Below are 57,671 nucleotides of genomic sequence, written 5' to 3' on the forward strand. Positions count from 1 at the left end.
CAAGGGCCTCAAGGCGACCAAGGGCCGCAAGGGGCTGCTGGCGCTCAAGGACCTCAAGGCGACCAAGGGCCGCAAGGGGCTGCTGGCGCTCAAGGACCTCAAGGCGACCAAGGGCCGCAAGGCGCTACTGGCGCTCAAGGACCTCAGGGCGATCAAGGGCCGCAAGGCGCTACTGGCGCTCAAGGACCTCAAGGCGACCAAGGACCGCAAGGCGCTACTGGCGCTCAAGGACCTCAAGGCGACCAAGGGCCGCAAGGCGCTATTGGCGCTACCGGCGCTCAAGGGCCTCAGGGCGACCAAGGACCTCAAGGGGCTACCGGCGCTACTGGTGCTCAAGGGCCTCAAGGCGACCAAGGGCCACAAGGTGACCAAGGGCCGCAAGGCGTTACTGGCGCTACTGGTGCTCAAGGGCCTCAAGGCGACCAAGGGCCGCAAGGGGCTGCTGGCGCTCAAGGACCTCAAGGCGACCAAGGGCCGCAAGGCGCTACTGGCGCTCAAGGACCTCAGGGCGATCAAGGGCCGCAAGGCGCTACTGGCGCTCAAGGACCTCAAGGCGACCAAGGACCGCAAGGCGCTACTGGCGCTACCGGCGCTCAAGGGCCTCAGGGCGACCAAGGACCTCAAGGGGCTACCGGCGCTACTGGTGCTCAAGGGCCTCAGGGCGACCAAGGACCTCAAGGGGCTACCGGCGCTACTGGTGCTCAAGGACCTCAGGGCACAACCGGTGCAACCGGTGCTACTGGTGCTACTGGTGCTCAAGGGCCTCAGGGTGACCAAGGACCTCAAGGGGCTACTGGCGCTCAAGGGCCTCAAGGCGATCAAGGACCTCAAGGCGATCAAGGACCTCAAGGCGATCAAGGACCTCAAGGGCCTCAAGGAGTTCAAGGGCCGCTTTAACTGGCGTACCCGGGCATCAAAATAAAATGGCTGTCGAGAGCTTCTCTCGGCAGCTTCTTTTTTCGTTTAGGAAAAGAGAATTTACCTCTGCATGATTGAAAAAAATATCGCGAATTATTTCAAGATGCTTAGATGCAGCAAAATCCATCATTGATTACGTTTCGATTGCGAAAGGACTCTACACACGGAATGAAGCAAATTATTGGAAATTCGCACACAGATATCTATCGCTCCCGGGTTCGTGGCAAACAAACAAGAAGAACAGTATGTACCATCTCGCCCGAGGCAAGGAAAGGACAATCCATGCCCGAGCATGACGTTCAGATTATGGCGTTTATAAGTACCTGCCGGACTAAGAGCTTGTCCTTTGTGCTTTTCACATTGACCATAAGCGGTTATTGAACCGAAGACAGATAACAGCCTGCCTGCAGGTAACACAGAATCAGGCCGCTGTCTGATGTTCTTTCTGATGCTCGCAAAAAATGTGCAAGAATATCTTATGCGCAAGTGGGCGGAACCCGTCATGCTCCACCGCCTCTACGTTCGGCTTACGCAAACTGCCGGATGAACACGACAACAGTTTTGTCACCAAAAACGAGGGAATACTTAAAGCTCATCTTCGACGCGCCGTTCGTAGAAAGGAAAATTCTGCACAACTGCTCCGTTTCGCATACAGCGCCTGGACCAGCAGCCGGCTGGTAACCTCGCCATCCGGCGACGAAATCCATTGGATGGCTCCCGCCAATAACGTACGAAATTGCTGCCATTGGCCCCCATCCCACCGGTGACAAGCACTCACCTCATGGCGTGACCTCCCCTGCTATTCTTTGGGCGGCCTCCCTGAACGAAAGGTGGGTTCCCGCATCGATCCACCATCCGCTCAGAATACCATAGAAGAGCATGCCTCGGACCGCATACATATTGTTCACGTCGGTAATTTCCATTTCGCCTCTCGCGGAAGGCTGGACTGTTCGGACGCGGGCTTGCTCCGGCTGCTCCCTGAAGCGGGCGAATTCCTCCGTCAGCGAGTCTTCGAACAGGTTATCTCCGAGCAGCACGACGAATTTTTCCGAGAGACTAACGAAGCCCTCCGCCAAGGCAAGAGCCTGCGCGATGCCTCCCGGCTCTTCCTGCACTTTAAACGAGATACGGACGTTCCACTCCCGACCGATGTAGTCCATAAACAACCCGCCGGAGTATTTTCCTGTAACGAGTAAAATATCGCGGATTCCCGCCTCGGCCAATTTGGAAATCGCATAATGAATCATCGGGTAAGGACCGACAGGCAATTTTATTAAGAAACCGGATCATCGGACCGGAGGGGTCACAAAAATATTTTCATTTACTAATCTATGAAAATATTGATCCAGCTGCACTAAGCTTGCCCGATTCGGATCTTTACGCCACCATGCGCTTAAAGCAACCATCGCGGATACATGAAATTCTGCTAACAAGTCATGCGGGATATCGATCGTTTTGGAACGTTCGATGAACTTTAATGCGTCTTTCTTCAATAACCTCATGGAGTAAGTCGTCATGCAATCAAAAAAAGTTCATCGCCATGTTGCGAATGCACTAACTTGAGAGACTCGGAGCCCTCAAAAAATTCATCGGACCAAAAAAACGGCTTTAACATTCTTTTTTCTAATGGAATATCCCAGTATCGCTCCATCAGTTGATTAAGCCCATACTCCAGCAATCTGAATTTGTCATCGAAATGCTTATAGAACGTAGAACGATGAACCATGGCTTTTTCGCAAATTTGATCTACAGTAATTTTGGAAAATAACATTCTTTTTTCCGTCATCAACTCGAACAGGGCTTTCCATAACAGCTACTTGGAGCGACGTTTTCTCAAGTCCATCCTCATCGCCCCTCTCTTTCTACCATTTTCGCAGACATTTATTTGATTCTATCTCCTAACTGCCCAAATTAGATATATTAAATATATTTTGCAGTAAAAACGATCATTATAATTGGAAATGACTGGAATCTATATTTACGAAAGGAAGGTACTTATGGATTTGAATTCAACGAAAGTGAAGCGAATTCCAATTATGGTTACTCTCATGATGGGAGCATTTGTGGCAACATTAAACGAAACATTGCTAGGCAATGCCTTGCCTGTGCTGATGAAGGAGTTCCAAGTCGGCGCCACCACAATACAGTGGCTAACTGAGGCTTACCTGCTCGTTGTCGGCGCGCTCATTCCTGTAACGGCTCTAATTCAACAATGGCTTACTACAAGACAACTTTTTTTCACTGCAATGATGTTGCTATTAACCGGACGGGTGATTCAAGCCATTGGTACGGGGCTAATTATCCCGCTGCTGATGAATACGTTGTTAATTATGTACCCTGCGGAAAAGCGAGGCTCGATTATGGGGGTGCTCTTTTTAATATTTACATTTGCCCCTGCTATCGGGCCTACACTTTCAGGTATCATTATTGATGCTTGGGATTGGCCCTGGCTATTCTATATTATTATTCCTATTACTATCGTTTCTATCATCATCGGTTACTACTATCTTGTAAATGTAACCGTGGCGCTCGTTCTGGTTCCCGTCCAAACTTATGGACTGAATCAAATTACGCCTGAATACTATGCGGATGGATCTGCCATTTTCAGTACATTGCAGCAAGTTGCCGGAGCAATTGGCACTTCTTTGTTTATCGCCACCATGTCTGCGCGCTCCCACAATCACTTGGCACAGTCCGCTAATCCAAATGATGTAACCGAACAATTAACGGCATCCGTTGCGGGCTACAGCGACATGTTCATGCTTGGCTTCATCATTTCGATCATTGCGGTTGTTGTGTCTCTATTTTTGAGAAAAAACGCGAAAGAAAAACAAGCGAATTGATCTGTTCTCTACTTAAAAGACTGCTCTTCGCAACAAGCAGAGCAGTCTTCGACATTTCATTTTATGATTTCAACTTATTCCTTGACTACGTAATGGTGTTGCACAATTTGACCGAAGCGTTTTGTCTCCGTTAGGGAAAGCTTCAATTCCGGATTATCTCCTTTGAACAGAGGCTTCCCTTTACCTAAGATTGTTGGTGTGAACGCGATGATAAACTCGTCAACCAGTTTTCTTTTTAAGAGTACGTCAAGAATCTCGGCTCCACCGACAATCCATATTTTGGAACCTTCTTGTTCTTTAAGCTTCTCAACGAACCCCGGCACATCTTCGGTTACAAATGTAACATATGGACTTAGTTCTTTTTCAGAACGTGAGAACACATAGCATTTTTTATCTGAATAGGGAAATTGATCAGCTAATTCAAAGGTATGCTCGTATGTTTTGTTCCCCATTAATACCGTATCAATCGTCTGATAAAATTCGCTGTAGCCGTTGTCTCCTTCTCCCTCTACCTCATAAAGCCAATCAATCTCTCCGTTTTCTCGCGCAATATACCCGTCCAGGGTTGCTGCAATGTATAATACGACAGGGCGTCTCATATCCTGCTTCTCCTTACGACATGTTGAATTTGTTTTTTGTAAACACATCATAACATTTAAACAAGTCATCTATTGTCATATATCAAAAAGAATTAAAGCGGCCAATAAAATAAAAAAATCCGCTATTGGGTTCCATGCTGAAAAGGAGCCTTCCGCTTAAAGAAGGCTCCCGCTTTCTAAATTGATCGTGCTTTGATGAAAAAGCGATGTTGTGTTACATCAAAATAACCATGTTCTTGAATGATTTGATGAATTTTATACAGCTGCTCAAAATATTTTTCGGTTTCAAAGCCCGGAACTTGCCACGGCGTTGCGTTTAAGAAGTAAATCAAGCTGCCCACATCATAAAATCGTTGAATCGGGAATTCTTCCTTACTTGATAGAACCTCGAAGCCGTCCGCCCTAGCTTCCCTTGTTGCCGTTTCCAGGTTCCAATGTTTATATTCGTCATTTAGCGGAACTTCAAATGTTTCATTGATTTCACGACAATCGAGCTCACCTGATTGTAGAGTAAGAAATATCCCATCTTCCGTCATCACTCTTCTTACTTCTTCTGCAGAATAGGCTTCATGCCTGTTCAAGACCAGGTCGAATTGGTTGTCCTCCAACGGGAGTTTTAAATCTTCCCCGACCTGTACGACTTCTACACCTAATGGTTCCAATCTTTTTCTGGCTACTGGAACATTAGGAAGGTATCCTTCGGTAGCGAGCACTCGTTTAGGAAGAGGCTTTAACATCGATAGGAACTCACCGCCTCCGGTTCCCATATCCAACATAGAGTTAGCATGCTGAACCAGAGATACTGCCATACTGCCGTAGGACCAAGTGAGCAATTGACTTGCCATTCGACCAGTTCCGGTAATATAGGAGAAATCCCATCCCGAAAAGTCTTGATTTGCCTTTGCTATGATATCCAAAAACTGCTTATCTCTTTTCATCTTCATTACCTCCGATGATTAACAGTATTTGTTATGCGCAACAACCTTCAACTGTTAATATGGGAGGGCCTCTTATCCACAAACAAATATGCAAAACCGAATGTTGCAGCGTTTGCCAAGATATATCGTAAAAGTGGTAGAGAGCAGCGAAAATAAAAAAAACGATGCCCTAAGTAACTAGGAACATCGGTTCATCGCCTATCGTCATTATGATTCGAAGCCATCCTGGCCTCTCAAAAACTGTTCAAACATATCAAGAATGACAAGAAAATGCTCGGCTTCCCTAAATACATGATCCGCTAACAGCGGATGAATAATGCTTTTTATACGACAGTCGTTTATTAAATCGCGTGCTGTTTTCTTAAAGTCGCGCAAAGATTTGACGGATACTTTATTCTGATCGACAAATTGGCTCAGCAGAGGAACCGTCTGGGATTGGGGGCGCATGGAGCTTAAATCTATGGCTTGAAAGACAAGCTGGTCAAAATCATGGCTAAATTCTCGCGCTTGCTCCACCAGCTTTCGTTCTGACGGATCAAGTAAATGACCGATAAATTTGGCATGGTCGGCCATGATTTTTAAGAAAAATACGTTTTCGTCGATAATGGCATCGGGCAGCGGTTCCAGCCTTCCGGCATTCAGCTCAGCCAATCGATTTCTAAAATAGTTTGCTTCCCGGCTTATATGATCAACCAATAGCGGGAAGTTATTGGCCCCGGGTAATTGGCAGCTCAGGATTAACCCCAATACTTTTCTTTTAAAAGCCCAAATATAGCTAACCGCCGTGTAGACCTCCTCATTAAATTGGCTAATCGTCTGCGGATCTGTATTCGCTTCATAAGCGTGTGATCTTAGTTCAATTTGTTCAAATACCGCATAAAATTGATTGGCTTCATAAATCAACTGAGTATCTTCACATCGGAAGCCTAGCCTGAGAAACAAGGAATGTTCCTTCATAATACGGGACCAAAACCTTATTTCCTCAAGCGAACGAACAACGAACAGATCCGACATGGGCATTCCTCCTCACATGTAATTGCTTCTATATATGCGGTCCATTCGTTTTTAAGATCAATTATTTACCGGAGTCCGTCTATCCGATCGTACACCTTCCGAATGCCCTGCCTGTTTAACCGACCATCCCTGAACTATCGTCAGCTCCGGGCGATGCTTGATCCGGCGCATATAATCGTCCGCCTCCTGCCCGCTTCCCTTCAAGCCTACCGTCAAGGAGACGCTATGGGTGGTGCTGAACACATAATCGTGGAGCAAATGAACTCCCGCTTATGCACCTGCATCCCGAATACGGAAAACGATCAAGGAAATCATAAGGACGCCTTCGCCGTGCTTGCCGCGCCGTCCATCTGATGAAGGGCAATTCGCGCGAAGCGATGCGACTCGGGCGGCGACTTGTTTCGCGAGAAGTTGCTAGCCTTTGCCGGGGAGCATCCGCATATCCGCTATTTCCCTTCGATTCCGGACGATCAGTTTTTATTTCTGCTGGGATACATCGACCTGATGATCAGCAACAGCAGCGCGATTATCGAAGCGGCCGATAACGTCGTATCCGTCCCTTTCGACGCCGACCGGATTGAACATACCATCGCCTTGCAGCTAAACCGGGGACGCCTGCCGAGGCTCCGCAACCCGTAAGCCCTTACTCATCCGGAGAAGGAATTGGCCGAGCAGCTCGCGCGTCTTCAAATGCTGCCCGACGTTTGGAATAAGTTGAATTGAAAAATCGCCCTCTCCTTGGCCACGAATGGCAAGTTGAGGGCGATCCTTTAGTTGGTATATTTGAGAAGCTAAAAAAGACACCTTTCCAATTGTTGGGCCTAAAATTAACCACCCGTCCCGTTATGAACAGAAGTAGATATCAGACTAGGATCCAGCTGTTGTAGAGATATACCAGACACACCGCTAACAAAAAACAACCCCAAAACCAAGGACAGCCAAACCTTTTTCATAGATCCGACACTCCCTCCAATAGATTTCGGTAATGCCTTTTTTGTTGCTCCGTCGCATAATCGATATGCTTCGCAAATAAGGAAACACACCTTTCGAAGCCTGAGTAATGCTTCATCTTTTGAGAAAGGTATAGTGCATACAATAATTCATTTAAACCGGTGATCATTTGTTGATTTCTAAAACTGTATACCGCTTTCTCATACCAGAAGTGAAATAATTGCGTACCGTTTATGTATGTAACGGAAGTGTTGATAGGGGGAAGTTTTACGCAGAATTTGTCCAAAAATTCATCGATCTTAAAATTGTACATATTTGCTGATTCAATAACGGTTAGTAGGCTTGGAAGTAATTCGATGGGGTTTTCATCCAGAAATTCTGACAATTCGGTAAGAACTTTGTCATTCCCGCATTTTAATTCGAGATTGTACATATTTGCCTTGCCCCATATGCGAAATTTCTCGACCTCCTTGTGCCCGATTTCGTCAAGGAATTCAAACCATCCAAGTTCGGAATATTCCGAAACGTAGCGTTTCGCTTCTTCACACCGGTCTTGCATGGTTAGGGCGATTCCTTTTAGAAGGAACCCTTGTCCATAATACACTACTAAATGCCGCTCGGATTGTAGAATTTCAGGAAGTTTGTTATTTTTTTTATTTTCAAGCTGTCTATCGTAGATAGTTCTAGCCAAGGTTCTTAATTCATCTGCATATCTTTCGACTTTTTTCCAATCCCATAAGGTGTAATAAACGTTTGCCATTTGTAGCAAGGCATCCAGCTTCACATCTTCCGGCAGGTATAAATAATGTGACTCAAATCTAGTCAACGCTTCTTTGTTTTCTTCCGATCCGATGCCAATGAGAGACTGAAATAACCGAAACTGGCTCATGATGTATTGCGGATAGCGAGTATCCTTCACGTTATCGATGACATGACGGAACAAGGGGACTGCCTCTTGCTTCCTTCCGGACTTGTAAAGATGCTCCGCCATAGAAAAATAATGTGAAAGATCGACATCCGATTCTAAACAGCTAACATCAGGCTGTCGCTCCATTTCTTTCACCTCCCTTAATAGTAAAATTTTAACAGATAAGAATGCAAAAAACAATGTTTTTCAGCAATATTTTGTTAAGAAATCCGTCGAACGGAAGGCTTGAAAGCACAAAAAATGGAACTTACGCCGGGCAAGGACGAAAAAAGAGGTGGATTATCAGTCAAGCTATGTGGTCAAATACTTTAATAGGGAAGCTTCTTAATTGGCTACGAGTCTATAGAGATAATTTTTTTAAAAAAAAGGATGTTATTATGGTTTATTAAACAAAAGTTCAGGGTGTTAGAATGACTAACTTTTCAACGGCAAACCAGTCTTTTTCACCTATTTTTTCAATAACTGATGCAAGCATTTCTTTGGTGAAATTTTCATAGTTTAATAATTCTGCCTTCATTTCAATTTTTTTCGCGTAATAGTTCCCATTGAAGCCCTCAACATATGCCAAGTATTTGCTGATTTCACTACTGCCATTTGGATAATGAAACTGTAAAACATATATTTTATTGATATTTGGTATGATAATATCCTGCCGTTTATGTATTGTATTGATCCAATGTATAACGTTATTTTTTTCTTTTTCGTCAGAAAAAACATTAATCAGTTCCGGTTGAGTTTTATGCGAATCTGAACGATACAGATGGATGTCAATCAACCTTATATCGTTGGCGGGGAACTCGTTTGTAAGTGATTCAATATTACTGATATTTTCTTTATTCGCAGGAGAGCAACCTCCTAATAAAAACACTAATAGAAAAATATACATATATTTCATGTCTTAAGCAACTCCTTATTTTAGAAGAGCCCTCGCTCTAAATATGAACGAGGGCCTGCTTTTTTATTAATTCCAATTAGTACTCCAGTATCCTTTAAATATTTTATCAAAAAGATAGTTTCCCCCTGATATTTCAGGCAATAAACTCACATCTAACGCATGAGGAGTGTATTTAAAAAGTGCCCATGTTCCATAGTTTTTAACCCAGATATAATTTTTATAGGTGACACCATTTGAAGTAACTGTTCTACCATAGTTTATGTTACTAAACAGATTAGGATATGAGGAAGGAGATTGAAACCAGAGATTTTTAAGTAGTTCTGTTCCTTTATTAATTTGAACATCAAACCCGCTTGTACCTGAGAGGTCCCCTCCATCTGTTGCACCGTATCCCATAGCGTAATAAAATCTGCGGGCAGAAAAGCTTACATCTCCGGGTTTTGCGCTAACAAGGCTTGCTTCTTTTTGCAAACTTGTAATAATAACCTTGGGATTAACCCTGTAGGTCTGAACGGCATTGAAAATGGCTTTAGACGGGACAATTGTAGAATTCGTATTGTATACATTGCCATTGGAATCTTTTCTCCAAATTTGAACCGCATCTTTTAAAATTGAATTTCTGCTTGAGAAAAAGTTTTGGATTTGATTCTCATTCATAGAGTCTGGATTAACAAACGGGTCAGATCCACCGGACGAGCACGGGCACGAACCCGGGACTAAATCATTCATTAGTACTCCGTTGACCTTATAATCTTCATATTGTGTCGTACTCAGCGGTTCGATACTAACATAACTCTTCATTTTGTCTTGCTCAAGTTTCTTTTGCTCGTCAACTGATAAAGACGCGAGTTTTTTAACCTTTTCGTCTACAAACGAAAATCCACGTTTGTAAAGTTCTTTATCATTTTCATACTCGGTGACCTCGATATAATTTTCTCGCTGTTCGTATTTTTGCTTTTTTCCTTTGTTGTCTATTGATTCCATAATTTTACCATTTTTGTCATACTTATACGAAACTTCAACACCATCTGCATGAAATTCTTTTTCTATTTTTCCTGTTTGATCGTAAAGCATAATGTTTACTTGTTGATTAACAGCAGTTTGTTGAAGTTCACCCATAGCCTTAATATCATTTTTTGCCTCTGCATTCGGTACAAGCAACAAAGTACTGGCTGAAAATAATACGGCCGCTACTAAAGGTATTGATTTTTTTATCAACATTTTTTTCCTCCTATAATTTTAATATATATTTTACATTTGAACAAGAAATTCACTTTTGGAGTGCCAGATTCACTGTAGGCAAAACAAGTTACGTAAGGACCCTTCCCTGACCAAAATCAAGTTACTGAATCGTCATGTCTCAGAATTGGGAAAGACCTAAAAAAATACTTATACGCCAACCGTTCGAATTTTCATGAGGGCTTGTATATGGTATCTAGTCCTTCGAAATTTTTTTGAAAACTGATACCCTTGAGCGACAAGGATGTACCGATCTAAACGCTGGCTTAAACAGATCACCTCCTCGTTTGAAAACGATCCTTTTTCTTCAACCAACATTACGAGTTGCTGTCGCATTCTCTTGATCTTTCTTTTTAGTCTATTTCATTGTTTCAAATCTCTCACCTCCTTGTTTAATTGAAGTATAAGACCACTTCACCAAAAACAATAAAATGAGATTTTTGGAGAATTTTGGGATACGATAAATTTGCTTTTTATTGAATAATATGTAATATTTTTGATAGCCTATATTTTCAAATAAGGGTGGTTCTGATGGAACAATCTGCTGTCATTCGTTGTTTGCGTTCCGAAATCGATGAACAAATGAAGAAATACGGCTATTCACTTACTAAATTGAGCAAACTGACAGGGATTCATCTCGGATACCTGAGTGAGACTCTAAACCGCAGACCTCCACGCCCTATAACGATTAACCTACTCGATACCCTAGCAAAAGTTTTTCATCAGCCCCCCGGATGGCTCTACGAATTATATCCTGAAGAATGCTTTTCGGCTGAAAAGGTATCACGCCCTCGCATGATTCCATTCCTTACTCGATGCGCAGAACTGGAGCGATTTGATCTTATAACATCGACTACTTCGAAATTACTCGAAATCCCCAAAAATATAGAAATTCTCTTTTACGTAGCAGAACAGCTTTGGGAAAAAGGACTACAAAACGAATCCGCTCACTTTTACCGCCTTGTCATCGAGAACGAAAGAGACAGCTTTCATGACCGATTCGCTATAAGCCAATATCGTTTGTTCCGCGCTTCACTCGGGACGAATGCAGAGGAAAATAAAGAAGCGATCGTTCGATTTGAACTATATTACAATCGCTTAGCTGAAGATTTTCAATTGGATGCTTTGCTGCAGATGACCAATGTTTATTACACGTTGGAAAACTGGAAAAAAGTCGAAAGATATGCAGATGAATTAAGAGAATTGGCGGGCAAAATATATCAAGATCGGCTAAGAAAGCGATATAGTACAAAACCTTTCGAACCTTTAAAAACGGAACGGCATTTAGTGGTTTACTACGGACAAGGATTTCTTTTAAAGGGGATTGCCCTTACCATGCAAGAGCAGTATGAAGAAGCAAAAAAATATGTTTCGGTATATTCCAACCTTGGATGGTTTGAGCTTCTTGATGAGATGGGAAAAAAAGAGGTTGAGAAGTTTCACGTTTGGGGAAAAGGTAATATGTTGATGTTAAATTTAATGACTGGAAACCAGAACATCCTCCCTGATTTCTCGGATTTTTTGGAAGAAAACCCTACGGATACCCTCCCATACATGTTAGGCATGATGGAGGCAGCAAATAGAAATAATTTTTCAGTAGACGATGTAATAAATCGCTTTTGTGAAAGAATTCCCCATCCGGATATTGTGACAACTCATATTAAAAGAAAACAATTATTCCGCTTTTGGTACGAGAAAGCTATCTACAACTTTAAACATGGAAGAAGAAGCTGCGGCATGAAAGATCTCCTTTCCGCTTTACATTTAGCTGAAAAAATGCAATATTCTTCAGGGCTGAGAAAAATGATTTTACTCATGTTGTATGAAGTCGACGGTGCGAACGAACAACAAGAAATTCAAAAAGTGCTGGAAGAAATGCAGAGTGAAAACTAGTTCTAGTTCAGCCCTCCGATTTCCTCTCCTATGTAACGTTGTAGCACAAAAAAGGACCTAGTGTCAGGTCCTCAGAGTGTTGGTCATCCCAACATCCACGTCACGTAGGTTGCCTACAGCATCCGTAGCTCCAGTAGCATTAGTAGTGCGGTGCCCGCAAAATCTGTCCGCAGTCGGAGCAAATAGCTTCTTGGCGTGGTTTAACGCGAATGACAGCTACATCCTTCAGATCGAAGATCGATTGCACGGCCTCCCGTCCATGCTCACTGATTCCCTGCTGCATGAACTCATATTCCCCAAATCGGACTAGATTCGAGCCTTTTTATGATTCCTTTTAAAAAGTATCAAAGACTTGAAACGATATTTACCAGTGTAGAACTAATGTATCTCACATCGGCTTCGGTTAGCGTGCCGTAGCTCGGGAGATTGATGCCTTGAGCGGCAATCCGGCCCGCCACCGGAAACTCCGACGCGGATTGAAGCTTCTCGTAAGGCGGCAGCACGTGCATCGGATAAAAGAACGGCCGGCTCTCGATCCCTCGGAGCTGGAGCCGACGGATGACTTCATCGCGCTCGGCCTCCGAGTCTTCGCGCAGCACGACGCTGAACAGCCAATAGACGTTCTTCGCCCAATCCTGCTGGACGGGCAGTGCAAGAGCGCTGCAATCCCGCAAATACTTGGTATAGTGGTCTGCAATCCGCAGTCTCTGCGCGATATGCCACTCCGCGTTCTGCAATTGGGCACAGCCGATGGCCGCTTGAATGTTGGTCATCCGGTAATTGTAACCGACGACGGTGTGGAAATAACGGCGTTGCGGGTCCATTCCCTGTCCCCGAAGCAGCCGGGCCCGGTCCGCAAGCGCATCGTCGTTCGTCGTCAAAACCCCGCCTTCGCCCGTCGTAATGATCTTGTTGCCGAACAAGCTGAAGATCGCACTGTCCCCCAGTCCACCGGTGCGCTGTCCCCTATATTCGGCCCCCAACGCTTCGGCCGCATCTTCCACGACGAATAAACCGTACTGCCGGGCAAGCTGCAGAATCGGGTCCATGTCAGCAGGATGCCCGTAGAGATGGACTGCGACGATGCCTTTCGTTCTCGGCGTGATCCGTTCCTCGATCCGCTTCGGATCGATGTTCCAGGTCTCCGGCTCCGAATCGACGAACACCGGCTTCGCCCCGCAATAGGTGACCGCATTGGCCGTGGCGACGAATGTTAACGTAGGGACGATAATCTCGTCTCCCGGCCCCACGCCGTGCGCAAGCAAAGCCAGATGCAGCGCCGTCGTACCATTGTTGCAGGCGATGGCGTGCTTCGCCTGACAGAAGGCCGCGAATTCTACTTCGAAACGCTTGATATATGATCCGTTAGAGGAGATCCACGTCGAATCCAGGCAATCCATCACGTATTTCTTCTCATTGCCGTTCAAGACAGGCAGCGCAACAGGATAAAATTTATCCACATGATTTCCTCCTTCAATGATGGTATGGTGCTCAATCACGGCATATCCATTTGTTCATCATATGCATTCCTCTTCGGAACGCCTGTACGGAAACCTATGGGAGGCGGCAGGAAGAAAACGATTTTCGTAGGAGAAGGTCCCGGGATACGGCCAATAAATACGCGGTTATCTCTCAGGCATGTACCGTGGCGGCTGCTATTGTCCGCTCATATGATTAGTAACTTGACAGAAAAGGAGTGATTTCCTGGGTGAAACAGGGCTCACCGGCCTTACCGGGTTAACGGGCCTTACTGGACCGACAGCCCTACAGGTCCAACTGGTCCAACCGGCCCCACAGGACCAACAGGGCCTACGGGGCCTACTGGACTTGCTGGAGCGGCAACGGATGTGACCGGCGTTCAAACTGCGGCTGCACTGGGACTTCCTGCCGGAGTCGAGACTACGCTGATTACGCTGCCCGGCGTTACATTTACAGCGCTTAACGATACGGCGCAAGTGAATGGCAACTTTAGCATCGCAACAACGACGGTATTTCTGACTCAAACGCTGGACGCCGTAACGGCCCTTTTAGGCCCGGGTCATGTTACCGGAAGCATCCTCTTTACAGATACTCCTACGCTCGGTACATATTCCTACACACTGCGAGTGACCCCCACCACGCTTCTCGGCGCCGGGGTTACAATGACTGCAAACTACAGAGCACTGAGCGCCGTTGTCGTAAACGGTTTACCTGCTTTGCAGCGCAAACACCCGCGTCCGAGTGGATGCGGGTCAGGGTGTTGAGAAAGTGGTCAAACGGGATTATAGAGGTAACGAAGGGGTGGGGTATCCACTTCCGACCACTCTTGTCTTCGGGAAATTTGATTGGAAGCCGCTTACTAGCGGACATTTCCCGAAGACAAAGGCGGCCGCTATCGCTTCTCCAGCGGATACCCCACCTCCGTATGTTTCTCTATTTTTGCTTAGACCACTTTCTCAACAAGCTCGCCCGCGTCCGAATGGATGCGGGTGTTTATTTGGCTCTTGCCGGTACTATTTCTTCAAATGATACGGTACGGTCGTAACAATGACATTCCTTCGAAACAACAGGTGTGCCCGAATCAGCAGGCTTGATTGGTTATGCAGAATATTATGCCATCCCTTCTTGGGGAAGAACTGCGGGATCACAACCGTAACCTGGTAGTTGGACTCACTAGCTTTGCGCTGCACCGTGTCGATAAATTTAGTCAGTGGCTGAATAATACTTCGATAAGGAGAATGCAGGGTAACAAGTCTAATTTCAGGCTGCCACTTTTTCCACTTTTCTTCAAATATAGCTTCATCCTCTCTGCTGAAAGGAACATGAACGGCTATAATCTGGTGCGGGGAGAGCGATTTGACATAGTTTAATGAATTCTCCACCACTTGAGTAATACCGGCTACAGGAAGAATCATGACATTGCCTCCAATGGACAGGGCAGGTTCGCAAGTGCTGATTCTTAGTTGCTCCCCTACGTCCTCATAATGTTTCCTGATACGGTAAAAGATCAGAATGATGACGGGCAAGAATACCAGGACAGACCATACCTGCTCGAATTTGGTAACAAAGAAAATGATGCTGACCAACAAGCTAATCAAAGCGCCGATCGAGTTGATAAGAAGCTTCGAAACCCATCCCTTCGGTTTCCCGCGAAACCATTTGACCATCATGCCCGTCTGCGACAAAGTAAAAGGGATAAATACGCCGACCGCATACAGGGGAATGAGATGTTCGGTTTGTCCTCGGAAACCGACAATCAGAACAATGGACAATAATCCAAGCATGATAATTCCATTCGAATAGCCCAAACGGTCTCCCCGGACCGTGAACATTCTCGGGATAAACTTATCCTTGGCCAGATTTACCGCAAGCAACGGGAAAGCGGAGTAGCCGGTGTTAGCAGCAAGGATTAGAATCAGGGCCGTTGTTCCTTGAATGAAATAATACATAAAGCTTCGGCCGAAGGTCTGTTCGGCGATTTGCGAAACTACGGTAACTTCCGGCCGCGGGGCAACTCCGTAATCGTAAGCCAGGTAGACGATTCCCGAAAATAACAGCGCCAGCAAGGTGCCCATCGCGATTAACGTTCTCGCCGCATTATTCGGTGCCGGATTTTTGAAATTAGGAATGGCATTCGATATGGCCTCCACTCCCGTTAAGGCCGAGCTGCCCGAGGCGAACGCCCGGAGAAGCAGGAATAACCCGATCCCGGCTACGGGCGTGCCCACGGGCGCATGGAGATCGGATGCTATATCTCCCGCAGCAATATTAAATAGGCCTACGCCAATTAAAATAAATAAAGCTAAGACGAATAAATAAACGGGATAGGCCAAGATCGAAGCCGATTCGGTCACCCCTCTTAAATTGAGCAGGGTAATAAACAAAACAAAGGCAACGGCAATAATGACCGTATAGGGATGCAAGCTGGGAAAGGCAGAGGTGATCGCATCCGTGCCGGCGGATACACTCACAGCCACCGTTAAAATATAGTCCACCAGTAGGGAGCCTCCCGCGATTAACCCGGGATATAGCCCTAAATTCTCCTTGGAGACGACGTATGCTCCTCCGCCATGAGGATAGGCAAAAATAATTTGTCTGTACGACAAAATTAACGCCACCAATAAGATTAAAACGCCCACGGCAATCGGGAGCGAATACCAGAATGCGGCGGCACTGACCGTCATTAAGACCAACAGGATCTGCTCCGGACCATAAGCCACCGACGATAGCGCATCGGAGGAAAGGATGGCCAATGCCTTCAGCTTAGTAAGCTTTTGCTCCCCCAATTCATTGGACTTTAAGGGTCGTCCAATAAGGAATCGCTTTAAAGAAGAGAACATCCGATGACACCACCCTCGCTTGAATTTGACCCTTATTACGCATTTTACTATGCTGCCGATCATTCCCAAGACCTTCGCGCTCTTAGTTTCTACAATTTTTATTTTTTTATTTCACCCAAATCCGCAAAGCGATTCCCTGCATCCCGAGTGAGCATAGGGCCATCGGCCAATTGACAGAAGCTAGAAATCGAAGTATTATTTTTATTACCAGGTACTAATACTAACTCATGATATCAGGCAATTTATTTTACATTACATTTCACGAGGTGAACCCGAATGGAATCATCTGTTCAACCCGCTTCCTCTTCAACGCTTTATCGCTCCCGTATTACCGCCATCGGCAGCTACGTTCCCGAACGCCGCCTGACGAACGCCGATCTGGAGCGCATGGTCGAGACCAACGACGAATGGATCGTGCAGCGCACCGGCATTCGCGAGCGGCGCATCAGTGCGCCGGAGGAGTATACGAGTCACTTGTGCATAGGAGCGGTACAGCAGCTTGTTGACCGTTACGGCGCCATGCTGGAGGATGTCGATCTGCTGATCGTCGGCACCAGTACGCCGGATTTCGCTTTCCCTGCCACCGCCTGCCGGATTCAGGCGCATTTCGGCATGAAGCAGACGACCTCCTTCGATTTAAGCGCCGCCTGCGCCGGATTCGTCTACGGCCTGCATCTGGCTAATGGGATGATCGCTTCCGGCCTGCACCGCAAGGCGCTCGTCATCGGCGCCGACGCCCTTTCCAAGATCGTCGACTATACGGACCGTACGACGTGCGTGCTGTTCGGCGACGGTGCCGGAGCGGTCCTGCTCGAACGGGACGATTCGGACGCTTCCAACCCTCAGTTTATTGCCTATACGGGCGGTACCGACGGCAGCGGCGGGGCGCACATCTATCGCTCCCTGCTTGCCGATCATATGGAAGGCAACCCGGTGAACACGAGCGGCAAGCTTGTCCAGAACGGCCGTGAGGTGTACAAATTTGCCGTCCAAACGATTCCGAAAGGCGTTAACGACCTGCTGACCCAAACCGGCTTGTCCACGGAGCAGATCGATTGGTTCGTCCCGCATAGCGCCAACCTCCGCATCATCGATTCCGTATGCGAGAAGATGGGGATTTCTATGGAGCGAACGCTGCATACGATCGAGAAGTACGGCAATACGTCCGCGGCGACGATTCCGCTTGCGCTTGAAGAAGCTGTCCGGGAACAGAAGCTGAAGGACGGCGATACCGTTCTGTTGTTCGGCTTCGGCGGAGGGCTCGTCTACGGCGGACTGCTGCTGAACTGGAAGGCGCTATCTCCGAAAGTCTAGACACACGAAAAAAGAGTCCGTCCTTCCTCCTTGAGGTTAGGTACGGACTCTATTTCTGATTACGGTCTTTCTAACCTCTTCGCCAAGCCAAGGCTTACCCGGAATTCCGCGCCGCAAGCGGCGGCGTATGCGGACTCCGGCCATTTTCATAGCGATTTGGCGCTGATACCGGCTGATCGCCTCAATGTGCAAAGAAAGCCTGCGGGCCGTTTCCTCGGAGCTCTCCACGACATCGGCCATGCTTTCGATCATGCGGGCCAGCGCACGCTGGCTGCGGGCGAGCGAATGAAGAATATGGAGCTTTGCTTTATTTTCCTCTTCATGCCAATTCATTAGATTCGCCGCTTCCTTACGAATAATAATTTCCTCCGTCCCCATTTGCCGAGTCCGTTCCCCCCGCCTCGCTGCCTCCAAGCAGGATGTGCAGATGCTTGGCAAGTGCCATCTCCATCTTCGTCATGCCTTCGATCATTTCGATCATCTGATCGTGCACTTCCAGCGATTTCTTCACTTGGTCCCCATGGTCCGCGAAATGGGCGCTGGACAAATGTCCGCAGATCCATTGACACGAACGCGCAGCCTCCAGCGCTTTGGCTTCCAGAATCAATGCGATGTTATATTGGAATCGGGCAGCGGCCTGCATCATTTTATGGTAGCTTTCGATTCTGCTCACGTCTAACCCCCTTTTCCTTCAGGCAACAGGATGCCGGATCATTCCTCGTCGTCCGGGATTTCAACGATTTTGACAATGAGCGCCATATGCTCCGCCAGCGCCTCCTCCAGATCGGCGAGCCCGCTTAAATAAACTCCGATGCTTTTCGAGACGTTCAAGGAATGCTCCGTCAACGTCTCGATATCTTGAAAGGAAGGGTTATCGGGCGGAATGTCGTGAAACAAATGGGCCATGTGCACGGCCACATGCCGGTTCGCTTCGAGAATATTGGCCATTTCCTGCTGGGATGCCGCCATATGCCGGATCATCCGGGTCACTTGCCGATGCATCGTTCCCTCCACCTCCTCGCCGGCCGCATGCGTTCCGCTTTTTTAGTATCCTATGCGCCTGCGGCACCCTGGTCCACGGCTCACGCCCAGACGGTTCATATAAAAGAATGCGGATCGACGCCCCATTTGTCGATGAACTTCTGGCGGTTCGTTGCCAGCAGAGCTTTAATTTTTTGTTCATTTTCCAGCCGGAAGCTTGCGCTGCCTTCGTGGTAAATGAAGGCGTCCCCTGCGATCAGCAGCCGGTATCCCGCTTGCCGGGCACGGTAGCAGTAGTCGTCATCTTCAAAATGTCCCGGCGAAAAACGCTCGTCAAGCTCTCCTATACGCTCCATCAGCTCCCGTTTGAACAGGAAGCACAATCCGACGATCCGTTCGGTCTGCCGCCATTTTCCGCTGTCCGGCCGGTTCATGCGCGCCGTCATATCGGCGATCGAGGTGAAAGGCTCCTCGATCTGCTGCTTGCCGCTGGCATAGTTCGTCATGGGGCCGACGATACCGACATCGCCGCTGCTGTACAGGCAGCGCATCATATTGTCCAGCGCGCCGGCCGTCAGCCGCGTGTCATTGTTCAGCAGCATCAGCGCATCGCCTGAGGAGAGGCGCAGCCCGAAGTTGCACGCCGCGGGAAAACCGCGGTTCACGGGTAGTGAGACGAGCTTGACTTCATGCTTCAGGCACAGCCGCAGCGACGAATCGGTCGAGCCGTTATCGACCACAATCACTTCGTGAGGAATAGTGACGTGCCGGCGGATCGATTCCAGGCATAAAGCCAGCCACTCGGCACCGTTACAAGTCGGAATAATGATACTGACGGTTTGCATCAGGCATCGCCTCCGATATAGCGTCGTTTGCGCAGCACGTCCGGATACGCGAGCCGCTCGCCCATCCGGTCGCCGGCCAGCTTCAACGCTTCCAGATGGTCTCCCACGATCATGGAAGCCACCGGATTGCCGCGGCCGCTGTTCAGCTTGCGCCGCTTGTTGCCCCGGATGACGTTCACCCGGCCCGCATTGCCGACCCGGAGCTTGAGGAGCAAGGCAAGCGCCTGCGCTTTGGGCGGGACCGACAGCAGCTCAAGGCCCAGCGTCTCTACTGCATGCCGCGACAAAGCGTGCGGCACGGCCGTAAGCGAGCTGGCCTTCAGATCCGGCCGTTCCAGCGCTCTGTTTAAAAATTGCTTCATGATCGTAACGGTATCCTGTCGGCCGAACGACCCCAGATACGGATAAATGTTGTTGAGCGCCACATCGAGTCCTTGTTCGATGCCGTGGACGAAAGGCACGAGCTGCTCCGCCGGAATCGGCATATCCCCGTCCGTGAAAAGCAGGATGTCGGCCCGGGCCAGCTTGGCGCCGACCGCTCTTCCTACGTCGTGACCGAGCGCCTGCGGATAAGATAGCACGATCGCCCGTGAAGCCGCTCTGGCTTGCCGGAACGTCTCGTCGCTCGAGCCGTTGACGATGACATACGTCTCGTCCGTCAGCCGGTCCGCCTCCTTCAGCACGGCAGCGATCGTGCGCTCCTCGTTCTTGGCCGTCACGATAACGGCCACCGAACGCTCCGTCGGAAGCGGCACCCAGTTCGGCGCCGTCCGGCCCATGCCTGCGAAGAAGCCGCGGACATAGCCGGCCGCCGCAGCGTGATAGCGGGCCCAGGGAGAACCGGTCAAGCCCCGTTCCTTCACCCGCGCCGCCCAGCGGCGGTTCAGCAGCCGGCGGAGCTCGCTCTCGCCCTGCGGCGGCTCAGGCGGAGCGTCCGCGCGGCCAAGTTGCAGGCCGAGCCGATAGGCGGCCCCGCCGTAAGCTCTAGACGCCGCCGGCTTCCTGGGCAGAAACAGCCGGGGGCCGGAGGCCGTTCGCTTCCGGGCGCGCTTCCCCCCCGCTGCACGCTTCTTCCGCGCGGGCGCAGCCGCTACGACCGCCTTGCCGTCTTCCTCCGGCGGCGGCTTGCGGACAAGGCGGCCCCGAACCGCCGGTTTCTCAAACAACATCGCCTGCTGCTGCCTCATCGATCCATTCACCTCACCATATTGCGGTTTCGCATCAAATCGGTATGGCCTCCTCGCTCGCCCGCCGTCGCGGTCAGCCAGCGAATCGCCTCCAAATGGTCTCCTATGATCAATTGACCGACCGTATCGGTGCCATGCGTTGTCCAGCGCCGTTTGCGCAGCGGATTCAAGCGTCCGACCGGCACAAAATGGACCTGCCGCACGACAAGTCCCTTCTGCACGGCCATCGCGTGCGCCTTGGGGGGAACCGCAAGCGCCTCCGCTCCGATCGCTGCGAGCGCCCTGCGGCTGATCGCATGGGGAATGGTCGTCATCGAGGTCCCCTGTAGATCGGTCCGGCCGAGCGCCGCGTTCAGCGCGTGCTTCGCCAGCACGACCGGATGGGCGCTTCGTGTCCGGATCGGTCCCAGATAACGGTTCAAAGCCACATCCACTCCTCTGTGCACCGCATGAACGAACCGCCTCAGATCACGCGCGGGAATCACCATATCGCCATCGAGGAACAGCAGGATTTCCCCGTTCGCAAGACCGGCTCCGATGCTTCGTCCGACGTCGTGGCCGAGCGGCTCCTCGAAGCTGACGACCCTCGCGCCCATCGATTCGGCGATTTGCTTCGAGCCGTCCGTCGAGCCGTTGGCCACAACGATGATTTCCAGCTTCCCCGCACCGATCTTCCTCACTTCCCGGAGTATGGAAGGCAGCTTTTTCCGCTCGTTGATGACCGGAATAATGACCGAGAGGTTCGTCGTCCGAACTGCAGCCGGCCCCAAGACGCCGCCTCTCCGATTACGAGACTTGCGAATATGCCGCATAGCTCTCCCTCCTCTCCATGAAACGATTCCGCCATGCGCCAGCCAAAGAAAACCGTCGTCTCCCCGTTACGGGGCCGCTTCCATCCATTCCCGCAGTTCTTCAAGCATGCGGTCGTAGCCGGGAACGGCAAAATCAAGCTCAGGGCGAGTCGAGCGCAGCGTACGGTCCAACGCGACGGTATCGTCGGGCCGGATGCAGACATCGCGTTTATCGAAGATCCGCTTCATTCGCTCCAGCAGATCGTATTTGCTGATGCTCTCCGCCGCGGTCAAATGAACGATGCCGCTTAACCGGTCTTTCCGCTCCGCCGCATAATGGATAAATCTCGCCAGCTCCAGCGTCGTCACCCCGTTCCACGGCACGCGGACGAATCCCCGGATCTCCCCCTGCTGCCTCAGGAACCAGGGAAGCAGCCCGCTGCCTTCCTCCTGCAGCTCCGGTCCGATCAACGACGTACGGATCGTCAGATGGGGGGCCCGCACCACTTCGCCAAGCGCTTTCGTTCTGGCATACGCCGTCGTCCCGTCGGGCACGTGGCGTTCTTCGTAGCGGCCGCGATTTCCCAGAAATACGCTGTCCGTGCTGATCTGGATGAGCCTTGCGCGCAGCCGGTCGGCCAGCTCCGCCAGTTGGTGCGGCAGCAGGCCGTTAATCCGGACGGCTTCAAGCTCCCTTTGCCGGGCTGCATCGTACATGATCCCGAGGGCGTTGACAATCAGATCGGGACGCACCGCCTCCACCAGCTTATCGACCATCACGCTATCCGACGCGTTGAGGTAAAGACCCGCCCCTGGGAGCGGCCAAGACCGCCCGCAGTCTGTTTTTCCGTGTTCCGTCGTATAGAACACTTCATACGAAGTGCAAGCGGCGAAATACCGCAGCAGCATATGTCCCGTCATCCCATCGCCGCCGATCACGAGCACCTTTATCGGCTCGCCCTCTCCGTACGGCCATCTTTCCTCATCGCGGTACCTCACCACCTTTTTCCGCCTCCCCGATTGCAATCCCTGCTTCGCCAAGCCTTCGGCTAACCGAAGCCGGCCGTCCCGGGCGGGCCCGGGTGCGTATTCGGCGTTAAAGCCTCCTGCTGCGAGCCGGGTTATGACGTATGGCCCGGCCCGCCTGCTTCGTTCCAAGATACCGGCGGCGCTTGCGCTTGGGGCTCCGTCTGCGGTCTCCGCCGAGCGGCAGGACGCTCAGTTCGGCGCTCGGCAGCTGCACGACACGAGTCGGATCGAGGCCCCGCTGCCGCAGTGCCGCTTGCGATACGACCGGCAGTCTCCGGCCGCCGGTCAACAAATACACGAGCCGTCCCTCGCCCCTAGCCAGCATGACGGAAGGACGATTCCGAGGCGACGGAGGATCGTGCCGCAGAACGCGCCCCGTCGGGAAACGGTGCAGCACCGCATCCGGCACCACGCGGATATCCTCCACCCGATAGCGGTAAAAGCGGAATGCCTCTGCGGAAGCAAACGGCCGCTTCCTTCCTTGCTCCAGCAAAAACACGGCCGGGCTCCACTTTCCTTTGTAGACGGCATTGGGCCGGAGCACAGGCAGCGAGCCCGGCTTTCTCCTGCGCCGAAGCTCCAGGGCACGCTTGCGGACGCTCGCCATCAGCATCGCAAGCCGTTCCCGGTACGCCTCCTCCCCATACGCCGCTTCGGCAGAACGCCGGCTGGCTTCCGCCCTAGCCTCAAGCTGCGCTCCGGCCTCTAAGCACTTCAGCACGCGGTCCGTCAAAGCCTCAACGTCTCCTTGCGGCGCCAGCAGCCCCGAGCCGCCGGTTGCCGTCAGCATCTCTTCCAAGCCGCCGCTCCGGTAAGCGATGACGTTTTTTCCGAGCAGCCATCCGTCGAGCGCCGTCATGCTGAAGCTTTCCTCAAAGAGGCTTGGCACGACGATCAAATCCATCGCCGCCAGCACTTGCTCGCGGTGCGGTTCGAGTTCCACGTAATGAAACCGGCTCTCGTACCCCGATTCTTCGATCATGCGGCGGCAAAGGCGGTAGTGCGCTTCGTCGCAGACGCTGCCAGCCACCAGGAAGCGAACGTCCGGATGCACGGCCGCCACCTGCACGGCCATAGCGGTGAACCACGAGAGTCCCATTTCGGGCTTCAATCGGGGTGCGGCAAAGCCAACGATCCGATGCTTCTCGTCGACGGGCAGGGCCGATCGGAGCTTGTGGCGATAGACGGGGTGAAGATCCGGGTTTAATTCCTCGCGCCTTCGGGTCGGAGGGAGAAGGAAAATTTTGCTCTCGGACGCTTTTGTTCGCAGCGGCTCAAGCGAGGCGTCCGACACGCCGGCAATCCAGTCGGCGTAACGCTCGATCTGCTCCCCGGTATGCGGCGCCCAAGCCGGGTCGGTCACCGTTTCGGTCAACAGCCAGAGCACCGGAATGTGGAGCATCTTGGCCGCTGACGCAGGAAGCACGGGATGGGGACCACCGACAAGCACGATATCCGGCTGCCGCATATGCAGCAGATTGACAAGGGGCCCGAACGCCGGATGTCGCCGGATGTCGGCGTCCGGCGATTCTTCATGCTCTGCAGACGGCACCGGGTGCACGATGACCGGCAAGCCGGCTTGGATCGCCAGGACGCCAGGTTCGTCGGCCACCAGCAGGCACTCGGCCTGCTCTTTCAGCTCCCGGATCAGCGTCAGCATATATTTTTCCATGCCCGTCAAAGCCCGCCGGCCGCTGTTGGGAACGAAAAACATGATGCGGAGCAGAGCCGGAGAACGTTCCATCCCCAGTCCGCCGCTGTCCTGTTCCACCTGCATCCCCTCCGCCTCGGGTTTGTTTTCAAGTCTTTATAATATATTAGGGAAATAACCAGTCCGGCACGACATTTACCCATTCTGCCGCCTAAAGAACCGACTCCATGCCGGTCTCCGCCCTTGCAGGGCTTGTCCGGTTTCACAGGAGCGGAATGCCGGGACATTCCTCTTTGAGAAATCCTCGGCAAGTTCGGCTCCTGCGATTTTCCGCTCAGCCTTGCGGCGCTCCGCCGTCTTGGAGCCCTCTGGCGAAGCCGAGCGCAAAGCCTTCGTTGTACGCTTTGTTGAATGCATCGTTATAAATCTGCTGGTAGCTGCGCCGCCTTGGCCTTGCGACCCGCCGGCGCCGCCGTCCTGTCCTCAGCGTACGGCGTCTGACCCGCCGCCGGTTGCGGAGCGGCCGAAGGCTGCGTCTCCTCTTCCGGACCCGGCGCAGCCTGGTTCTACCCGCCCGCTTGCGCGCAATGCGTTTGGCCATCCTCCGTCCCTCCTTCCATCCGCTTACGTCTCTATACCATATGCCGATGTTGGCGGAAACGAACGAAGCAAAAGCGCCTATTTCGCAGCAGACGGAAAGTTACCGCATCAGCCGGTGGCGCCTTCGAACAGAATGCGCATCATCTGCGCCATCCGGTGGCGATACGTGTGCTCCAGCATGGTGCGGCGCAGCGCATTAAGCGCGATAAACCGCCGCTCTTCTTCATGGTGCAGGTAATAGTCGATTTTGTGCATCAGCTCGCTTGGCGAAGCATAGGTAACGATCTCCTGTCCCGGCGTATAGAAACGGGTAATATCGCTGCGGGCATCGGTGAGCAGCAGCGTCCCGCAGCCCGCAATCTCGAACGTGCGCGGATTCGGCGATACGGCTCCGATTCGCTGGCTGTTGAAGTTATAGCTCGGATCGTCCGTTGCCCGGTGCAGATTGATCACGATTTTCGTCCCGTTGTAATGCGCGGCCGTTTCCTCCGGTCCCATCCAATTGTTCAGGGCGATCTTCGGCCTGAGCTTATGAAACTGGCGCAGCCGCTCCCACCAAATGCCCGCGATGTACGTATTCCTCTTTGCCAGAAACGACGTCATCTGATCGAAAAAGGCAACCCGGTTCCAATACGCGGAGCCGATAAAGCTGATATCGTGCCGGAATTGGCTCGTAACCGGCTTCGGCCGGAAGAACGCCGGGTTCGAGCCAAAAGGCAGGTAGTGAACCTGCCTGCAGCCGAGCTGGCGGTAAAACTCCACACAGGCAAGCTCCAGTGTAAATACAACGTCGTAATGCGTGACGAGAGGCGCCGTCAGATCGGTATAATACGGATCGTCCGTCAGCCAGATGGCCGTGCGGATTCCTTCGGCACGCAGCTCGTCAATCCGTTCGCCGGGAATAGTCAACCCTTCCAGCACGAGCACGATATCGGGACGCATCTTGACGGCCGCGGTCTTCAAATCGTGGGTCGGCTGCAGGACAATCAGCTCGCGCACCAGCCCCTGCAGCGCCCCGATCACCGCTTCGTCAAGCGGGGAATACGGGACGCCTTTGCCCGAGGTCACATACATGACCCGGACGTCCCACCGGCCGACCGGATCGTTCGGCAGCAGCCGCATGACGGCATCGCACCGGCCGAAATGATAACCGCCGCTCATGCCGAGCCGGAATCCATTCTCCCAGCCGCGGCGCCAAGCCTTGCGGCGGCGGACCCGAGGCACCCGCTTTACCGCACGCTTTACGTTGATACGCGCTGTTTTTCTGGACATGCTCCTGCCTCCTTTCTTGTCCTTGGCCGCCTTCAGTAACCGAGCAAGCCCAGCAGCTGGCCGATCCTCGTGACGAACGAATGCTCCTGCATCGTCCGCCGCAAGCCGTTCAACGCGATCGTCTGCCGCTCGGCATCATGCTTCAAATAATAATCCAGCTTATCGATCAGCTCTCCTGCGGACCGGTAGACGTCAAGCTCCACGCCGGGCGTATAATAGCGGGTCAGATCGTCGCGAATGTCGGTGAGCTGCATCGTTCCGCATGCGGCCATTTCATAGGTGCGCGGGTTGATCGATTGGCCGGGGAGACCCCGGAGGTTACGGTTATCGCTTCCGTAATGCCGGCAGCCCCGGTGCAGATTAATGACGATCTTCGCTCCGTTGTAATAGCGTACCGTCTCCTCGATCGGAATCCATCCGGCGCGGATGCTCGGCTTGAGCAGCCGGTAAAGCCGCATTCTTTCCCACAGTCCGCCGCCGATAATCACCCTCTTGCCCGATAAGTACTTGGCGATTTGATCGAACAGCTCGACGCGGTTCCAGAACGCCATACCGATAAAACAAATGTCGGCATGGTAACCGGAACCGACAGGAACAGGCCGGAACGTGTCGGTATCTACGGCCATCGGCAAATACAGAACGTGCGGGCAGCCGAGCGACAAATAGAACGGCACGCAGCTCTGCTCGTGCGTCGCCACAACATCGTAATGCGGGGCGATCGCTGCGGTATCGTCCGTAAAGTAAGGATCGTCGGCGAACCAGATCACCGTACGAATGCCAAGCTCGCGAATCCGGTCCACCTGCCGCAGATGGTCGGCGGGAAACACGTGAAGCCCGTTCAGCACAAGCAGCAGATCGGGCCGGTGCTGCTCCGCCAGCTTGAGCATGGCTTCCGGCGTCCCGACGACGGCTTCCCGAACCGTCCGCTGCAAGGCAGCGATGACGCCGTTATCGATGGCCGGGAAGCCTTGCGGGATAAAGAGCACTTTCAGGTCATGCCAGACCGGCGTGACCGGCGGGACTAACGTCCGGACGGCCTCGCACCTTCCGTACCGATACCCTTGTTCGTAGCCGAGAAGCCTTCCCGCCCGGCTCCCCTTCTGCCGCACGGCCGCTTTCCGGCGCGCGGGTTGTTGAGTCCGGCTCATTGCGGTCACCTCCCTATCGATTAACGGAATCGGGTCGTCCAGTCGAAGCCGATCGCAGGATCGTCGTAGGCGATGCGGTATTCGTCAGGCTGCCCCGGATCGTAAGCCAGATTGGTAAAATAAACGATCGTCGCCGGCTTGACGCCGAGCACCCGGTAGCCGTGAGCGACGCCCCGCGGAATAAACAGCAGATACGGGTGGTCCTCCCCCATATAATGCACGGACGTTTGCCCATATGTCGGGGAGTCGGCCCTCATATCATGCAACACGACCTGCGCGTGCCCGCTCGGAAAAAACCAAATGTCGTCCTGCCGTTTATGATAATGAAACGCCTTGATAACGCCCGGGAACGACATGGAGAGCGACGCTTGACCGAACCGTCCGAACAAAGCGTCGTCCTCCCGCAAAATCTCCATGAAGAAGCCGCGGTCGTCGCTGTGCCTAACCAGCGGCTTCGTCTGCACTCCTTCGATCGTCGATGTCATCGGTCTTCCCCCAATCGTTGCGCAAAAATGCCTCCAGCGCCGTTTTCCAATCTCTCATTCTCGGCAATCCGGCTTGGCGCAGCCCCCGGTCCGAGAAAGCCGAATGCGCCGGCCGGGGCGCGGGCAGCACATAATCGTCCGAGCGGGCGGGCCGGACCGCAATTCCGGTATGCCCGGCCAGCTCCAGGATCGTCTTGGCCAGCGTCCATCGGGAGCAATACCCCCGGTTCGCCACATGATAGATGCCATAACGGTCCGTTTCCAGCAGCCGGCCGATGCATTCGGCCAAATCGTACGTGTAGGTCGGCGAACCGAACTGATCGTCGACGACGGTCAGCTCCTGCTGCCGTTCCGCAAGCGCCAGCACCTTCGTGACAAAGTTGTTGCCATTCTTACCGTACAGCCACGATGTCCGGACGATAAAATGGTGCGGGCATACGGCCTGCACGAACTGCTCGCCGAGCAGCTTCGATTTGCCGTATACGCCCAGCGGATTCGTACGGTCCTGCTCGTCGTACGGCTCACCTTTGGTACCGTCGAATACGTAATCAGTGCTGACATACACCATCCTGGCGCCAATCGTTTCCGCGGAGATGGCGACGTGGCCTGCACCGATCGTATTAATCCGGTACGTCTCTTCCAGCTCCGCCTCGGCTTGATCTACCTTCGTATAGGCCGCCGCATGCACAATGACCTCGGGCTTCACCTCCGCAATGAGCCCGTATACCGTCTTTTCGTCGGCGATGTCCAGTTGCTGCCGGGTGAAGGCCGCACAGTCGTGCCGCCGCCCGAGCACCCGGACGAGATCCCGGCCCAGCTGCCCTCCGGCGCCGGTAATAAGCACCTTCATACGCTACCACCTCTCTTGGCCGTTTCGCGCCACCAAGCTTCATTGGCAGCGTACCAAGCAACCGTGCGCTTCAATCCTTCCTCAAGGGGAACCTGCGGCTGCCAACCAAGCCGGCTTGCGATCTTGGCCGGATCGATCGCATAGCGCCGGTCATGACCAAGACGGTCCGGGACGAACCGGATCAGCGACTCCGGCTTCCCGAGCTCGGCAAGAATCGTTCTGACGATGTCTAGATTCGTCCGTTCGTTGCAGCCCCCAATATTGTACACTTCCCCGGGAATCCCCCGATGCAAGACCCGGTCGATGGCCGCACAGTGGTCCTCGACATACAGCCAGTCGCGAACGTGAAGACCGTCGCCGTACACCGGAACGGGTTCGTTGCGCATCGCCCGCGTAATAATCGTCGGTATGAGTTTTTCCGGGTATTGATAGGGCCCGTAATTGTTGGAGCAGCGAGTGATGATAACGGGAAAGCCGTACGTCTCGAAATAAGCGCGGGCAAGCAGATCGGAGCCAGCCTTGCTCGCGGCGTAAGGACTATTCGGCGCAAGCGGCGTCGTTTCGGTGAACACACCCTCTTCACCGAGCGCTCCATACACCTCGTCAGTGGAAATATGAACGAACCGCGGCACCCCTGCGCGTCTGGCCTCTTCGAGCAGACACCCCGTTCCCAGCACATTGGTGCGCACGAACGCCTGCGGATCGGCAATGCTGCGGTCGACATGCGATTCGGCCGCAAAATGGACGACCGTATCGACGCCCTCCTCGTCCAGTACGCGTCTCACGGCGTCCACATCCGCGATGTCCCCTTGCACAAACCGGTAATTCGGCAAACCGGCAGCATCGGCCATATTGGCCGGTTGGCCCGCATAGGTCAACAAGTCGTAATTGACGATGCGGTCCTTCGGGTGGCGCTGAAGCCAGTAGCGGACAAAGTTGCTGCCGATGAAGCCCATCCCGCCTGTAACGAACAGCGTCCTCATGGTTGCTCACCCCCCATCAGGCGAACGCCCGCTTCCATCAGGGAGCGGTGCGTCCCCGCATCGGTCCACCAGCCGCTCAGCATGCTGTAGCTGAGCTTTCCGGCCGCCGCGTAAGCATTATTCACATCCGTAATTTCCAGCTCGCCGCGCATCGAAGGCTTCAGCGAACGAATGACATCGAAGACGTTCGAATCATATAAATAAATCCCGGTAACGGCGTAATGGGAAGGCGAGTTGTCGGGCTTTTCCACGATCCGGACAATGCGCCCGTCCGCCAGCTCCGCCACTCCGTAACGCTCCGGGTCCGGCACCTTTTTCAAAAACACGTGAGCTCCTCCCTTCTGGCGCTGAAACTCGTCCGCCGCCTGCTTTAACGAATCCTCGAACAGATTGTCGCCAAGCAGCACGAGCAGCTTCTCCCCGGGACGGACGAACGATTCGGAGATGCCGAGCGCATGCGCGATACCGCCCGCCTCGTCTTGAATTCCGTAGCTCACCTGCACCCCCCAAGGTTTTCCGCTGCCGATATACTCGGTATATAGTCCGGCGGATTGTTTGCCGGTGACCAGCATCAATTGCGTGATGCCCGCTTCCGCCATTTTGCAGATGGCATAGTGGATCATCGGATAGGTGCCCACCGGGAGCAAATGCTTGTTGATGATATTCGTCATCGGACGCAGCCGGGTACCGGTGCCGCCTGCGAGTATTATGCCTTTCATCGCGTTTCTCCTTTCTTTCGTATCATGAGTGCGCACGATTTGTACGGATGAATGCCATGCTCATATGATATGCACCCTTATGGATGGTCTGGTGGACGAATACCATGCGGGGCGAAAAATTGGCTCTTGTACCGAAAAATAGGGAAGCGGGAAAAAGCCTGCTTCCGTTAATAGAAGCAGGCCCAAAGTGTTGAGAAAGTGGTCAAACGGGAGTATAGAGGTAACGAAGGGGTGGGGTATCCACTTCCGACCACTCTTGTCATCGGGAAATTTGATTGGAAGCCGCTTATTAGCGGACATTTCCCGAAGACAAAGGCGGCCGCTATCGCTTCTCCAGTGGATACCCCACCTCCGTATGTTTCTCTATTTTTGCTTAGACCACTTTCTCAACAAGCTCAGCCTGCTTCCGTTAATAGAAGCAGGCCTCCTGTATAGCCCGGTTTATTCGTCATGCCAATCCTTGCGGTACCCGTTCTTGAACTCGCCCTCGTACTCCGGCTTGCCGTCCGTGTCGAACAGCTTGCCCCGTCCATGCGCCTTTCCTTCCGCAAGCTCGCCTTCGTACGTCGTGCCGTCGGCGTAGTACAGCTTGCCGGTACCGGTACGCGCCGTATTGATGCCGGACAGAGGCTGCCCTTTGGCATCCGCGAAGCTGCCGATCTCGCCGAATTCGGAGTAATCGAAGGCCCCCGTGTAGACGGTACCGTCGGCATAGTACAGCTTGCCCTGGCCTTGGAATTCGCTATCTTCGAAATCCCCGTCGTAGAGCAGGCGGCCTTCTTCCGTGTAGACCTTCCCGCGGCCCGACCACGTGCCGTAATCGAATTCCCCTTCGTACTGCAGCTTGCCGTTTTCGTAGAACGATTTGCCCTGCCCTTTGGCATAGCCGTCCGCGTATGCGCCCTCGTGCCATACATGCCCGTCCAGATCGAAGCTTTGACCGAAGCCGTTTCGTTTGCCGGTCCGGTACTCGCCCCGGTGGTTCAGCGTGCCGTCTCTGTTATACGTTTCGCCCTTGCCCTGAGGGACGCCGCCTTGAAACTCGCCTTTATAGATCGTACCGTCCGCGAAGCGGTATACGCCCGTGCCCTGGTCCGCTCCGTTGGCAATCGCCTTCCCGGACGAATCGGCGAAGGCGCCGTGCTCTCCGTATTTTCCTTGGGTGAACTCTCCGGTGTACGTATCTCCGTTAAAGAACGTCAGTTTGCCTTCGCCGTGATAAAGCCGTCCGCGAAAGCCGCCTTCATAGACCGCTTTGTCCTTCCGGTACTCCGTGCCTTGACCGTTTCTCGTTCCTTCCTGGAATTCGCCGGAGTAAAGAAGGTGCCCCTGCCAATCGTATTCCTTGCCCTGGCCGCTGTATTCTCCGGCCTTGTAGCCGCCCTCGTAACGAAGCTTGCCTTCCGTGTTGTATTCCTTGCCGCTGCCGCTGCGCTCTCCGTCCGCATAGCGTCCTTCGAACTCCAGCTTGCCTTCCTCGTTGTATTCTTTGATCTCGCCGTTCATCACGCCGCCAAGGAACGATCCTTCGACTCGTCCGGCTCCCATAATATGGTATACCCCTTGTCTGTTTGGCTCTCCGGCAGCCGTCTCCCCTTCGTACCAATCGCCGTTGGCGTAGAATCGAAAGCCCCTGCCGTCCTTCGCCGGGTCTATCGTCCTTCCTTGCGCATCGAGGAACGTCCCCTTGCCGAACTCCTGGTCCGCAAACGTCCCCTTGTAGACCGCTCCGTTTGAAAAATACATCGTCCCTTCATGAATACGATTGTCCTTAAACGTTCCTTCGAACAGCAGCTTGTCGGAGACAAAGTATTTGCCTTCGACCAATGTCTGGTTGTCGACTTTGCCCTCGAACCGTTCGCCGTTCCTGTAATAGACGATACCGTGGCCTTTTTTGACATTATGCTCGATTTCGCCGACATACTTTTCCCCCGTCGCAAAATAGACGGTTCCCTTGCCGTGCATGTCGTTATCCTTGAAGCCGCCTTCATAGACCAAACGGCCCTCCAGGAACAGCTTGCCGTTGCCGTTCAGCTTGCCTTGAACAAATTCGCCTTCCGCCCGGCTTCCGTCCGAATCATACTTCTTGCCTTGACCGTTCGGCAGATCATCCCGAAACTCCCCTTCCAGCATTAAACGGCCGACCGGATCGTATTGCTTGCCCTTACCGTGCTTGCGGCCGTCCTTCCATTCGCCTTCATAGTCGATTTCGCCGCTGCTTGCGTATCGAGTGCCTTGTCCGTTATACTTGCCGTCCTTCAGTTCGCCGCTGTAGATCAACCGCCCCTTCTCGTCGTACCGTTTACCGGTGCCGTTCGTGACGTTGCTCACGATATAAACGGCTTGCCTGTCCTGATTCCAGACGACAAGCTTGTCCGCAGCTTCCCCTACCAAACGCAGAGGCACCAACGTCGTCCCGTTGCGAAGCTCCGGCGCGGCCGGCAGCTTGACGGACTGCCCGTTCACGCGGGCTTCATCCTGCCCGATCGTCAGCACAAGCTCCAGCCCCGGCTTCGTCCCGGTCACCTGGCGCTGCTCCTCGTTCCACGCCACCTGTAACCCGAGCTTCCCGAACACGTCGCGAAACGGCACAAGCACGGAGCCGTTCCGGTTGAGCGGCGGCTCTTCGAAGGCGATGCGCTCGTCGTCGACAAATACGTTGATGCTGCGCTCATAGCCTGGGAACAAAGTCGGGTCAAACTCGACAGTGACTCCGCGATCCTGCAGCGTCCGCACCGTATCCGCTGCGCTCGCCTCCAGCGGGTTGCCGCCGAGCCACACCTCGCTCAGCTTGCTCAAGTCCGCCAGCGCACGGATGTCCGTGATCTTGTTGTCCCGAAGGTCGAGCGACCTCAGCTCCTTCATAGCGTCAATGCCCGAGAGGTCGGCAAGCTGCGTATTCCGCAGCTTCAATTGCTGGACTCCCGCAAGCTTCGCAATCTCGCCCAGCTTGCCGAGCGGATTGCCGGACAAATCCAAGTAGAGCAGTCCCGTCAGCGAGCCGATGCCGTCCACGGCTTGGATACCCGTGCCGCTTGCCGCCAGGCTCTCCAGCCGCGTCAGCTTCCAAAGCGGCTCCGGGTCCTGCAGCGGATTGCCGCTCAGGAACAAGTGCCTCAGCTTCGGCAAATCAAGCGGGCGCACGTCGGCGATCCGGTTATCCGACAGGTCCAAATAAGTAAGCTGCTTGAGTCCGCTGATCGGGTAAATGTCGCTGATTTGGTTGCCGCTCACATCGAGCCGCGTCATCCGGGCAGCGTACTGCAGCCCGACGAGTTGTTCGATCGGGCGCATTTTCTTGCCGTCCGAGGCCATGAGACGGGAGAGGCTTTGCAGGTCCTCCGGCGTCAGGTCGCCGTCCGGTTTCTTCAGCTGACCGCGGATCACCTTTTCCAGATTCGCGTCGGGCACCAGGGCGGCCGCCGCGCTCCATACGCGCTCCGTCGGCAGCGGCATGACGAGCGGCGCCGCCATGACCCATACGGAGAGAAGCGTGATGGCATACATACGATTTTTACGGAACATGCGAGCGAATTCCCCTATTCGTTAAAATATGTACAAAGGGTTGATCGATTAGTACTTTCGACATAATTCTACAGGATCAAGGAAATTCCTGCCTGTCCAAAACGTGATATAATTTCAACGAGTTCATACCGCTTGCGAAAGAAAGGATATCCGAGATGAAAATTTTATATATTGAAGACGACGCGGAAATCGGACAATGGGTCAGCGGCGATCTGACCGAAAGAGGGTACGAGGTTTTGTGGCTGACGTCCGGCGACCGGGCGGGCGAGCAGATGAAGGAAGCCGATCTCGTGCTGCTGGACGTGATGCTTCCGGGACTCGACGGCTTTACGGTCGGACAGCGGCTGAAGAAGGAGTTCCCGGCTACGCCTATTCTGATGATATCGGCGCGGTCGTCGATCGAGGACAAGCTTCACGGGCTGCAATTTGCCGACGACTATGTGACGAAGCCCTTTCATCCCGACGAGCTGGCGGCGCGGATCGAAGTGCTGCTGCGCCGCTTCGACAAGCGGGTTTCCCCGCAACTCCAGCTCGGCCATCTGTGCGTCCACCCGGATGAGAATCGACTGGTCGACAGCGAGACCGGCGAAGAAATTATTTTGACGGGCAAGCAGTTCCAAATCTTCATGTATTTTTTGCGTCATCCGAACCAAATTTTGACGAAGGATCAAATCTACGAAGCGGTATGGGGAGAGCCCTACCTGGAAGGCGACAAGACGCTGATGGTGCATATCCGCTACCTTCGCGAGAAAATCGAACGCGATCCCGGAAACCCGCAAATCATCGAAACGATTCGCGGCATCGGCTATAGGGTGAGATTATGAAGCTCGCAGCCAAAACGAAGTTCCGGAATTCGCTGCTGGCCCGGTACGTGTTTATTATTTTAATCGCACTGTGCATATGGCCGCTCGTCTTTCCGGTCGGCAGCCTGATTTATTACGTACAGAGCCAATTGTTTTACCCCGAAGAATTCAACATCTATGACAGCCGCAACCTGGAAAAAGCATGGCATCAAGAAGCCAAGGATCTGGACAAAGCGGCGGCAGATGCGGTGGACGCCAAGCTTCGGGCATTGAAGGAACAATATCCGCGCGCTTCGATGTTCTGGGTGGACGCTTCCGGCCGGCTGCGGCTCAAACTCGGGGTAACCGTTGCGATTCCGGAGCAATGGACGATGGCGGACAGCATGCAATTTATGAAAAGCAGCTATGGCGGGGACCCGTTTACCGTCGTCGCTTTTATCGGCCAAGACCCGAAGCAGGGCTTCATGGTCGTGCAAATTCCGCGGCATATGATGGAAAGCGAAGTGATCTATCCGTCCAACGAGCGGTTTCTTACCGTGTTTATGCTTTCCATATTTTCGTTCTTCCTGTTCACTTCCTGGCTGTTCTTCGCCCGCATCCGCAAACGGCTTCTCCGCTTCCAAATCGCCATGACGGAGACCGACGAATCCGGCATTCCGCAGCCGATCGCCGTGAAGAGGGTCGACGAAATCGGGCAGCTTGGGCTGGCGTTCAACCATATGATCGATCAGTTGAACAGCGCACGCCGGCGGGAGCAAGAGGAGGAAGCGCTGCGCAAGCAGCTTATCGCCAACCTGTCGCACGACCTGCGGACACCGCTTACGACGATCCGGGGCCACGCCTATACCCTGCGCAAGGAACCGTTAACGCCCAAGGGAAAGCAGTCGCTCGACCTGATCGAATCGAAGGTAGACAATGTGGCGCAGTTGATCGAGAACCTGATGTCCTATACCTTGCTGTCGGCGGGCAAATACCCGCTGCGGACCGCCCGGACGGACGTGCTCAGGCTGTGCCGGACCTCCGTCGCCTCCTGGTATCCGGTCTTCGAGAAAGAAGGCTTCGACGTTGATGTCCGGCTGCCGGAAGCCGCCTTGTATTGGAACATCGATCCCCAATGGTTTACCCGCATTCTGGACAACCTGTTCCAGAACATCGTCCGCCATGCCAATTCGGGAAAATATGTCTGTATCCGGACCGAGGAGCGGCACGGAACTACCGCCGTCGTTATCGCGGACAAGGGGCCGGGCATCCATGCGGAGTCGGACAACAAAGGGGCCGGCATCGGCTTGACCATCGTCGCTTTAATGATCAAGGAAATGAGCCTGAAGCAGGATATCGTCGGCTCCCGCGACGGAACGGCCATCTATATGTATCCGAAAATTTAAACGAATTTTAAACGAAAGCTCCCTTTCGTTTTAACCTTCGGCGTCTATTATGGAGGCTGAGGTGATTGAAGTGGAATCCATCATAACTACACGTAATTTATCCAAGCACTACCGCTCGCGCAAAGCGGTCGACAAGGTCGATCTGGATATCCGGAAAGGCGATATCTACGGCTTTCTCGGTCCGAACGGCGCGGGCAAAACGACGACCATCCGCATGCTTCTCGGACTCATCAGGCCGACGGAAGGCACGATTCACATCTTCGGGAAGGACTTGAGAAAAGAGCAGCGGGCCATTCTTCGCAAGGTCGGCTCGCTGGTCGAATATCCTTCCTACTACGGCCATCTGACCGCTTATGAAAATCTGGAGACGATCCGCCGTATTCTGGACGTGCCGAAATCGCGCATCGACGAGGTGCTCGCCATCGTCCGGCTGACCAAGGAAGCGAAGCGCCCGGTCAAGGGCTTCTCCCTCGGCATGAAGCAGCGGCTCGGCATCGCCTCCGCCCTGCTCGGGCGCCCGGAGCTGCTCATTCTGGACGAACCGACCAACGGCCTTGATCCGACGGGGATCTTGGAAATCCGCGAGCTGATCAAGGCGATGCCGAAGGAGCACGGCATAACCGTGCTCGTATCCAGCCACCTGCTCAGCGAAATTGAGCTGATGGCCACCCGCGTCGGAATCATCCAGCAAGGCGCGATGATGTTCGAGGATACGATCGACAGGCTGCGCGAGCGGGCCCAGAGCAGCATCCGCATCGCGCTGTCGAGCCCTGAGGGCGCCCGGCGTACCGTCGCGCTGACCGGGTGCCACGCCGAGCTCCACGAATCTTCTATTCTGATTGAGCATATTTCCGACGATACGCTTGCGGAAATCGTCGCGCTGCTCGTTCAGTCGGGACACTCGATTTACCGCGTGGAGGAAGTGAAGAAATCGCTGGAAAATATTTTCCTTGAGATGGTCGGGGAGGGAACCAGCCTATGATGCTCCGGGTGCTGGCTGCCGACTTTCTGAAAATTCGCCGGAAAGCGATCTGGTTTCTGATCTTCCTCGGGCCGATCGGCGTCATTGCGCTGCAGGCGGCCAATTACGGACTGCGTTACGATTATTTGATGGAAAAATACGCTGCCAACCCCTGGGGCGCTTTCCTGGGCAACATTCAATTTCTCCTTCCGGTGACGATCCTGCTCGGCGTCGCCATCATTGCTTCGATGATCGCGAACATCGAGCACCAGATGAATTCGTGGAAGCAGCTGCTGGCGCTGCCCATAGCCAGAACTGCCGTGTTCAGCGCCAAATTTACCTTATGCGTGCTGATGCTGCTCGTCTCGTGCATCCTGCTGGGCATCGGCATCGTAGGCCTGGGGCTCGGCCTGAAGCTCGGCACGGACGTGCCGCTGATTAGCGTTATCAAGCTGAGCTTCTATCCGTTTATTGCCTCTTTACCGGCTTTGGCGCTGCAGCTGTGGCTGTCCGTGACGATGCGCAATCAAGCCCTTCCTTTGACGGTCGGCATTCTCGGAGGAGTCGTGTCGACCTATGCCAGCAATATGCCCGACTGGTTTTTATGGAAGCTTCCTTTGCTGACAAACCATGCGGGCATACCCGAGTATTCGGTCGTAGCCGGTCTTGCGGTCGGAATCGTCATTTTCGCCATCGGATTACTTCACTTTACGAGACGGGATGTGAATTGAATGAGAACGTTCCTGAATGTGCTGCGCTCGGAGTGGCTCAAAATGCGCAAGGCCAACATTTGGCTGCTCGTCTTCGTCAGCCCGGCTCTTGCAGCGGTCAGCGGCTTCCTGTCGCCCATGGTCGCAGGTCTGCCCGAGTGGGAGTGGCTGTTTATAACGGCCGCCGCCATGCATGCTTTTCTGTTCCTGCCGCTGTTGACCGGGGTGTTCGCCGCCTTCGTCTGCCGCTACGAGCATGCGGGCGGAGGCTGGAAGCAGGTGCTGACTCTGCCGGTTTCCCGTACGCAGCTTTACCTGGCCAAATTTACGATCGTCATCGCGCTGCTCGCCGTCACCCAACTGCTCCTGCTGGCCGTCGTCCTGACCATCGGTACGATTAAAGGCTTTACTTCGGCCGTGCCATGGGACGTTTTACTGCGGAGCGTGCTGGGTGGCTGGGTGGCAACTTTACCCTTGGCCTCCCTGCAAATGTTCGTATCGGTCGCTTGGTCCAGCTTTGCCGCGCCGCTTGCGATCAATGTCATCTTCACGATTCCGAATATGCTTATCGTCAATTCGAGCGACTACGGACCGTATTACCCTTGGGCGCAGCCCGTCCTGTCCATGCTTCCGAAGGGACAGGCGGATTTCGGCGCGTTTAACGTCCCGCTGGAGACGCTGCTGTTCGTTATTCTCGGAAGCTTCCTCGTCTTCTTCGCCAGCGGGCTTACTTATTTCCGCAGGAAAGAAATTTAAGCGAAAGAGAAATAATAAAGAGACCGAAATTCTTCATAAGAGGAATCGGTCTCTTCGCTTTTTGTGCGATAGGTATTTTTTAGTTTTAATAGAAAAATCGCAATCGATAAGAAACAACGGCGTGTGATACATGTTACAATAGAATGGCTGCTGAACATTCTTTTGCCCCTACTTACCGCAATGCAATTCCATGTCGCACGGGAGGAATTAGAGAGAAGTCGTCTGACAAAAACCTGCTGTTTTTATGCTTTTACAATGAGAGGAGTAACAACGTGGAGAACCATACAAAACCAAACGACAGCGGAGGGACATTCGGGAGCAGAGCCAACTTAATGGTCGTTTTGGTTATGATTCTTGGGGTATTTGTAGCCATCTTGAATGAGACGCTCCTTAATGTCGCTTTGTCCAAAATTATGGCGGATATCGGAATTTTACCGAGTACCGCGCAATGGTTGACAACCGGATATTTGCTGGTTATCGGGGTGCTGATCCCGGTCACCGCTTTTTTAATTCAGAAGTTCACGACAAGAACCTTGTTCCTTTCGGCCATGAGCTTGTTCACGCTGGGTACGCTGGCGGCGGCCGTCTCGTCGGGATTCGGCATGCTTCTGCTCGGCAGGATGCTGCAAGCGTCGGGAACCGGCCTGCTGTTTCCGCTGCTGACCAATGTCGTGCTGGCTACGGTCCCTCTGGAAAAAAGAGGCTCGGCCATGGGAACGATCGGCATCGTCATCACCTTTGCCCCGGCGATCGGACCGACGCTGTCGGGGATCATCGTCGAGCACTTCAGCTGGCGCGTGCTCTTTTACGGCGTCATCCCGATCGCGCTGCTGGTCATCGCCATCGCTTATCTGAAGCTTAAGAACGTCACCGAGACAAGAAATCCGAAAGTCGACGTCCTGTCGCTTCTGCTCTCCACCTGTGGATTCGGAGGAATCGTGTACGGCTTCAGCAGCGCCGGCGAAGGGCACGGCGGCTGGTCGAGCAGCGCAGTCCTGATTCCGGTGATCATCGGCGCCGTCGCTTTAGGCTTGTTCGTTTGGAGACAACTGACGCTGGCGGAACCGCTGCTGGATCTGAGAGCATTTAAATTCAACGTGTTCCGATTGTCGACGCTGATCATGATGATCGTCATGATGGCGATGTTCTCCGCCATGATGCTGCTGCCGATTTTCCTTCAGGGCGCGCTCGGCTACAGCCCGCTGCAAGCCGGTCTGGTCATGCTGCCGGGCGGCATTTTGATGGGCATTATGTCGCCGATCACGGGCCGGCTGTTCGATAAATTCGGCGCCAAGTGGCTGGCGGTCGTCGGGCTGGCGCTGATCGCCAATACGCTGTGGCAGTTTTCCTCGATCTCCCTGTCGACACCGTACGCGATGATCATGATTTTGAATACGCTGCTGATGCTGGGGATTTCGATGCTGATGATGCCGGTCATGACCAACGCGTTGAACGAGCTTCCGCCGCGGCTATATCCGCACGGCACGGCCATTATCAGCACGCTTCAGCAGGTGTCGGGCGCGGTCGGAACGGCGCTGCTGGTCACGGTGATGACCAACGGCTCCAAGCATTTCCTGGAAAGCGCCGCTGGAACCAAAACGGATGCCCCGCTGCCAATTCTGGCGATGATGGCCGGGATGAAGAGCGCGTTTCTGCTGGCCTTCGGCCTGGTCGTCGCCGCTTGGATCGTTTCGTTCTTCCTGAAGCGGGCGCAGCCTTCGGGAGGCGGAAGCGGGCAAGTTTCCGCACACTAACAAGGTTTAACCCCCGAATCGCCTTAAGCGATTGCGGACGCAAGAAGACGGCCCCTGCCTTGAGCGGGCGCCGTCTTCTTTGCTTTGCATCCATATGCCGTCTATTGTTTGTCCACGATTACAATCGTCATCGATTTGGCGCTGTGCATGCCGACAAAAAGATCGCAGTTCAGAGCTTCCGACGCGTCGCGGAGCGGAATGAAGCTGGAGCCGTCCACGATTTGCGCGGGAACGCCGAATTGGATCGCTTTTCCGTTGATCGTCGAGGACTTCTGACCAATCTTAAAGGTCATGACATCGCTGCCTTTCGTCGCCTTCACCGTCTGGGTTTCGGGATTCCATTCCACTTTCGCCCCAAGCGCTTCGAGCGTGGAACGAAGGGGCACAAGCATGCTTCCGTCTTTGATAAAAGGAGCCACTTCCGGGTTCAGCTTCCGGTTGTCGATGAAAATATGTACTCCCTCGCCGCGTCCGTCCCATTTCTCCGTCGCGCAAGTCATTTGATAGGCTACGTCGAGCGATTTCAAGTCCGCCCCTTGGACCGCACCGGGAAGCGTAACATCCCACTTTTGGCTTTGGCCCGGCTCCAGGCTCAAACCTGTCAGAAACGCATCGTTATCCCATTCCCGCGTCGCCAATTCGTTCCCTGCGGCGTCCTTTACGGTAAGTTTGAACTTTTCCACCTTGTTTATTTTTACGTTGCTGATGTTGACAAATACCCCTTTGACGAGCAGCGCGTCCTTTTCGTATTTGCCCGACAACGCCGCGAAAGTAAGTTCTCCGGTTGGCTGTACGGAAGCCGATGCCGGGGCGCTGAAGGCGAGCATCCATGTCATCAGCACAACGGACAGCATGCTTAAAGCCAGAATCGATTGGAATCGTTGCTTCATCGTTTTCATAGAACGCATTCTTCCCTTCGTTGTCTTTCACTCGAATCCTGCGATAGATCCGAAGCTTAATCGTTCATCGTCCCGTCCACAGGGTCAACCCAATAGTTCCAAAACTCGCCCGTTCTATCAACTGTGGCGTGGACTGTCGGCTGTCCCTTCTTCGTAAAGGTATGAACATAAGGATTTTCCGTGGAGAATTCAACCGAATAACCGGTCAGATCGATATCGAACAGCTTGTTCACCATCGGTTTGGCCGCGGCGATGGCTTCTTCTTTCGTATAGATCGGCTTTCTATCCTTATCCAGGAGGAGGGGCAAATTCGCTTCATTGTCGTCTTTTTTGCCGTAGGCCAAGATCGACTTGATTGTGCCTGTCTTGGAGCCAATCACTACGGCATAATTGCCGCCGTCGTCAAAGAACTTCCACAGATCGTGTTGCCCCTCGGAATAGTTATGGTCCGCCTGTTTAAAGGTTACCGGCTTTCCGACATTTATCGTTTGGAGTGCTTTCAACGCAGCGTTTTTCGCTTTGTCGTTCCCCTGTGCGACAGGATAGCTGATCATTATGCCTCTTTCGCTCAGCGTGTCCGCATCCAGAGTTACGATCATGTCCTTGCTCTGAAGCCTCCATTCATGCGTTGATTTACCGTCCTCAAACCGTTTCTCTCTCTCTACGGTCTCGGCGGTAAACGTTTTGTTTGCATCCACTTGACGTAAAGCTTCCGCAGCAGCATTTTTCACAGCCGCATCCGTTTCGTCCCACGTATATTGGACATAAGCGTTCGCAATTTGCTTCGTCTTCCGGTCAATGGCGACTTGTCCTTTTCCGTTCTTATTCAGTAAGATCCACTCTGCCGTGATTTCGGGGTCCGCCACTTCGTAAAGCTCCGCTTGCGAATCTCCCAGAAAACGGCGCAGCTCTTCTTGGGCCGCTTCAACGACGTTCTTGTCCAGCGGGATATCGTGAATCGTGAGCTTTTTCTTCGCTTGCGAAGTGCCGCCGGACGATTCCGTCGCGATCACAGGGGGCGCCGACAGATTGCCGGATGCGGACTCTGGAGCTTTGGCATTGACCAGCGTCACGGAAGAAAGGGCAATGACGGAAGCCAGCCCGAGCGCCGACCAGCGGTAAGATTTTTTATGATAATTTTTGATCATGACGATTCTCCTTTTTATTTGTTGTTTGCCTCCTGATAAATTGGCCATACCCGGGGTCGGATACAAGGTGGCATAATGCTCCAACAGGCGAATGATCGTATGGCCGTAGCTTTCTTTTTGCTCCGCGCCGATGTAGGATAGCGCAAGCGCGTCGGCCGCGATTTCCTGATCTTCGCGCATCCGGTAATAGGCATACCACAGAACCGGATTGAACCAGTGCAGGATCAGAAAGCCGTTCATCAGCCAGTTCACGGCGACGTCCTTGCGTTTCACATGGGCCAGCTCGTGATAAAAAATATACCGCAGCTGCCGGTCGTCCAGCATGTTCATCAGCGAATCCGACAGCACGACGCGCGGACGCATAAACCCGAACACAGCCGGGCTGGATATCGGTCCCGCCGTAATTAACGGGATCGATTGTCGGATCGCCATCGTCTCCCGGCATTGTTCGAACAGCCCGACAATTCCGGGGTCCGTAATGACGGGCTGCTTTGCGAGCCGGGCATACACGCGCCGGTTCGCGGCGACGGTTAAGATCCCGAGACAAACCGCGCCCAGCAGCCATACGACAAACGCGAGCTTATGGATCGAAAAGCTTGCCGAAGGCTGCTTTTCTACCAGTTCGGCTGTCTGAACAGGCGGTTCCTGCTTGGTTCCTACAGGAGCAGTTTTCGTTGGCGTGTTGTTCGTCATCTCCTGGTGAACAGGTGATGCTACCGGCAGACGCGGCGAAGGTGCATCGGGTGTCCGTAGAGCTTCCTGGCCGTAGGAAAGCAAGTTATATACACTGAATGAGCTTTCGGGCGCCCACGGCAGAAGCAATCTTGCTATAATGACCAGCCACAGCATATAGTGCCATCTGGGAGACAGCTTGTTTCCCGCGATGACTTTGACTAATAAGACAAGCCCCGCCAGCACCCCGGCCATCAGCGAGGTCTCCAATACCCAGTCAAAAAAGCTCAAGAGAGAAAGGCTTAGACCGTCCAATGTCATCTGTCCTTTCTTCTGTCGCGATCCTGCCCCTCTTCCGTCTTCTCGTCGAGAATCCGTTTGAGTTCGCTAATTTCGTCCGAAGACAGCTGCTGTTCCCGCAAGAAATGGACCAGCAGCGGTTTGACCGCCCCGCCGTACAGCCGCTTGAGAAAGGACTGTGTCTCGGTCTGCACGTAATCGTCCTGCGAGACCAAAGGATAGTACAAATAGGTCCTGCCCGCCTCTTGAAAGGCGATCGCATTTTTTTGGAGCAGCCGGCTGATCAGCGTCCGGACCGTTTTCGGCTTCCAGTCCATTTGCCCTTCGAGGGCCTCGATGACTTCGTTGCCCGTCTGCGGGGACCGGGTCCAGAGGATTTTCATCACTTCCCACTCGGCCTCGGATATTTTAGGCAGTTCTTTCATGAATCTTGTGTTCTCCTTTCCGTTCATCTGGATTACTGATGTAATCCTATATTAGACTACACGCGTAATCCAAAAATGTCAACTTTAAAAATTCAATGCAGCCGAAAAAAGCATGCCCGCTCTCTCATTCGAAAGAAGCGGCGCATGCTTTTTGTTATCATTATTGTCCTTTTGCGTCCCATCCGCAGGATATTTTACGCGCGTTCATTTATGCGTGCCTGCACGCCTCTATTCCATGCTGCGGCCGGCGTGCAGAGGTGCGCTTTGCGTCTGAGGGCGTCTTCTCGAAATCGCAAGCACGGCCAGCATGATGAGCATCACGGCCGAGTAGAGCCACATGGCCGTTTGAATCGGGAAAGCGTCCATGACCCGTCCGACGCCCAGCGGCAGCAGCGAACCGCCGAGCCCGTTAGCCGCGAGCAAAATGCTGGTCGTTCTCTCGGTCATACCCGGCAGCGATTGATTGGCGTAAATGAGCGCCACCGCAAACATCCCGGACATGCCCAATCCAAGCAGGAAGCTGAGTACAAAGCCTCCCCATGCATAGTGGCTGAACGGCAGGACGAGCAGCGACGCTAAACTCAGCAGCGTTGCCACCCACAAAAAACGGAAGTACGTCCACCGGTCGCCGAGAATGCCGGTCAAGATTCGTCCGATCACCATTGCCGTCCAGTAGACGGTGACGGTGAGCGTCGCAAGCGAGCTATCGATCCCCCACCGCTCCATAAAGATCGAAGGGAAGAAATGGACGACCGACACTTCGCTGCCGCCGTACAGGAAAAAGAAAACGGCGCACATCGCCAGAAACGGGATGCCCGATCTCGCATACGTCGGGCGTTGCACATGTCCTCCGCCGGACTCCGCTTCTTTGCGGGTCAGCATGCCGTCCATTTCCCCAAAGGACATCCGTTTCCAGACGAGCGCCGTTGCAAGCGCGCCGATGCCGAGCAGAAAAAACGAATACGTCCACAGCCCTTTGGCGATCAGCAAGCTGGCGATCGAAGGCATGGCAAGCGCGCCGACACCGAACGTCACCTCCAGCTTGCTCATGGCCGCCGCCTGCTTCTGCTTTACGGCCAGAAGAATGATCGTGCCAATGCACGATTCGACCAAGCCGGTGCCGAATCCGGCCAACCCCGCCAGCATTACGACCGCCGGCCAGGGAGGAAGCAAACCGGTGAACAGCTCCATCCCGACCAGCCCGAGACCGAGCATGACCGCCGATTTGCGGCCGAGCTTGCGGGAAACCGCGGGCATCGAGAGCACCCCGCTGAGCAAGCCGACAAACTGCACGAAAATAAGCATGCCGCCGCTGCCGTAGCTTTGCGAATAATGCGCAAGCAGTTCAGGCAGCACCGCGCCGACGATGACCGTGCCCACGCCGGTGATGACATAACACAAGCATCCCATCCAAATCAACCGGTTAATCATGATGCTCTCCGTCGCCGGCGATCAGCAGCTCCACCTGATGCTTGTGAAGCTCTTCTTTCATTTCGTCGCTCGGCTCCCGGTCCGTTACGATCATGTCGATCCCTTCCAGCCCGGCGACGCGGTGAAACAGCTTTTTGCCGAATTTCGTATGATCGGCCAGTACGATCACTTGGTCCGACTTGCGCATAACTTGCCGGATCAAATAGCTTTCCTCCTCGAACATGGTCGTCAGACCGTGCGGCGCGATGCCGCATGTGCCGAGCAGCGCTTTGTCCACCTGATATTCGGACAGCATTTCCAGCGTCCGCGCCCCGAAAACGAGCCGCTGCTCATTATCCAGCAGGCCGCCGAGAAGATGGATGCGGATTTCATCCTTCTGCGTCAGCATGCCCGCCAGATCGATCGAGTTGGTGACGACCACATTGCGCCGGGTTCGCATCGATTCCATCGCACAGCGCACCGTAGTGGAGGAATCGGTGTACAAATAATCGCCGTCGTGAATCAGCGTCGCCGCCAGCCTGCCGATCGCCTGCTTGGACGGGGTGTCCAGCTGCAGCCGCTGCTCGTAGTTCGGCACCTCCTTGGAGATCGACGGCAGCATGGCGCCTCCGCGGGTACGGATGATGCTACCCTGCTCCTCCAGCTTGATCAGATCGCGCCGGGCGGTATCCCACGAGATTTGCAGCCACTCGCAAATTTCCGTGACGGTGATGCGCTGTTTTTCATTTAACTTCTGTACAATCGCAATCAGTCTTTCTTCTTGAAACATGCGTATTCTCCTTCCGAATACTTGGCCTTTAAATAAGTTTTCATAAGTTATATTAAGCAAATTCAAGTGATATTCTTGATTATAAACCAAAATCCGCAGATTACAAGCGTTAGTACGGAAAACAACATCACATTTGCGCCCATATTAAAAACGACGGGGAAGGATCGTGATTCCTTCGCCCGCCGCTTAGAATGGTTGTTTCCCGAAAAAGCTTTTAATACGGAGCTTTTCTAATATTTTTATCCTTATCGTCGCCTTGCTCGTCTTTCTCTTCCTTCTCCTGCTTTTCTTCGTGAAATTCGATCGGCGTATTTCCCGTAATCTGATCGAAGGGAGTATAATCGCTGTTCGGGATCGCCTTGCCGACAATCATCTTGCAGATAATGACCGTAAGTAAAACGATGATCGGAACGATCAAGGAAAGCATCGTATATAAAGCAAAATCGTCCATATTCCAGGCCCGTCCTTCTCCTTTATTAGCCATACTTGTCCGTTCATTTAACTTTTTATACGAGGAAGGCCGAAAAATAGTTTCGCAGACCGGGCGTCAAGTCAAAAAAATATCCCCGTAAAGCCCGGCTTCAAAGCCGCCGCTCTACAGGGATGTGCTACCGTCCTTGAGGAAAACATGACCGTTTCAATTACTCGTTCGCCACGCCGATTGCAATCCAGTTGACCACTCCTTGCAGCTCCGGCGAAAGTTTGGAACGGACCACTTCCAAAATAGCGCCGTCGGGCTCCTTCTGTTGAATGACTGCGTACGTGTTCGTCTGATCTGTGGAAGCTACCAATACATAGTTGTTGTCTGCGAAAGGCCGGTCAAATATTAGCACCACTTCCGTCAGTTCGTCTTCGAGACTTAGCAGGAACGGACTAATCCCGAACTGCTGCACCGTCGTCCGGACTCCAACCGTCTGCACCGGTTGGAAGGACAAATGCTCCGGAGTGACCGCTCCTGCCGCCAAATGCTCCGACTTGACGCTTTCCGGCTGCAACAGGTCGCCCGCTGTGGCGTCGGCTTCCGATACTTGCGCAGATACGGCGTCCCATAAGAGATCCAGCGCACGAATATGAACCTCTGCCAGTTCCGGCTCGAGTTCGGGAATCAATCCCTCCCCCGATTCCATGACAATTGCCGCTTCATCCGCTTCCGGTGTCTCGATTTCGCTCTGGATGCCGTTGTCTTCTGTTTCGTCGCTTGGATCGATTCGATCCGGATCGTCGGCCTCGTGGGCGGCATCGTCCCACGCTTCCTCCGCCGGCCGCCTGTTCAGCAGTGCCTGCAGCGACGGTTCCAAATGAATGAAGGAAATCGTGCCCGGCACCAGATGGTAGCCTGAGATCGTCTCCTGCTTGATATGCAGCCCGTCGACTGACTCGACGCATAAATGATCCGCCGTCACCGATCCTTCCGCCAGCTTCTCCGACGTCACTGCTTCCGCCTGCAATTGCGCTTCGCCCACGGATTCCTCCGCCAGCTGCTCTGCGCCCACCGCGCCTTTGGACAGATGCCGGCTGCGTACAGCTCCTTCCGCAAGGTGCAGGGACATCACTGCGTCAGTTGCAAGATGTCGGCTTCGTACCGACTCCTCCGCAAGGTGCAGGGGCGTCACCGCGCCTTCCGCCAGCTTCTCCGACGTCACCGCTTGCGCCTGCAGCTGCGCTTCGCCTACGGCTTCAACCGCTAGCTGCTCCGGGCCCACCGCGCCTTCGGCCAAATGCCGGCGGTGAACCGCCCCCTCGGCTAGGTACTGCTCCGTCACCACGCCTTCGGCCAGATGCCGGCCGTGTACCGCTCCTTCGCACAGGTGCTGCTCCGTCACCGCGCCTTCCGCCAGCTTCTCCGACGTCACCGCCTGCGCCTGCAATTGCGCTTCGCCTACGGCTTCCTCCGCCAGCTGTTCCACGCCTACGACGCCTACGGCCAGATGCCGGCCGTGTACCGCTCCTTCGGCTAAGTGCCGCTCTGTCACCGCGCCTTCCGCCAGCTTCTCCGACGTCACCGCCTGCGCCTGCAATTGCGCTTCACCCACGGCTTCCGCCGCCAGTTGTTCCACGCCTACGGCGCCTTCGGACAGATGCCGGCCGTGAATCGCGCCGTCAGCCAGGTGCTGCTCCGTCACCGCGCCTTCCGCCAGCTTCTCCGACGTCACCGCTTGCGCCTGCAAGTGCGCTTCACCCACGGCTTCCTCCGCTAGCTGCTCTGCGCCCACCGCGCCTTCGGTCAGATGCCGGCGATGAACCGCGCCGTCAACCAGGTGTTGCTCCGTCACCGCGCCTTCCGCCAGCTTCTCCGACGTGACGGACTCCGCTTGCAATTGCGCTTCGCCTACGGCCTCCGCCGCCAGCTGTTCTGCGCCCACCGCGCCTTCGGTCAGATGCCGGCCGTGTACCGCTCCTTCGGCCAAGTGCAGCTCCGTCACCGCGCCTTCCGCCAGCTTCTCCGACGTGACGGACTCCGCCTGCAATTGCGCCTCGCCTACAGCTTCCGCCGCCAGTTGTTCCGTGCCTACCGCACCGTCGGCCAGCTTCTCCGACGTCACAGATTTCGCCTGTAGTTGCACTGCACCTACGGCCTCCGCCGCCAGTTGCTCCGCGCCCACCGCGCCGGGCGCCAGATGTCGACCACGAACCGCTCCTTCGGCGAGATGCCGATCTGTTACCGCGCCTACCGTCAGCTTCTCCGATGTCACGGCCTCCGCCTGCAATTGCGCTTTGCCTACGGCTTCCGCCGCAAGCTGCTCCGCGCCCACCGCGCCGGGCGCCAGATGTCGGCCGCGAACCGCTCCTGCGGCGAGATGCCGATCCGTTACCGCGCCTACCGTCAGCTTCTCCGACGTCACGGATTCCGCCTGCAATTGCGCTTTGCCTACGGCTTCCGCCGCAAGCTGCTCCGCGCCTACCGCGCCGGGCGCCAGATGTCGGCCGTGAACCGCTCCTTCGGCCAGGTGCAGCTTTGTCACCGCGCCTTCCGCCAGCTTCTCCGACGTCACGGCTTGCGCCCGTAATTGCGCTTCGCCTACGGCTTCCGCCGCAAGCTGTTCCTCGCCTATCGTGCCTTCGGCCAAATGCTGGCTGCGTATGGCCCCTTCCGCAATGTGCAGGGCCATCACCGCGCCTCCGGCAAGATGCCGGCTTCGCACCGACTCTTCCCCAAGATGCAGAGGCGTCACCGCGTTTTCGGCCAAGCGGCTGCCGTCCACGGCTCCTTCGGCAAGGTTCAGCGTTGTGATCGCACCTTCCGCCAGATGCCTGCCGTGAACCGCACCTTCCGCGAGGTGCAGCGCCTTGACCGTCCCTTCCGCCAGCTTCTCCGACGTCACCGCCTGCGCCTGCAGCTGTGCCGGGCCTACGGCCTCCTCCGCCAGCTGCTCCACGCCTACCGCGCCGGGCGTCAGATGCGCCGTCGTTACGGAGCCATCCGCCAGGCGGCTGCCGTCAACCACGCCCTCTGCAAGGTGCTCCCTGGAGACCGCGCTTTCCGCCAAATGCCAGCCGCACACAGCCCTTTCTTCAAGGTGTATCGCCGTTACAGCGCCTTCGGTCAGGTGCCGGCCGCGAACCGCCTCTTCCGCAAGGTGAATCTCCGTGACTGCCCCTTCCGCCAGCTTTTCCCACGTTACCGACTGCGCCTGCAAGTGTGCTGCGCCTACGGCCACCGTCGCAAGCTGCTCTGAGCCCACCGCACCTGGTGCCAGATGCGTCGTCGTAACGGCCTTCTCCGCCAAGTTACTTGCGCCTACGGCTCCCTCTGCGAGGTGTCTTGCCGTCACCGCGCCTTCCGCCAGCTTTTCCGACGTTACGGCCTCTGTCTGCAATTGTGCTTCGCCTACGGCCCCCGCCGCCAACTGCTCCGCGCCCACCGCGCCCGGCGTTAGATGCGCCATCGTCACGGAGCCCTCCGCCAAGCGGCTTCCGTCGACCGCGCCCTCTGCGAGGTGTCTCGTTGTCACCGCGTTTTCCGCCAGTTTTCCCGATGTCACCGCTTGCGCCTGCAACTGCGGTTCGCCTACGGCTTCCGCCGCAAGCTGCTCCGTGCCTACGGCGCCCGGCGCCAGATGCTGCGCCGTCACGGACTCCGCTGCCAGCTTTCCCGATGTCACCGCCTGCTCCCGCAGCTGCGCTTCGCCAACCGCTTTCGCCGCCAGCTGCTCTGCGCCCACCGCGCCCGGCGTTAGATGCGCCATCGTCACGGAGCCCTCCGCCAAGCGGCTTCCGTCGACTGCGTTTTTTGCGAGATGCTTCGCCGTCACTGCGCCTTCCGCCAGCTTCTCCGACGTTACCGACTGCGCCTGCAGCTGCGTTTGGCCTACGGCTTCCGCCGCCAACTGCTCCGATCCGACGGCGCCCAGCTTCAGATGCAGCCCCGTCACCGAACGCAGCGCCAGCTTTCCTGACGTCACCGACTGCGCCTGCAAGTGTGCTTCCCCTACGGCTTCCGCCGCAAGCTGCTCCCCGCCGACAACGCCCGGCGCGAGATGCAGCGACGTTACGGACTCCTCCGCCAAGCAGCTGCCGTCAACCGTGCCTTCCGCCAGATGACGGCCGCGTACCGCACCATCCGCAAGGTGCAGTGCCGTGACCGCGCCTTCCGATAGCTTCTCTGACGTCACCGCGGCCGCCGCTAAGTGTTTGCCGCTTATTGCACCGTCCACCACATGCGGACCGCGCACCGAGCCTTCCATCAGGTGTTGCGTCATGACTGCACCTTCCGCCAGCTTCTCCGACGTTACCGACTGCGCCTGCAGCTGGTCTTCACCTACAGCTTCCGCCATCAGATGCTTCGCGCCGACCGCATTCGGCGTCAGATGCGCAGTCGTCACGGACCCTGCCGCCAAGCGGCTGCCGTCGACCGCGCTTTCCGCCAAATGCAGCCCGCGTACCGCTCCCTCCGCCAAATGCATCGCCGTAACCGCACCTTCCGCCAGCTTCTCCGTCGTTACCGACTGCCCCTGCAGCTGCGATTCGCCTACGGCTCCGGTCCTCAGATTCTCCGCACCGACCGCACCGGGCGTCAGATGCACAGCCGTCACGGACCCTGCCGCCAGATGACTGCCGCTCACCACGCCTTCCGCCAGATGCTGTCCCCGCACTGCCCCTTCCGTTAGATGCAGCGCCGTGACCGCACCGGGCGTCAAGTGCTTAGACGTCACCACACCTGGCGCCAAACGGCTGCCGTCAACAGCCCCTTCTATCAAATGAGGACCCCGTACCGAGCCTTCCGTCAGGTGCAGCGCCGTCACCGCGTTTTCCGCCAGTTTCTCCGATGTTACCGCGCCGTCTTCCAGCTTATCGCGGGTAACGGCACCGGTAGCGAGCTGGTGTGTCTTCACGGACGCTTTGCCGAGATGCGCATGTTGAATCGCACCCAAGGCCACATGCTCCGCCTGCACCGATTCCTTGCCCAGCTTCTCCGATGTTACGCTTGCGGAAGCCAGCTTCGCCGTCGTCACGGCCAAATTGGTCAGCTTGTCGGTCGATACCGATTCACCGGACAGCTTGGAGGTGGTGACACTGTGCTTCGCCAGATGCGTGGTTTGTACCGCCCCCTCCTGCAAATGCTGGACCTGCACCGCCCCCCCGGCCAGCTTATCGGAGGTGACCGCCCGGTCCTGCAGCTTCTCCGTCGAGATCGAACGGTCTTGCAAATGATCGCCACTGACCGCCGACGAGGCAATGTGTGCGGTCTGCACGGCTTTGTCAGCCAGATGCAGCGAATTGACGGCGTCCTCCGTTAAATGCTCGCCGGATACCGATTTTTTCGCCAGCTTCCGCGAGGTAACGGCTTGCTCGCCCAATTTCTCGGAGGTGACGGAGGAATCCGCCAACTGCTGCGTGCTGACACTATAAAGCGCCAATTTATCCGCCGTCACCGCGTGGGCGGCCAAGTGGCGGCCTTCCACCGCTCCTTGCTGCACATGCCGGCTTTCAATCGCTCTTTCCTGCACATGGAGCCCCTGTACCGCTTCCTTGGACAATTTGCCGGATGTCACGGCTCCGTCCTTCAGATGAACGGTCTGCACCGCATCTTCCGTCAGATGGCTCGCGTCGATCTGCTTCGGCGAAATGTTAACGCCCCGGATCAGCCCCGCCGTCAAATGATCGTGCAGCACCGAATTCAGCTTCAAATGCTCGGAAGCCACGCTCCAAGGCGCCAGCTTCTCCTCCGTAACCGACTGGGGAGCCAGCTTCTCGGCGCCAATGTCTCCATCGGCCAGCTTGGCGGAGGTCACTGAAAAATCTCGCAGCTTTTCCGTCGTCACCGCGCCTTCCAACAGCTTTGACGAATTGACCACGCCGTTGGCCAAGTGAATCGAATGAATGGCGCCGCTTCGGATTTTATCCGACGTAATCGACTGATGCTGAATCAGCTCGCCGGTAATCGCCTCGTCGGCAAAATGCTTCGTATAAATCGATTTTTCGGCAATTTTCATCCCGTCGATCGTCTTATCCGCCAGCTTCTCCGAAGTAATGCTGTTGTCCTGAAGCTTCTCTCCGCTGATCGCCCGGTCTTGGATTTTTTCCGTCGAGACCGAGCCCCTGGCAAGATGCTCCGCCGCCACCGATTGAAAAGCGAGCTTTTGCGTCGTGACGCTCCGGTCCGCCAGCTTGGTGCTGTCGACCGCATAGTCGGTCAGATTTTCCCGGCCGACGCTATTGCGTTTGATCCGGGTGCCGTCGACGGCATAACGCGCGATTTTCTCCGTCGTGACCGACTCTTCGGCCAAATCGTCCGTATACACGGTGGTTCCCTGTGTAAACCGCGGTCGGACCGGTTCTTCAACTGCCCGGACGACCGGCTTTTCAACTGCTTGGGTAACAGGCTCTTCAACTGCCCGGGAAGTGTCCGGAGCTGCTTGTTCTTCTTTTCCTTCCTCAACGTCCATGTGACCGATGCTGATATCATCATCAAAATCGGCTTGCGGCTTCAAAATTCGCGGCTTGTCGTCCAGCCACTTAAGCTCATTAATGTACGAATCCATGCGCTTGCTGCGCACCGGACGTCGCGTACCGGAACCCCGGCGGTTTTCTCGTTTCATGCTAGGTCCTCCCATATGGTGTAGTGCCTAGTTGGCCATGCTGGAAATGATTGCATTTAGACACTTGTAACATATGCATTTACCCAGAAGGTGGTCATTCGCCCGGTTAAAAATGGGCATTCGCACAAGAAAGCCGAACCGTTTTTCCATCGAAACGAAAAAAAAGGCGGTCTCGTTCACCGCCCGTCGTAAAACGTAAGCCACCGCTCCGCCATCCGCTCCCATGTAAATAGCCGCTGTACCCGCTCCACGCTTTGTTCCCCCATGCAACGGGCTTCGTCCTCGTTTTGCAGCAGGGAAATTACCGCCGGCGCAAGGGCGCTCTCCAGAACGTTCGGCTCCAAGGTCAGTCCGGTAACGCCCTCCTCCACAATTTCCGGCATTCCTCCGGCACGGGTGGCGACAACCGGGACGCCTGCGGCCATCGCTTCCACGTTGACGAGACCGAACGCCTCCCGGCGTGCGGACGGAACGACGAGGACATCGGCCAAGCGAAACCAGTCGTCCACTTCGCCGTGCGGAACATACGGAACGAACCGGACATAGTTTCTCAGCGGCGCGCTCGTCCTCCGAAGCCGCCTTACGTAAGGGGTAAGCCGTCTCGAGCCGTAAAAGGCTCCCCCCACCACAAGCAGCAGCGCTTGCGGCACCTTGCCCACAATTTCAGGCATTGCCGCCAGCAAATGATGTACACCCTTGATCGGAATCAGGCGGCCGACATACAGAATGATTTTACGGTCCTGCAGGCCGAGTCTCTGGAGCAGCGCCTCCCGCTTGGCGGCCCCTTCCGGAGACCACCGGGAAATAAAACGGTCCGGATCGACCCCAAGATGATTCACGACAATTTTGGATTGGACACACGGGTCCCTGCGCACCATTTCGTCCTTCAGGTAGTGGCTGTTCACCACGACCCGGTCCACCGCAGCGAGACAACGCCGCAACTCGGGCCGCCGGATATGGGACTTGGAGACGAACGTAACGGAATGCAGCGACAGCCACACCTGCGCGCCCGGATGCCTTCGCTTGAGAAACCGCGCGAAGCGCGGGCGGTTCTCCACCTGAATGACCTTCGGCCGCAGCTTTCTCAGCTTGCGGCTGACGCCCTCCACATAGCGGCGGGGCGAAGCGGCGGGCACACGCTCGTAGAGGACGCCTTCGCGAATTTCGGTCCGGCGAAGCGTCCGGCCCCGTCGCCCGATCACCGCCAGTCGAACGTGCTTCTGCAGGCGGCGGACGATTTGTTCCACGACCAATTCGACGGAGCTGCTGTTGCCTGAAGGAATGACGAACGAACCCGGCGTCACGAAGACGACATCATACTCTTTCATGGAGCGGCCTCCCCGCGATCTTTTTGGCAGTATATTCTTGGCGCAGCGGATGTGGATAGGCTATAGTTGTCCGGGGCGTAGTTTGGGCCGTTTGAATTTTGCCAGGCAGGGCCTCATAATAAAAGAACGAACTTGCGAATATCCCGAGAGGAAGTGCAGACCGTGAGCCGATTGGAAACGTATATCGAACATTACGCGGAGCTCGCCGTAAAGGTGGGTGTCAACGTGCAGCAGGGGCAGACGCTTATGGTAACCTCGCCCGTATCGGCTGCGGATTTCGTCCGCATCGTCGCGCGCAAAGCGTACGAGGCCGGGGCGAAGCACGTCTATGTCGAATGGGACGACGACGAGCTGAAACGGCTGAAGTACGAGCAGGCCCCCGACGAAGCGTTCCATGAATATCCGCAATGGAAAGCGGACGGCTTCCGTCAATTGGCCGAAGAAGGGGCGGCGTTCCTGCAGGTCTACTCCCCTACGCCCGATCTGCTCAAACAGGCGAAGCCCGAGCGGATCGCCGCGGCGAGCAAAGCGTACGGCACCGCCATGCTGGAATACCGCCGCATGATGCAGGCCGGCCGAATCAGTTGGACGATCGTATCCGTTCCCTCGGCCGCTTGGGCGACCAAAGTGTACCCGGAGGCAAACGAAGAAGAGGCGGTTCGTTCGCTGTGGGAACGAATCGTGCAAGCGGCAAGAGCCGACCGGGACCGGCCAGTGGAAGCTTGGCAGGAGCATCTGGCGGAGCTTCGCTCGAAGGTCGAGCGAATGAATTCGAAGAGGTACGCCCGGCTGATCTATCGTGCGCCGGGAACGAAACTGAACGTGGAGCTGCCCCCGGAGCACCAGTGGGTCGCAGGCGGGGTACATAACGCCCAAGGCGTGTTTTTCGTGCCGAATATTCCGACGGAAGAGATGTTCACGCTGCCGCGCGCCGCCGGTGTCAACGGAACCGTACGCAGCACGATGCCGCTGAACTGGAACGGTGCGCTGATCGACGGCTTCAGCTTGACGTTCGAGAACGGGAAGGTCACGAAGTGTACGGCCAAGCAAGGACAAGAGGCGCTGCAGCGGCTCATCGCGACCGACGAAGGCGCGGCCCGGCTCGGCGAAGTGGCGCTCGTGCCGCAAAATTCGCCGATCGCCGAGATGAATATGCTGTTTTACAATACGGGGCTTGACGAGAACGCCTCCTGCCATCTGGCGTTAGGCAACGCGTATCCGCTATGTCTGGAGGGCGGCACCGCCATGACCCGGGAGCAGTTGGCGCAGCACGGAGCCAACCACAGTCTGGTACACGTCGACTTCATGATCGGGTCGGACGAGCTCGATATCGACGGAGAGCTGCCGGACGGGACAGTGGAGCCGGTGTTCCGGCGGGGCTGCTGGGCGGATTAATCCGCCCGGGCTCCGGAAAGCTCCGCAAACCGGAAGCAATCCATCGTATGGTCCATCACCATGCCGGTCGCCTGCATAAACGCATAGCAGATCGTCGAGCCGACAAAGGTGAAGCCGCGCTTCTTCAGCGCTTTGCTCATCGCATCCGATTCCGGCGTGCTGGCCGGCACGTCCTTCAGGCTCTGCCAGCGGTTGCGAATCGTATCCCCGCCGACGAACTGCCAAATGTAGCGGTCGAAGCTGCCGAATTCCTCCTGTACCGCGAGAAAAGCCTTCGCGTTCGTCACGGCGGCGCGCATTTTGAGCCGGTTGCGGATCAGGCCCGGATCGCCGAGCAGCTCGTCCAATTTGGCATCGTCGTAAGCGGCTACCAGCCTGGGATCGAAGCTGTCGAACGCCTCCCGGTACCGGTCCCTTTTTTTGAGCACCGTATACCAGCTCAGCCCCGCCTGAGCTCCTTCCAGGATCAGCATCTCGAACAGCTTGAGGTCGTCATGAACGGGAACTCCCCATTCCTTATCGTGATAGTCGATATATAAAGGGTCTTCGTTACACCAGCCACAGCGGCATTCCATAGGACGCCTCCTCTCCTTTTTTCTCTAACTATACCACATTATTGCGACATCGTTTGTCACCGTTTTACAATTCGACGGATTGAAATCTTTTCGATGCCGGCACGTATCAAGTATAATAGCGGATATTACGCGAGCACAGACGCTTCGCACACGGCATATCCGAACCCGGCGCAGTCAAGCCGAACATTCCAAACATCAGGCGGGGATTCTATGAATCATTCATTTACGGTATACGAGCAGCAGATCCGGAAGCAGCTGATCGGGTGGGAGAAGGAGCTGCTCAAGCCGCCCGGCATGCTCGAAAAAACGTCCAGAGCGCTACAAACGCGAATCAACCAAGCCATACCCGAGAAAGTGCATACCGCCATTACCGCAGCGGTCAAAGGCATTGTTCAGACAGCGCTGTTCAGCCTGGACTACATTCCGAAAAACGAACCGCTCCAAGGCATGAGCCTGGCGTCGCGCGACCGGAAAGCCGAGGAGCTGATCGGCTTTTACAAAAAGCTGGCGGCGGCGGAAGGCGCGGGGACGGGAGCCGGAGGAATTTTGCTCGGACTCGCCGATTTTCCGATCCTGATCGGCATCAAGATGAAGTTCCTGTTCGAGCTCGCCCACATTTACGGGCATTCGACGCTCGATTATCGCGAACGTTTGTACATTTTGCATGTATTTCAGGTGGCTTTCTCCAGCCAGAACAAAAAGCCCGAGCTGTACCGAGCCGTCGTGAATTGGCCGCAAACCGTCAAAACGCTGCCTCCCGAGGACTCGTACGCTCAACACATCGATTGGAGGCAGCTGCAGCAGGAATACCGCGATACGATCGATTTCCGCAAAATGCTGCAGCTTGTCCCCGGCATCGGCGCCGTCGTCGGAGCATGGGCCAACTACGGCCTGCTCGAGGAGCTGGGCCAGGCCGGCATGAACTGCTACCGCCGGCGCTGGCTGGACGAGGCGGAGGAGAAAAACAAGCTGACTTGAGTCGAGGGAGTGAAATATGTAACCATGAAAATCAGCAAAACGAATGCACCGCATTATATTTGGGGCGGCCAATGCGACGGCTGGCATCTGGTGCAGCAGCCCGAGCTGAGCGTCATTCACGAGCGGATGCCTCCGCAGACGGCCGAGGTCCGGCATTACCATGAGCAGGCACGCCAATTGTTTTTCGTGCTGACGGGAACGGCCGAGCTGGAGGTGGACGGCGAGCTCCATACCCTCGGTCCGCAGGAAGGCTGTGAGGTGCCGCCGGGTGTCCCGCATCAAATGAAGAACGTTTCCTCCGGGGACGTCGAGTTTCTTGTCGTCTCGCACCCGCAGACCCGGGGAGACCGGGTGGAAGCGCCGCCCTTGGGGGAACCGAAGCTGGACTAGCCCACGGCCCTCTCTGCGCTTCCCCGTTTCACTGC

Annotated in this window: 51 protein-coding genes; 15 read left to right on the forward strand and 36 right to left on the reverse strand. The window is 54.8% G+C overall.

Annotated features, from left to right (window positions below; genetic code table 11):
* Window positions 1-897, forward strand: an 897-nt coding sequence (locus KQX66_RS00400) for a hypothetical protein (RefSeq protein WP_438804163.1), incomplete at its 5' end; no start/stop codon positions are given.
* A gap of 613 nt (window positions 898-1,510) precedes the next feature.
* Here the strand turns inward: KQX66_RS00400 and KQX66_RS00405 are convergent.
* On the reverse strand, window positions 1,511-1,696 hold the full coding sequence (locus KQX66_RS00405; RefSeq protein WP_216788500.1) for a hypothetical protein: 186 nt from the start codon (window positions 1,694-1,696) through the stop codon (window positions 1,511-1,513).
* A gap of 1 nt (window position 1,697) precedes the next feature.
* Entirely contained in the window at window positions 1,698-2,165 is a 468-nt protein-coding gene (locus KQX66_RS00410; RefSeq protein ID WP_216788501.1) for a sugar phosphate nucleotidyltransferase, read from the reverse strand.
* A 750-nt stretch (window positions 2,166-2,915) separates the two neighbouring features.
* Here KQX66_RS00410 and KQX66_RS00420 point away from each other — a divergent pair.
* A complete protein-coding gene (locus KQX66_RS00420) occupies window positions 2,916-3,761 on the forward strand; it encodes an MFS transporter (protein ID WP_216788503.1) in 846 nt (281 codons plus the stop codon).
* Window positions 3,762-3,835: 74 nt separating this feature from the next.
* Here KQX66_RS00420 and KQX66_RS00425 read toward each other — a convergent pair whose 3' ends face one another.
* The 3 genes from KQX66_RS00425 to KQX66_RS00435 form a co-directional block, all read right to left on the reverse strand.
* Window positions 3,836-4,360 carry a dihydrofolate reductase family protein gene (locus KQX66_RS00425; RefSeq protein WP_216788505.1) on the reverse strand — a complete coding sequence of 175 codons (525 nt, stop codon included), beginning with the start codon at window positions 4,358-4,360 and terminating at the stop codon, window positions 3,836-3,838.
* Window positions 4,361-4,536: 176 nt separating this feature from the next.
* Window positions 4,537-5,298 (reverse strand): class I SAM-dependent methyltransferase, encoded by a 762-nt coding sequence (locus KQX66_RS00430; RefSeq protein ID WP_216788509.1) that lies wholly within the window; start codon window positions 5,296-5,298, stop codon window positions 4,537-4,539.
* Between the two features lie 207 nt (window positions 5,299-5,505).
* The gene (locus tag KQX66_RS00435; protein WP_216788510.1) at window positions 5,506-6,312 is read right to left on the reverse strand and encodes a DUF2935 domain-containing protein; all 807 of its coding nucleotides are present in this window, start codon (window positions 6,310-6,312) and stop codon (window positions 5,506-5,508) included.
* A 225-nt stretch (window positions 6,313-6,537) separates the two neighbouring features.
* Here KQX66_RS00435 and KQX66_RS37725 point away from each other — a divergent pair, with 225 nt between their 5' ends.
* Both KQX66_RS37725 and KQX66_RS00440 read left to right on the forward strand, forming a co-directional pair.
* Window positions 6,538-6,666, forward strand: coding sequence for a hypothetical protein (locus KQX66_RS37725; RefSeq protein ID WP_284439763.1), 129 nt, complete (start codon window positions 6,538-6,540; stop codon window positions 6,664-6,666).
* A gap of 42 nt (window positions 6,667-6,708) precedes the next feature.
* Complete coding sequence (locus tag KQX66_RS00440) at window positions 6,709-6,951, forward strand: UDP-N-acetyl glucosamine 2-epimerase (RefSeq protein WP_216788512.1); 243 nt, start codon at window positions 6,709-6,711, stop codon at window positions 6,949-6,951.
* A gap of 310 nt (window positions 6,952-7,261) precedes the next feature.
* Here the strand turns inward: KQX66_RS00440 and KQX66_RS00445 are convergent, their stop codons facing one another.
* From KQX66_RS00445 to KQX66_RS00460, 4 genes are all read right to left on the reverse strand, one after another.
* On the reverse strand, window positions 7,262-8,317 hold the full coding sequence (locus KQX66_RS00445) for a DNA-binding protein (RefSeq protein ID WP_216788514.1): 1,056 nt from the start codon (window positions 8,315-8,317) through the stop codon (window positions 7,262-7,264).
* A 271-nt stretch (window positions 8,318-8,588) separates the two neighbouring features.
* The gene (locus KQX66_RS00450; protein WP_216788516.1) at window positions 8,589-9,086 is read right to left on the reverse strand and encodes a hypothetical protein; all 498 of its coding nucleotides are present in this window, start codon (window positions 9,084-9,086) and stop codon (window positions 8,589-8,591) included.
* 66 nt (window positions 9,087-9,152) lie between these two features.
* Entirely contained in the window at window positions 9,153-10,307 is a 1,155-nt protein-coding gene (locus KQX66_RS00455) for an RHS repeat domain-containing protein (RefSeq protein WP_216788518.1), read from the reverse strand.
* A 168-nt stretch (window positions 10,308-10,475) separates the two neighbouring features.
* Window positions 10,476-10,670: a Spo0E family sporulation regulatory protein-aspartic acid phosphatase gene (locus tag KQX66_RS00460; protein WP_308647079.1), complete on the reverse strand. Its 195-nt coding sequence runs from the start codon at window positions 10,668-10,670 to the stop codon at window positions 10,476-10,478.
* A 186-nt stretch (window positions 10,671-10,856) separates the two neighbouring features.
* On the opposite strand from KQX66_RS00460, the gene KQX66_RS00465 reads away from it, so the two are divergent.
* The gene (locus KQX66_RS00465) at window positions 10,857-12,218 is read left to right on the forward strand and encodes a helix-turn-helix domain-containing protein (protein ID WP_216788523.1); all 1,362 of its coding nucleotides are present in this window, start codon (window positions 10,857-10,859) and stop codon (window positions 12,216-12,218) included.
* Between the two features lie 344 nt (window positions 12,219-12,562).
* Here KQX66_RS00465 and KQX66_RS00470 read toward each other — a convergent pair whose 3' ends face one another.
* The gene (locus KQX66_RS00470) at window positions 12,563-13,678 is read right to left on the reverse strand and encodes a DegT/DnrJ/EryC1/StrS family aminotransferase (RefSeq protein WP_216788525.1); all 1,116 of its coding nucleotides are present in this window, start codon (window positions 13,676-13,678) and stop codon (window positions 12,563-12,565) included.
* A gap of 1,032 nt (window positions 13,679-14,710) precedes the next feature.
* Window positions 14,711-16,537 (reverse strand): potassium transporter KimA, encoded by a 1,827-nt coding sequence (locus KQX66_RS00475; RefSeq protein ID WP_216788527.1) that lies wholly within the window; start codon window positions 16,535-16,537, stop codon window positions 14,711-14,713.
* Window positions 16,538-16,813: 276 nt separating this feature from the next.
* Between KQX66_RS00475 and KQX66_RS00480 the strand changes: the two genes are divergently transcribed.
* Window positions 16,814-17,851: a ketoacyl-ACP synthase III gene (locus KQX66_RS00480; RefSeq protein ID WP_216788529.1), complete on the forward strand. Its 1,038-nt coding sequence runs from the start codon at window positions 16,814-16,816 to the stop codon at window positions 17,849-17,851.
* A 36-nt stretch (window positions 17,852-17,887) separates the two neighbouring features.
* Here the strand turns inward: KQX66_RS00480 and KQX66_RS00485 are convergent, their stop codons facing one another.
* The 16 genes from KQX66_RS00485 to KQX66_RS00560 all read right to left on the reverse strand — a co-directional run bounded on the left by KQX66_RS00485 (window position 17,888) and on the right by KQX66_RS00560 (window position 33,917).
* Window positions 17,888-18,184, reverse strand: coding sequence for a hypothetical protein (locus KQX66_RS00485; RefSeq protein WP_216788531.1), 297 nt, complete (start codon window positions 18,182-18,184; stop codon window positions 17,888-17,890).
* A 16-nt stretch (window positions 18,185-18,200) separates the two neighbouring features.
* The gene (locus tag KQX66_RS00490) at window positions 18,201-18,524 is read right to left on the reverse strand and encodes an alpha-helical endospore appendage domain-containing protein (RefSeq protein ID WP_216788533.1); all 324 of its coding nucleotides are present in this window, start codon (window positions 18,522-18,524) and stop codon (window positions 18,201-18,203) included.
* Window positions 18,525-18,562: 38 nt separating this feature from the next.
* Window positions 18,563-18,853 carry a nucleoside-diphosphate sugar epimerase gene (locus tag KQX66_RS00495; RefSeq protein ID WP_216788535.1) on the reverse strand — a complete coding sequence of 97 codons (291 nt, stop codon included), beginning with the start codon at window positions 18,851-18,853 and terminating at the stop codon, window positions 18,563-18,565.
* Window positions 18,854-18,948: 95 nt separating this feature from the next.
* Window positions 18,949-19,677 carry a glycosyltransferase family 2 protein gene (locus KQX66_RS00500; protein WP_216788537.1) on the reverse strand — a complete coding sequence of 243 codons (729 nt, stop codon included), beginning with the start codon at window positions 19,675-19,677 and terminating at the stop codon, window positions 18,949-18,951.
* Window positions 19,677-20,864, reverse strand: a complete 1,188-nt coding sequence (locus KQX66_RS37170; protein WP_253956832.1) for a glycosyltransferase family 2 protein — start codon at window positions 20,862-20,864, stop codon at window positions 19,677-19,679. Before KQX66_RS37170 ends, KQX66_RS00500 begins: the two co-directional genes overlap by 1 nt.
* Window positions 20,865-20,872: 8 nt before the next feature.
* Complete coding sequence (locus KQX66_RS00510; RefSeq protein ID WP_216788539.1) at window positions 20,873-21,676, reverse strand: glycosyltransferase family 2 protein; 804 nt, start codon at window positions 21,674-21,676, stop codon at window positions 20,873-20,875.
* 66 nt (window positions 21,677-21,742) lie between these two features.
* Window positions 21,743-22,657, reverse strand: a complete 915-nt coding sequence (locus KQX66_RS00515) for a dTDP-4-dehydrorhamnose reductase family protein (RefSeq protein ID WP_216788541.1) — start codon at window positions 22,655-22,657, stop codon at window positions 21,743-21,745.
* 94 nt (window positions 22,658-22,751) lie between these two features.
* Window positions 22,752-24,455, reverse strand: a complete 1,704-nt coding sequence (locus tag KQX66_RS00520; protein ID WP_216788542.1) for a glycosyltransferase family 4 protein — start codon at window positions 24,453-24,455, stop codon at window positions 22,752-22,754.
* Between the two features lie 214 nt (window positions 24,456-24,669).
* Window positions 24,670-24,936: a hypothetical protein gene (locus KQX66_RS00525; RefSeq protein WP_216788544.1), complete on the reverse strand. Its 267-nt coding sequence runs from the start codon at window positions 24,934-24,936 to the stop codon at window positions 24,670-24,672.
* A gap of 107 nt (window positions 24,937-25,043) precedes the next feature.
* Window positions 25,044-26,207, reverse strand: coding sequence for a CgeB family protein (locus KQX66_RS00530; RefSeq protein ID WP_216788546.1), 1,164 nt, complete (start codon window positions 26,205-26,207; stop codon window positions 25,044-25,046).
* 32 nt (window positions 26,208-26,239) lie between these two features.
* Complete coding sequence (locus KQX66_RS00535; protein WP_216788548.1) at window positions 26,240-27,355, reverse strand: CgeB family protein; 1,116 nt, start codon at window positions 27,353-27,355, stop codon at window positions 26,240-26,242.
* A 20-nt stretch (window positions 27,356-27,375) separates the two neighbouring features.
* Complete coding sequence (locus KQX66_RS00540; protein WP_108534389.1) at window positions 27,376-27,840, reverse strand: dTDP-4-dehydrorhamnose 3,5-epimerase family protein; 465 nt, start codon at window positions 27,838-27,840, stop codon at window positions 27,376-27,378.
* Window positions 27,797-28,690, reverse strand: coding sequence for a dTDP-4-dehydrorhamnose reductase (gene rfbD / locus KQX66_RS00545; RefSeq protein WP_216788551.1), 894 nt, complete (start codon window positions 28,688-28,690; stop codon window positions 27,797-27,799). The genes KQX66_RS00540 and rfbD overlap by 44 nt, the downstream gene beginning before the upstream one ends.
* Window positions 28,687-29,673 (reverse strand): dTDP-glucose 4,6-dehydratase, encoded by a 987-nt coding sequence (gene rfbB, locus KQX66_RS00550; protein ID WP_216788553.1) that lies wholly within the window; start codon window positions 29,671-29,673, stop codon window positions 28,687-28,689. Before rfbB ends, rfbD begins: the two co-directional genes overlap by 4 nt.
* Window positions 29,670-30,392, reverse strand: coding sequence for a sugar phosphate nucleotidyltransferase (locus KQX66_RS00555; protein WP_216788556.1), 723 nt, complete (start codon window positions 30,390-30,392; stop codon window positions 29,670-29,672). The genes rfbB and KQX66_RS00555 overlap by 4 nt, the downstream gene beginning before the upstream one ends.
* Window positions 30,393-30,833: 441 nt before the next feature.
* Window positions 30,834-33,917 carry a leucine-rich repeat domain-containing protein gene (locus tag KQX66_RS00560; protein ID WP_216788558.1) on the reverse strand — a complete coding sequence of 1,028 codons (3,084 nt, stop codon included), beginning with the start codon at window positions 33,915-33,917 and terminating at the stop codon, window positions 30,834-30,836.
* A gap of 155 nt (window positions 33,918-34,072) precedes the next feature.
* Here KQX66_RS00560 and KQX66_RS00565 point away from each other — a divergent pair, with 155 nt between their 5' ends.
* From KQX66_RS00565 to KQX66_RS00590, 6 genes are all read left to right on the forward strand, one after another.
* The gene (locus KQX66_RS00565; protein ID WP_216788560.1) at window positions 34,073-34,741 is read left to right on the forward strand and encodes a response regulator transcription factor; all 669 of its coding nucleotides are present in this window, start codon (window positions 34,073-34,075) and stop codon (window positions 34,739-34,741) included.
* Window positions 34,738-36,105: a sensor histidine kinase gene (locus tag KQX66_RS00570; protein ID WP_216788562.1), complete on the forward strand. Its 1,368-nt coding sequence runs from the start codon at window positions 34,738-34,740 to the stop codon at window positions 36,103-36,105. The genes KQX66_RS00565 and KQX66_RS00570 overlap by 4 nt, the downstream gene beginning before the upstream one ends.
* 61 nt (window positions 36,106-36,166) lie before the next feature.
* Window positions 36,167-37,087 (forward strand): ABC transporter ATP-binding protein, encoded by a 921-nt coding sequence (locus tag KQX66_RS00575; protein ID WP_438804162.1) that lies wholly within the window; start codon window positions 36,167-36,169, stop codon window positions 37,085-37,087.
* A complete protein-coding gene (locus KQX66_RS00580; RefSeq protein ID WP_216788566.1) occupies window positions 37,084-37,797 on the forward strand; it encodes an ABC transporter permease in 714 nt (237 codons plus the stop codon). Before KQX66_RS00575 ends, KQX66_RS00580 begins: the two co-directional genes overlap by 4 nt.
* Window positions 37,798-38,532, forward strand: coding sequence for an ABC transporter permease (locus KQX66_RS00585; protein ID WP_216788568.1), 735 nt, complete (start codon window positions 37,798-37,800; stop codon window positions 38,530-38,532). It abuts the gene before it with no gap.
* Between the two features lie 272 nt (window positions 38,533-38,804).
* Entirely contained in the window at window positions 38,805-40,286 is a 1,482-nt protein-coding gene (locus KQX66_RS00590; RefSeq protein ID WP_216788569.1) for a DHA2 family efflux MFS transporter permease subunit, read from the forward strand.
* Between the two features lie 101 nt (window positions 40,287-40,387).
* Here KQX66_RS00590 and KQX66_RS00595 read toward each other — a convergent pair whose 3' ends face one another.
* The 8 genes from KQX66_RS00595 to KQX66_RS00630 all read right to left on the reverse strand — a co-directional run bounded on the left by KQX66_RS00595 (window position 40,388) and on the right by KQX66_RS00630 (window position 54,298).
* Window positions 40,388-41,185, reverse strand: coding sequence for a copper amine oxidase N-terminal domain-containing protein (locus KQX66_RS00595; RefSeq protein WP_216788571.1), 798 nt, complete (start codon window positions 41,183-41,185; stop codon window positions 40,388-40,390).
* Between the two features lie 56 nt (window positions 41,186-41,241).
* Entirely contained in the window at window positions 41,242-43,326 is a 2,085-nt protein-coding gene (locus KQX66_RS00600) for a M56 family metallopeptidase (RefSeq protein ID WP_216788573.1), read from the reverse strand.
* Window positions 43,323-43,730: a BlaI/MecI/CopY family transcriptional regulator gene (locus KQX66_RS00605; RefSeq protein WP_216788575.1), complete on the reverse strand. Its 408-nt coding sequence runs from the start codon at window positions 43,728-43,730 to the stop codon at window positions 43,323-43,325. The genes KQX66_RS00600 and KQX66_RS00605 overlap by 4 nt, the downstream gene beginning before the upstream one ends.
* A gap of 228 nt (window positions 43,731-43,958) precedes the next feature.
* Window positions 43,959-45,161 carry an MFS transporter gene (locus KQX66_RS00610; protein WP_216788577.1) on the reverse strand — a complete coding sequence of 401 codons (1,203 nt, stop codon included), beginning with the start codon at window positions 45,159-45,161 and terminating at the stop codon, window positions 43,959-43,961.
* Complete coding sequence (locus KQX66_RS00615) at window positions 45,154-45,930, reverse strand: DeoR/GlpR family DNA-binding transcription regulator (protein ID WP_216788580.1); 777 nt, start codon at window positions 45,928-45,930, stop codon at window positions 45,154-45,156. Before KQX66_RS00615 ends, KQX66_RS00610 begins: the two co-directional genes overlap by 8 nt.
* A 214-nt stretch (window positions 45,931-46,144) precedes the next feature.
* A complete protein-coding gene (locus KQX66_RS00620) occupies window positions 46,145-46,381 on the reverse strand; it encodes a DUF3951 domain-containing protein (protein ID WP_216788582.1) in 237 nt (78 codons plus the stop codon).
* Window positions 46,382-46,571: 190 nt separating this feature from the next.
* Window positions 46,572-52,970: a WIAG-tail domain gene (locus tag KQX66_RS00625; protein ID WP_216788585.1), complete on the reverse strand. Its 6,399-nt coding sequence runs from the start codon at window positions 52,968-52,970 to the stop codon at window positions 46,572-46,574.
* Between the two features lie 176 nt (window positions 52,971-53,146).
* A complete protein-coding gene (locus tag KQX66_RS00630; protein ID WP_216788587.1) occupies window positions 53,147-54,298 on the reverse strand; it encodes a glycosyltransferase family 4 protein in 1,152 nt (383 codons plus the stop codon).
* 162 nt (window positions 54,299-54,460) lie between these two features.
* On the opposite strand from KQX66_RS00630, the gene KQX66_RS00635 reads away from it, so the two are divergent.
* Complete coding sequence (locus KQX66_RS00635) at window positions 54,461-55,693, forward strand: aminopeptidase (protein WP_216788589.1); 1,233 nt, start codon at window positions 54,461-54,463, stop codon at window positions 55,691-55,693.
* Here KQX66_RS00635 and KQX66_RS00640 read toward each other — a convergent pair.
* Entirely contained in the window at window positions 55,690-56,268 is a 579-nt protein-coding gene (locus tag KQX66_RS00640) for a DNA-3-methyladenine glycosylase I (RefSeq protein ID WP_216788592.1), read from the reverse strand. The genes KQX66_RS00635 and KQX66_RS00640 overlap by 4 nt on opposite strands.
* A gap of 210 nt (window positions 56,269-56,478) precedes the next feature.
* Here KQX66_RS00640 and KQX66_RS00645 point away from each other — a divergent pair, with 210 nt between their 5' ends.
* Window positions 56,479-57,246 (forward strand): EcsC family protein, encoded by a 768-nt coding sequence (locus KQX66_RS00645; RefSeq protein ID WP_216788594.1) that lies wholly within the window; start codon window positions 56,479-56,481, stop codon window positions 57,244-57,246.
* 24 nt (window positions 57,247-57,270) lie between these two features.
* Window positions 57,271-57,636: a cupin domain-containing protein gene (locus KQX66_RS00650; RefSeq protein ID WP_216788596.1), complete on the forward strand. Its 366-nt coding sequence runs from the start codon at window positions 57,271-57,273 to the stop codon at window positions 57,634-57,636.
* Window positions 57,637-57,671 lie beyond the last annotated feature (35 nt).

It is taken from the genome of Paenibacillus oleatilyticus, from assembly GCF_018998565.1.
GTDB classification, from domain to species: Bacteria; Bacillota; Bacilli; order Paenibacillales; family NBRC-103111; genus Paenibacillus_G; species Paenibacillus_G oleatilyticus.

Bases quoted from the DNA above. Each gene is read 5' to 3' on its own strand.
- KQX66_RS00410 (WP_216788501.1), bottom strand. From the start codon at position 2,165: ATGATTCATTATGCGATTTCCAAATTGGCCGAGGCGGGAATCCGCGAT.
- KQX66_RS00420 (WP_216788503.1), top strand. From the start codon at position 2,916: ATGGATTTGAATTCAACGAAAGTGAAGCGAATTCCAATTATGGTTACT.
- KQX66_RS00425 (WP_216788505.1), bottom strand. From the start codon at position 4,360: ATGAGACGCCCTGTCGTATTATACATTGCAGCAACCCTGGACGGGTAT.
- KQX66_RS00430 (WP_216788509.1), bottom strand. From the start codon at position 5,298: ATGAAAAGAGATAAGCAGTTTTTGGATATCATAGCAAAGGCAAATCAA.
- KQX66_RS00435 (WP_216788510.1), bottom strand. From the start codon at position 6,312: ATGTCGGATCTGTTCGTTGTTCGTTCGCTTGAGGAAATAAGGTTTTGG.
- KQX66_RS37725 (WP_284439763.1), top strand. From the start codon at position 6,538: ATGGGTGGTGCTGAACACATAATCGTGGAGCAAATGAACTCCCGCTTA.
- KQX66_RS00445 (WP_216788514.1), bottom strand. From the start codon at position 8,317: ATGGAGCGACAGCCTGATGTTAGCTGTTTAGAATCGGATGTCGATCTT.
- KQX66_RS00450 (WP_216788516.1), bottom strand. From the start codon at position 9,086: ATGAAATATATGTATATTTTTCTATTAGTGTTTTTATTAGGAGGTTGC.
- KQX66_RS00455 (WP_216788518.1), bottom strand. From the start codon at position 10,307: ATGTTGATAAAAAAATCAATACCTTTAGTAGCGGCCGTATTATTTTCA.
- KQX66_RS00465 (WP_216788523.1), top strand. From the start codon at position 10,857: ATGGAACAATCTGCTGTCATTCGTTGTTTGCGTTCCGAAATCGATGAA.
- KQX66_RS00475 (WP_216788527.1), bottom strand. From the start codon at position 16,537: ATGTTCTCTTCTTTAAAGCGATTCCTTATTGGACGACCCTTAAAGTCC.
- KQX66_RS00480 (WP_216788529.1), top strand. From the start codon at position 16,814: ATGGAATCATCTGTTCAACCCGCTTCCTCTTCAACGCTTTATCGCTCC.
- KQX66_RS00485 (WP_216788531.1), bottom strand. From the start codon at position 18,184: ATGAATTGGCATGAAGAGGAAAATAAAGCAAAGCTCCATATTCTTCAT.
- KQX66_RS00495 (WP_216788535.1), bottom strand. From the start codon at position 18,853: ATGCATCGGCAAGTGACCCGGATGATCCGGCATATGGCGGCATCCCAG.
- KQX66_RS00500 (WP_216788537.1), bottom strand. From the start codon at position 19,677: ATGCAAACCGTCAGTATCATTATTCCGACTTGTAACGGTGCCGAGTGG.
- KQX66_RS37170 (WP_253956832.1), bottom strand. From the start codon at position 20,864: ATGAGGCAGCAGCAGGCGATGTTGTTTGAGAAACCGGCGGTTCGGGGC.
- KQX66_RS00510 (WP_216788539.1), bottom strand. From the start codon at position 21,676: ATGCGGCATATTCGCAAGTCTCGTAATCGGAGAGGCGGCGTCTTGGGG.
- KQX66_RS00525 (WP_216788544.1), bottom strand. From the start codon at position 24,936: ATGGCCAAACGCATTGCGCGCAAGCGGGCGGGTAGAACCAGGCTGCGC.
- KQX66_RS00530 (WP_216788546.1), bottom strand. From the start codon at position 26,207: ATGTCCAGAAAAACAGCGCGTATCAACGTAAAGCGTGCGGTAAAGCGG.
- KQX66_RS00535 (WP_216788548.1), bottom strand. From the start codon at position 27,355: ATGAGCCGGACTCAACAACCCGCGCGCCGGAAAGCGGCCGTGCGGCAG.
- KQX66_RS00540 (WP_108534389.1), bottom strand. From the start codon at position 27,840: ATGACATCGACGATCGAAGGAGTGCAGACGAAGCCGCTGGTTAGGCAC.
- rfbD (WP_216788551.1), bottom strand. From the start codon at position 28,690: ATGAAGGTGCTTATTACCGGCGCCGGAGGGCAGCTGGGCCGGGATCTC.
- rfbB (WP_216788553.1), bottom strand. From the start codon at position 29,673: ATGAGGACGCTGTTCGTTACAGGCGGGATGGGCTTCATCGGCAGCAAC.
- KQX66_RS00555 (WP_216788556.1), bottom strand. From the start codon at position 30,392: ATGAAAGGCATAATACTCGCAGGCGGCACCGGTACCCGGCTGCGTCCG.
- KQX66_RS00560 (WP_216788558.1), bottom strand. From the start codon at position 33,917: ATGTTCCGTAAAAATCGTATGTATGCCATCACGCTTCTCTCCGTATGG.
- KQX66_RS00565 (WP_216788560.1), top strand. From the start codon at position 34,073: ATGAAAATTTTATATATTGAAGACGACGCGGAAATCGGACAATGGGTC.
- KQX66_RS00570 (WP_216788562.1), top strand. From the start codon at position 34,738: ATGAAGCTCGCAGCCAAAACGAAGTTCCGGAATTCGCTGCTGGCCCGG.
- KQX66_RS00580 (WP_216788566.1), top strand. From the start codon at position 37,084: ATGATGCTCCGGGTGCTGGCTGCCGACTTTCTGAAAATTCGCCGGAAA.
- KQX66_RS00585 (WP_216788568.1), top strand. From the start codon at position 37,798: ATGAGAACGTTCCTGAATGTGCTGCGCTCGGAGTGGCTCAAAATGCGC.
- KQX66_RS00595 (WP_216788571.1), bottom strand. From the start codon at position 41,185: ATGAAAACGATGAAGCAACGATTCCAATCGATTCTGGCTTTAAGCATG.
- KQX66_RS00600 (WP_216788573.1), bottom strand. From the start codon at position 43,326: ATGACATTGGACGGTCTAAGCCTTTCTCTCTTGAGCTTTTTTGACTGG.
- KQX66_RS00605 (WP_216788575.1), bottom strand. From the start codon at position 43,730: ATGAAAGAACTGCCTAAAATATCCGAGGCCGAGTGGGAAGTGATGAAA.
- KQX66_RS00610 (WP_216788577.1), bottom strand. From the start codon at position 45,161: ATGATTAACCGGTTGATTTGGATGGGATGCTTGTGTTATGTCATCACC.
- KQX66_RS00615 (WP_216788580.1), bottom strand. From the start codon at position 45,930: ATGTTTCAAGAAGAAAGACTGATTGCGATTGTACAGAAGTTAAATGAA.
- KQX66_RS00620 (WP_216788582.1), bottom strand. From the start codon at position 46,381: ATGGACGATTTTGCTTTATATACGATGCTTTCCTTGATCGTTCCGATC.
- KQX66_RS00625 (WP_216788585.1), bottom strand. From the start codon at position 52,970: ATGAAACGAGAAAACCGCCGGGGTTCCGGTACGCGACGTCCGGTGCGC.
- KQX66_RS00630 (WP_216788587.1), bottom strand. From the start codon at position 54,298: ATGAAAGAGTATGATGTCGTCTTCGTGACGCCGGGTTCGTTCGTCATT.
- KQX66_RS00640 (WP_216788592.1), bottom strand. From the start codon at position 56,268: ATGGAATGCCGCTGTGGCTGGTGTAACGAAGACCCTTTATATATCGAC.
- KQX66_RS00645 (WP_216788594.1), top strand. From the start codon at position 56,479: ATGAATCATTCATTTACGGTATACGAGCAGCAGATCCGGAAGCAGCTG.
- KQX66_RS00650 (WP_216788596.1), top strand. From the start codon at position 57,271: ATGAAAATCAGCAAAACGAATGCACCGCATTATATTTGGGGCGGCCAA.